Source organism: Paenibacillus alkalitolerans (genome assembly GCF_016482785.1).
Classification (GTDB): domain Bacteria; phylum Bacillota; class Bacilli; order Paenibacillales; family YIM-B00363; genus Paenibacillus_AE; species Paenibacillus_AE alkalitolerans.
Genome location: NZ_JAEMXM010000008.1, coordinates 1 through 57,671, shown reverse-complemented (window position 1 = coordinate 57,671; position 57,671 = coordinate 1). Strand labels below are relative to the sequence as shown.

Genomic DNA, 57,671 nt, shown 5'->3' with positions numbered 1-57,671 from the left:
TGGAGACTTCAAATATAACGGCATCTGCCTAACCGATGAACCCTTGCCTCTGCGCTTCGAGTTCAATGAAGCGAGCTCAGGCGGCTATTCTTTGCGTGTTCACGGCCTTGAGCAATTTACGGTTATGGAACCCTACGAATTGGCCTTCCTAAGCGGTAAGCTGCTCCCGCTTCCGGCAAAGCAGTGCAATCGGCTTGCAGAGCTTAAGGCGATCCTCGACGAATCGGGTACTCACGATATTCCGATTCATATCGGTCAGATTGAGTCTTTTATAGAAAAAGTAGTCCCCGGCCTCATGAAGCTGGGCAACGTCAACATCGCCCCGGCCATTGCCGAGCGTGTCACGCAATCTCCACTTCAAGCGAAGCTGTATCTGGACCGGGTGAAGGATCGGCTTCTGGCGGCCGTTGAATTTCAGTACGATGACGTGCTGATCAATCCTCTGGAGGATAGCCGGAAGCAGCAGGGCTCTCATCGTATTCTGATCCGGGACCTCGAGCAGGAGCGGCGGATCATCGAAACGATTGAACAAAGCCCGTTCACGAAGACGGAAGCAGGTTACTTCATGAGTGACGAAGAGGCGGAGTTCGACTTCCTATATACGGTCGTTCCGCAGTTGGAGAAGCTGATGAAGGTGTACGCAACGAGTGCGGTGAAACTCCGGCTGCAGAAGTTGGATACGCTGCCGAAGGTCAGTGTGCAGGTATCCGCGGCCGGGGAAATAAATTGGCTTGAATTTCGCTTAAACATGGGTTGGATACCGGAAACCGAAATTCGCAACCTTGTGAAATCGTTGGAGGAGAAGCGGAGATATTACCGCCTGCCGAACGGTTCTTTATTGCCGCTCGACAGCGCCGAGCTTCAGGAACTATCGACGTTCCTCAAGGACATGGGGCTTCGCAATACGGATATAACAGGATCGAAGGTCCTTGTCCCCTTGGCCCGCGGAATTCATTTGATCGATCACGATTTCAATGCGTTGAAGCTCGACAAGCCGGTTCGCCGGCTCCTTGATAATCTGCGAAATCCGGACAATCTCGACTTCCCGATCCCTGCTTATCTCACGAATGTGTTGCGGGATTATCAGAAGCACGGCTACCAATGGTTGAAGACGCTCGCTTATTACGGGTTCGGCGGCATTTTGGCGGATGACATGGGCCTGGGAAAGACACTGCAGAGCATCGCCTTTATCGCTTCCGTCCTGCCGGAGATTCGGCAACGGAGCATCCCTGCCCTCGTGATCTCGCCGGGGTCGCTTGTCTACAATTGGCGCAATGAGCTGCGGAAATTTGCGCCGGAGATCCGCGTACTAATTGCAGACGGCAGCCAAACCGAGCGGGCGGAGAAGATGCAAAGGTTAGCGGAGGCCGACGTCGTTATCACGTCGTATCCGCTCTTGCTGCGTGATGTGGATCTCTATGCCAAGCAATCGTTCCACACCCTGATCCTGGATGAGGCGCAAGCCTTCAAAAACCATACGACGCAAACAGCTCAGGCGGTCAAATCGATCCAAGCCGGTTACCGGTTCGCCTTGACCGGAACCCCTGTCGAGAACCGCCTCGAAGAACTGTGGTCGATCTTCGACGTCGTCTTCCCGGCATTGTTTCAAGATCGGAAAACGTTCGGAAACTTAACGCGCAAAGAGGTGTCCAGGCGGGCGCGGCCTTTCATGCTGCGCAGGTGGAAGAGCGATGTGCTTCAAGACCTGCCGGACAAGATGGAGTCGATCAAGCCTTCCGAGCTGCTTCCGGAACAGAAGAAATTGTATGCCGCTTATTTGGCCAAGCTGCAGCAGGAAACCTTAAAGCATCTAAGCGTAGACGGTTATCACAAGAGCCGTATCAAAATCTTAGCCGGCCTCACCCGGCTTCGGCAAATTTGCTGCCATCCCGCCCTATTTATCGAAGGATACAAGGGAAGCTCTGCGAAGTTGGAGCAGCTGATGGAAATCGTGGAAGAGTGCCTGGCCAATCGGAAACGGATGTTGATCTTCTCTCAATTCACGGAGATGCTCGGCCTGATTGGCAAAGAGCTGAGCGGTCAAGGAATTCCGTATTTTTATCTGGGCGGAACAACTCCCGCCAGTCAGCGCGTCGAGCTCTGCAGCAGGTTTAACGATGGCGAAACGGACATCTTTCTCATTTCCTTGAAGGCAGGGGGAACCGGTTTGAATTTGACGGGAGCGGATACCGTTGTACTATATGATCTATGGTGGAACCCCGCAGTCGAGCAGCAAGCCGCCGATCGCGCCCATCGCATAGGGCAAAAAAGCGTCGTCCAAGTAATCCGCCTCATCACCCAAGGAACGATGGAGGAAAAAATGTACGAGCTCCAGCACAAAAAGAAAAACCTGATCGACGAAGTGATGGGGCCCGATCAGGAGGCGATGTCTGGGATTACCGAACAAGAGCTTCGCGAGATCTTGATGATATAAGCGTAAGAGAGGGACATGCATCCGCTGTGTCCCTTTCTTGTGCTAAAGCGGCCGATTAGGATTTATGGAATTCTTGGCTTGAGAATGCAGGAACTGCGGCGTAATTTATTATGAGGTAATATCGTCGAAATTCTGTAAAAGGCGCTGCTCCAACCCTTTTTCGTTTGTTGTTAGTTCCTGCATGATCGGAATACTCATATCGGTATTTGGGTTGTATTTAAGGCCCCAGTGCATAATGGCAAATACGACCGGAAACAGATCAAGTGCCTTTTGTGTTGGTCGGTACATCGTTTGTGCGCGGTTTGAAACGCCTTCTATCTTGACGAGCAGGCCTGCTTCAGTGAGCGATTGGAGCCGTGCGCTCAAAATATTGGTTGAGATGCGCTCGCGTGAAGCAAGAAACTCGCGGTAATACCGCTTGTTGTGGATAAGAACGTCACGAAGTATGATTAGGCTCCATGGGTCACCCCAAATGTCGAGCGAATATACTATTGGACAAACTGAGGAAGTTCGCTTTTTCATGAGCATGATTATACTATCTGTGCTTGCATTTTGCAATTCATGTGCATGCTTATACTTTTTGTGCTTGTATTTTGCAAGTACGTGCTTTATACTCGGGATGTTAGTCAACAAATTGCGAGAGGAGATAACTTGCATGAATCAAAATTTCAGCACTTCTTTTACGGTAGACCAAAACCCCGAACAAGTCTTCGCCGCCATCAATAACGTCCGCGGTTGGTGGTCGGAAGAAATTGAGGGAAGGACCGACGAACTCGGAGAATTTAAGTACCACTACCAAGACATTCACCGCTGCACCATCAAAATCACCGAACTTGTTCCAGGTAAAAAGGTTGTTTGGTACATTGCAGATAACTACTTTAACTTCGTAAAGGACAAGAGCGAGTGGAAGGATACCGACATTGTCTTTGAAATCGCCGAGAAGGGCGACAAAACAGAAGTTCGCTTTACGCACGTAGGCCTCGTCCCCACGTACGAATGCTATGCCGTCTGCTCGGACGCCTGGAGCACCTACATAAACGGCAGCCTGCGCAACTTGATTACCGAGGGTAAGGGCCGGCCCAACCAAAACGAGCAAATTGCAAACAAACACGGCATAGAAAACTCTTAAAAGGCCAGGCTATAGACCGAAGCTCGGCGCTTAGAACCGAGGCTTTGCCAAGAGATTGCGCTGGAGAGCGGACATTGTAACGGGTCTAGATTCCCCGATATTGGCCCAAAGTTAAAACAAAATCACTCCTCATAGGGGTGATTTTGTTCTAACTATAGAACGTTTCTTCTTACAGCCTTTCCTTATCATAGCGCAATTCTTTAATATGATATACTTCTACCTCCGTACATACAAATAGCTCCGGATAAAAAATGGCTAGATTTTGTCCACTTAGATTTATGGTGCTATTGTATTCTATTCCAGCATACTCGGGTTTACCCTCATGTGAGATACTTTTGATAAAATCGGCAATGTACTGCGTAGGTATGTAATCTAATACACTGTCGCTTCTTCTCAAGGCACGCCCAATCTCCATATTTATACGTCTCAAATGTTCTTTGTTAATTATAAAATCACATCCGTCAAAAAACGGACTGATATGATCAATAGCTTTAAGATCGACAACAACAATATCCTTAGTCAACTCAAAGCGTCCAATCGAAATATAGTCAAAGACACCAGCCCGTATCTCATGTATAGTGGTGTCAAGATCGCTTGCTAGGTATAAGCAACGTATACCGGCTGAATTTGCTCGACCTGCTGTAGCCTTGTCAGAAGGAGGTGCACCCATTTCTTCCGTTGGAAAGCCCTCCTCCGGAGAAATGCGGCCTCTAAAAAATGCAGTTCCCTTTTTGTATACTTTCCGGATAAAAGAACAATAACGATTAAGAATATCCAATTCGATATGGTTAGTGTGAAATCTATTTTGTATTTTCACAGACTCAACGAAATCATCCCATGAATTAGAACGAAGCAAAGAGCGACTTTTTAAGTACTCTATATCGTTAAGTTCGGCGATACCTACTGGCGCATCAAAAAGGTTTGGCATGCTCCCATATTTTTCAGCACATAATGCCCTCATGATGCGGTATACATCTGTCGGGTTCAACTTAGTATTAAATATATGCCAACGATCTGTTAATTCTGTGACTAACAACTTTTTCTCCTCAGCCGGAAAATCAGGAGGGAGCATAGATTCAGGAGTATAATATTCTAACAGTTCATTAAAATATCCTATGAGTTCCGTATTAACGTCAGTATCATATATGAATGCTCTTCTTTTCCCGCACACAGGGCAGGAACTTTCCACCTGTCCCAAACCTTCAATGATTGGCTGTAATTCACCATCAACTATGCAGTAGCTACAAAATTTCATTTTACTTTACCCCATCTAAATACCGGCTCATAAGCTCTAGATGATGCATAATTGAGAGTTTTTTCACAGTACCTAGTCCAGGATATGAGCGATTTCTGTATATTTCCTCGAAAGTCTTAATTCCAAATGTATCAAGTTTATTAATTTCGTTCCATGCTACTAGTTTTTCCAACGCCTCTGCAAATTTACCTGCAGGGTCAGTAATATCATCATTTGTATCGGCTACAAAATGGCGAACACGTAAGGCTTGATCATCTGCAAAATATACAATATGAATTGCAATTGCATAAGGAGCAAAACCCGTTTCAGAATATTCATCCCCAACTACCGAAAAGTCTGAAAAGCCCAAGTACCCATCTTGCTTATAATAAAGGTGATCTGAGGTAAAGGATTCATCCTCCTGCTCTAAATAATCCACATTTCGGTTTCTTTTCGGGAAACGATCCTCAAACAGTACTCTCTGATTTGGCATGCGTCTGCGATATACACTTTCGTCCCTAATAAAATTTAATCGCGGGATATCGGTAGCATATACGGATTCGAAATGGGGGATCGCGTCTTGGTTTATACAAATAGTGGCAATATCTTGCTTTGTGATTCCTTGACGCTCAAACGAAGAAAGATGTGTGGGTAATTTTGCATTGGAATATAGAAAGGATAGAATATCAGAGGTGTTTAGTAATTCAAGAAACCGGTCTTTATCCTTCTTATTCTTTTCGTCAGCTAAATCTTTAAGCATGCTCCCTACTTGAGGATTTCGAACTAGTCCCAAAGCGCGGTCGCTTTCTCGAAAGGATACCAAGGTTTTAATTAAGGCTGCCGACAGTTTTACTGGCTCGACAATTGGCATCACACTTCTATTTATTAGCGACTTTTCTATTAGTTCTCTTATGGCAATGAGTTCAAACTGACGGCCTCTTAAAAAAGGGAAGTACATGGAATAACCTCCTTTTGTTCCAGAAACAATTGTAGTTTTTTATACTCATCTGATTTAAAGTCTGAAAAGTATACAAGAAACTTTAACTCATATGGAATTTTCTTGTAGGGTTCAATATCAATCTTAACACGTTTTTTAAGAATAGATATAAAATCTGTATAGACTTCATCTGTTTTAATCTCACAAAATAAACGTTTACAAACTCTGTAGTATTCAAATTGAGATACATCTGGCAACATACCAAAATGCTTAATGATAATTTCTTCATACTCCGACTTTCGAAGTATCCTAAACATTGTATCCTTATTTAACTTATCGGTGTATTCTTGTGGTTCTTTTTTCTCGCTAATATTACCCCTCTTTGTTAATATACAGATTCCTACTGGAGAGTTCCCTAGACGTTTCTCTAATGTGTCTACATACTCTTCACTGGCTAGAACGGAGACCCGTGTAAACGCATTGAAATAATTCGAAATTTGGGTATCAAGGCGATCAAGATTATCAAGTTCAGTCTTGATTTCATAAACAACCGCACGACCATTTATTAAAACAAAATCCGCCTTTGATTTACCAATGGAAATTTCAGTTAAGGCTGTTGTTGTTGTAGGCTTATGCACACCAAGAAGTAATTTATTTAAAATCGTATTTTTATAATAATACTCGTTTCGATATTCTTTTTTAAGAACGGTATATAGTTCACTGAGTAATTGTTTGTTGTCCTTTCCTGATGAGTCGACAACGTATCTGCGAATGGCAGTCGCAAAGACATCGCTATAACTGCGCTCCACTATTTCACGTAACGTATTTCGTGTAAATACACGATTTAACAGAATTGAGTTGTCTGTGCTCATGCATCTACACCTTCCTTTGAATTATAAACAACAAATACAACATGGATGAATCTGGAGCTACGGCTTTATGTTTTGGTTTGATCTCAGCTTGAACATTCCTTATACCATACGCTTTAGCCGGGCAATCCAGTGACAATAATATTATCGGTCAATAGAGTAAAATTCACAACAATAAACAAATTATTTGCTTATCCCACATCTTATATTCCTCGTTACAACCATTATTTCTACCCTACTGCTAAAACAATCACTGGCTTAGTAAACATTGGAAAAATTTCGCCTCACTTGTGATACGGTTCCCTGCGGTTGATCTTGAACGCCCGGTACACCTGCTCAAGCAATAACAGGCGCACGAGCTGGTGCGGGTACGTCATCGCGCCGAACGAGAGGCACTGGTCCGCGCGGGCGAGGACGGAATCGGCCAAGCCGAGGGAACCGCCGATAACGAAGGCGACGGAGCTGCGGCCGTACGTGGCGAGGCGATCGAGTTCTGCCGCAAGCTGCTCCGACGACCAGCGGGCGCCGTCGATGGCAAGGGCGATGACATAAGCGTCCGGCTTCAATGCCGTAATAATACGCTCGCCTTCGCGGTTTTTTACCTGCGACTCCTCCGCGGGGCTAAGGTTTTCCGGCGCTTTCTCGTCCGCCACCTCCACGACCTGCACCTTGGCGTATGCGCCCAAGCGCTTTAAATATTCGCCGATTCCTTGCGTCAGGTACTTCTCCTTCAGCTTTCCGACCGCGATCACTTGTATGTGCATGCACAAACTCTCCTCGCAAAGAAATTGAGGAAGATCAGGCTCTTATTCCGCCCGAATACGCCCTCGATGAAAAAATAGCGGAACTCTGGTCACTTATTTAGCCGGTTTCGGGGACAATCTCCCGAATTCCGTAGGAATAAGTGACTGTAGTTCCGCTATTTTTGCCAAGCAGCCCGACATTCATGAAATAAGGGAATGGAGTTCCTCTAAAACCGAAGACGGACGGCGGGAAACCGCCAACAGTCACGAACGTCACTGCTCCGGACTCTCGGTTAGACGCACGTCAACGGTGTTCTCCTTATTTCCCCGGTAATACTCGACCCTAACTTTATCGCCGACCTTCTTGTTCGTATACAAGAATTTGCGCAGCGCCAGCGTGCTGTCGATCGAAACGCCGTCCAGCGACACGATGACGTCGTTCGTGCGCAATCCCGCTTCTTTCGACGGTCCATACGCTTCAAGCACAATTATTCCGTCGGTCACTTCCGCCGGTATTTTCAGCACATCTTCCGTTTTTCCGCTATCTCTATACAAACCCAAATCCACCGTCGCTACGCCCATATAAGGGCGGCGGATTTTCCCGTATTGCTCAAGCTCGCGAATAATGGGAGAGGCGACGTTGCTCGGAATCGCAAAACCGAGTCCTTCAACGCCCGGCTGCGCCACCTTCATGGAGTTGATGCCGATCACCTTGCCGTCCAACCCGACCAACGCTCCGCCGCTATTCCCGTGGTTGATCGCCGCATCGGTCTGCAGCAAGTCCATTTCCCAATCGATGTTGCCGTCCATCGCTAATGAAATCGGAATAATGCGATGAAGCGAAGAAATAATGCCTAACGTGAACGTCGGCGAAAATCCGAGCCCGAACGGATGGCCGATCGCGATGACCGCCTCGCCCTCGCGTAATTTCCCCGAGTCGCCGAATTCCGCTATGCGCGGCAGCTTCCGTCCGTCCGCCTCAAGCACGGCCAAATCCGTCAACGCGTCTCCGCCGATTAGCTTCGCATCCAGCCGCTCTCCGTCGGAAAGCACTACTTCAATGGAGGTGGCTCCCTCAATGACATGATAATTGGTGACGATTCGTCCGCGCGTTCCGTCTTTTGCAATTACAATGCCGGAGCCGATAGACGCTTCCGAAATCCCTTCCGAGCCTGCTTCTCCTTCATGTGCGCTGACTACGCTGACAATAGCCGGCTTCAGCGCTTCGACGACCCGAACGACCTGCTCCGGCTGCTCGGCAACGTCCGCTATTCCGCCGCCGCCATCGTCTCTGTCCGCCCAACTTAGAACAAACAACGGAGTAACGAGAATCAGCATTAGGAGAGCTCCTCCCGCTACCGAAGCGGCAATTAACGAAGTGTACCTTCCCGATCGCCGCCATGAAGGCCAGGGAGCGGAAGCTATACGTCTCCTCCTCCAACGGGACAACTTGGGAGAATAAAACTCATCGTCGTCAAACAAACTCATCGCAGCGCCTCCTCCCCGTACAAGCAACTAATCATCCCGTAAGTTCCATTCCTCTCAACATTTTACCCAAAAATCGGGCCGCGCACAAAAAACAGGAATGTTTTCCCCAACATCTACCTAAAATAGTAACAAGAGATTCTCATAAGAATAATAATAGAATTCCAAACCGAAGGAGACTTTGACTATGAAACGGAACGCAAACGCTTGGGAACAAGTAAATCTGGCCGGCAGCATCGCCGATTTGAAACATTCACACTATAATAACACCCTCGCAATAAGCGCATTGATTGAAATCCTTATTGAAAAAGGTGTCCTCACCGCCGAAGAGTTCCATATGAGAGCCGCCCGGCTGGAGCAAGAAGATGACCGGATCGCAACCGGCTTCAACAACGGGACGGATGTTTCTTCGTAATATTAGGCGGAGGACGCTCCATGGGCGTTCTCTTCGGTTTGTTCTTCCCGATTCACCCAATCCCATTCGGTCGGACGATCCCAGTATGTATCCATTATTCGCACGGGGCGTTCCATAGTACTGATGCCGGACTCCTTCAATATGTTATGCACCGTCAGCTTGGCCAAATCCATTTGATTGTGATCCCTGCTTAAATGCGCAAGATAAACCCGCTTCGTGCGCTGAGACAGCAGCTCGCAGAGGGCTTCCCCGGCCGCGTCGTTGGACAGATGGCCGAGATCGCCCAATATGCGGCGTTTCACATTCCATGGATATTTTCCGACTCTCAGCATCTGTATGTCATGATTCGACTCCAAGACAAGCACGTCGGCGTCCCGGATTTTCTCTTTCACAACGGGGCTCATATACCCGATGTCGGTCGCAATGCTTAGTTTGAAGTTGTCCGCGCAGAAATTATATGCGACGGGATCGGCCGCATCGTGCGAAATCGGGAACGACTCCACCGTCAGTTCGCCGACGCAGACCGATTCCCCGGTGACGAACGTCCGTCGCTGCTCTTCCGAGATATCGCCCGCCAGACGGTCCAATTCGTTCCACGTCTTCGCATTCGCATAGACCGGGAGCGAGTATTTCCGCGCCAAAGCGCCGAGTCCTTTCACATGGTCCGAATGTTCGTGAGTGACGAACATACAGCTCAGTTCATCCGCCCGAACGCCCCTTTCCGCCAGCAGCTGCTCGATCCGCTTCATGCTTAAACCCGCATCCAGCAGCACTTTCCGATCCCCACATTCCACGAGCGTCGCATTCCCTGTCGACCCGCTCGACAGCACTGTAAAACGTATCCCCATACCCGCACGTTCTCCCCTGCTTGACTGTGTCATTTTTTATCCTTAGTATCCCCTAAAGAGATCGGCCCTTCCACGGCTCCGTTTATAGCGTGCACATAATACACATCCCCGCCGGCGAGAGCAACCCGCCAGTACGGAGCCAATACTTGCGTCTCCGATTCGAAGATGGGACCGTGATACCCTAGACGCACATCCCTAATCTTCGCACCGACAGGCAAATAATTTTCCGCCAAGCTCGAGAGCACGATATAAGCGGATAGCACCTGCTGCCCTTCTCCGCTCCCGGTACCCGCATTCTGGACCTCGGCGTAAAGCTTGCGGTAAGATTTAACGGTGTCTTTCTCGGCGTAAAGCTCCACTCTCACTTCAAACATCGGAAGCCCGTTATGAAGCTGGTTCATAATATATACCGCTTTCGCCCCGTTAGCGGCATGAGGGTCCGGTTCGTATTCTCCGATTTCCGGCACTTCCTTTACAAGCAATCCTCTGATGTCCGCTGCGCTGGACAGAAGCCTCAGCTCAAACGGATAATCAAGGGGTTGTTTCTGTGGAGACGGCACACCGTCTTTTAACCGGACCGTTATTTCATTCAACTTCGGGGTCGCTTCCGGCACCTCAGCCTCTATCGCGATTTGTTTCGATGCGAGCAGCCGGTTCATCTCTTCCCTTCTCTCTCCCGCTTCGGAGAACGTATCGATCCCCATTTTGCCGGCCCATAATTGAAATCCCAGAAGTATGTTCAGCAGGAAGAACGATACGATGAGAACCGATTTCGCGCGGCTCCAATCCATTATCTCGCCCCTTTCCCCGACAAAGCTTCATACGTTCCGTCGATCAATTCCACCGACCAAATGGGCTCCAATGTCGCTTTATCGTTTTCCTCATCCAACAGCAACCTGTACGCGGGCATCACATTGCGTACCAGTTCGTACTTTTCGTACGATCGAAGCATGTCTTCCAGCGTCTCGCCTCCAGGCAGTTCCTTTAATTTACGCTCGGATTTCTCCCCTTCCAATTGGATGACCGACCGCTCGTATGCGGTAACGACACCGTTTTGAAGAGTCAGCCGAATCGTTCCGAACGGCAGTCCTCCCTCGGAAGATACGATGGGGAACGATCCCGGATAATTGCCCGCATATTGCCGGAACCAGATGGTTTGTTCGTCGCTCACCGCCGATTCCCGCCTCAACGCGCTTACCATATAATTGCCGTTCCAGCCTCCGTGACGATTAATAAACTGGACCGCCGATAAAGAGGTACGCAATTCATTATGGGTCCCTTCGACAGGGGCAGCCGGATCCGAGTAACTCATCCAATGCTGCCCTGTCGATAGCCGCAATCCCCGCTTGCCGTCCGTATAAATTTCAGAACCGTTGCGTTCGCGCAAAATTCTTGTGCTGTACGGGTCGGGGAATAAGCTGCGCTGAAGCTGCTCGGCTGTAAACAGGCGGTAATTGAGTTCATAGCCGACCATCTGCAGCGGCTCGGCCGGCAAGTAATGTCTCCCCCCGTACATTCGATATTTCGTGCGCGCCGAACCGAATGCGACAAACCGTTCCACGTCCTTCACCGTTAAATCCGCCTTGGCGGCTTCATACACGGTACCTCCGCTGCCGGCGAAAAATACACGCACCTCGTCCCGGTCGGCTCTTGTGAAGATCCAGATGCGGTCGACCGGCTTCGCATCGGCCAAAGAATCGCCCTTTAGCTGCATGATTTGCTCCAGCAATGTGAACGGGATTCCGGAGGGAAACCGAATCTCCAGCCCGAGAGAATCCCGCGGACTTTGTCCGGATGGCAGTTCGCCCGCTTCGCGTATGCCGTCGAACGTGCGTTGTTTCACTACGTCCAATATCATTTGGTAGAACGTCATATTGGGGTAGAGTATCGTGTGCTGATCATCGCCGAAATGCAGAACGATATCCTTCGGAAACAGCAGTTGGCTTAACTCGGCTTGAGTCCCTTCCAGTTTCGACTCCACGTAATCGACAGGAATCATCGTATCGAATTTCGGGGAACTGTATGCGAGCAAATAGCTCTGAACGAGACTGGCGCCCACAAGAACCGTGAGAACAAGCGTTTTCACTTTTTCCATCACCGTATGTCACGCTCCTCTGTAAACACCGGCAAAGTAAAGACAACCGTTGTCCCCTCTCCCGCTTCAGAATCGATACGAATGGTCCCCCCATGAGCCTTCACTATTTCCAGGGCAATAGAAAGTCCGAGCCCGGTTCCCCCCATGTTTCGAGACCGTGCTTTATCCACACGATAAAATCGTTCGAAAATCCGTTCCAAATCTTTCTTCGGTATGCCGATGCCGCGGTCCTTGACGGAAATTTCGACCCATCCGGCCGACACCGTCTCTCCGATCTTTTGCAACCGCGCAGACAGCATGATTTCTCCGCCGTCCGGACTATATTTGATCGCATTCGACACAAGGTTGTCCAATACTTGATCGACGGCGTCCTGGTCGGCGAACACCGGGGGCACGCCGCGTTCCGCTTCAACCACCAACCGCATTTGTCTCTGCTGGGCTTGGAATGAAAAGCGGTCTGTCACCTCATCCAGCATGGCCGTTATATCGGTGCGCTCCCGGTGGAGCGCGGTTTGACTTGAATCGAATCTCGACAGGTGGAGCAAGTCGTTCACTAGCCGGATCATCCGCTCCGTCTCGTTGCGGGTAACCCCGACGAACCGTTGAGCGAGCGAAGGTTCGTCCAATGCCCCTTCGTCCAACGCTTCCAAATAACTCTTGATTGTCGTCAGCGGAGTACGCAGTTCATGCGATACATTGGCCACGAATTCTTTGCGCGATGCTTCCAGCTTTTCTTGCTCCGTAACGTCGTGCAGAAGCAATACGGTACCTGTAACGCCCCGGTCCCGGCGATGAAACGGAGAGAACGTAGCCCTTACCGTCAACGGCTCACCCGCCGTCCCGTCTCCCAACGATACAATTATTGTCCCCCCTTCTTTTTGCCATGTCGAATTGGTAATGCCCGTCCGTTGTAAACCGAGCAGCGTGTACACATCTTTGCCCTCGGCGGGCTCGGTGTCCGGTAATTTTAACATTTCGCGGGCGCGCCGGTTCATCACGATCGTATGTCCTCTCTCATCGGCCGCAATGACTCCGTCGCTCATGTTCGCCAAGATCGACGCCAGCTTATCTTTCTCTTCCTCTATCGAAGACAGAGCTTCTTTCAGCCGGTTCGTCATGTCGTTAAACGCGTTGCCCAGCTGCCCGATTTCATCGTTCGTAAGCACGGCAACCTGTTGATTGAAATTCCCTTTCGCCATGGCGGCCGCTTTTCGCGTGATGTCTTTAATGGGCGCGGTTATCATATTCGACAGTATGATCCCCAGCAGAGCAGTAAGCGCCAGTGCGATAACGGTCCCTGAAAAGAGGATCTGCTTAATGCGGTTCATCGTAACGAACAAATCTTCCATTGACGCGGCTAAGTACACCGCGCCGATCACTTTGCCGCCCTTGCGGACCGGCATCGCAATCGCATGCTTGCGGTTTCCGTCGGCGTCGATCATCGTGTGCTCGTTGCCGCGGATGCCTTGAAGCGCCCTCGTCACTTCCGTCTGCACGTTCTTCTGGCCGACGATGCTCTGGTGCCGGTGCGCGGAAGCGCTGACGACGATCCCGTTCGCATCGATCACTTGGATCTCCCGGTCGTTAGGCGCGAAGTTTTGTATAAATTCATTGAGATCTTCGTAAGTTTTTTGATCTTGTCCGGATGTTCCGGACATGTTCGCGTCCAGATAATGCTCTACGCTCTCCGCCAAATAATACGCTTCTTTGTTTAACGATTCGTAAAAATTGCCGAAGAACGAGCTTTCGAGCGTTCGGATGAAATACACCCCGATAAGCTGCATCGCAATTAGGATGAGCAATACGTAGATGACAATGAGCCGGATCTGGATCGTCTGCAGCCGACGGATGCCTTTCATTGCAAGGATAAGCCTCCCAGCTTCGGGTTTCGCATCATATAGCCCAGCCCTCGGCGCGTCAAAATATATTCCGGCCTGCTCGGGTCGTCCTCAATCTTCTCCCTCAACCGCCGGATCGTGACGTCAACGGTGCGCACATCGCCGAAATATTCGAACCCCCATACGGCTTGAAGCAAATGTTCGCGCGTCATCACCTTCCCGTTGTTCTTCGCGAGATAATGAATGAGCTCGAACTCCCGATGCGTCAAATCGACTGCCGCACCGTCTTTATATAGTACATACATATCGCTGTCTATCACGAGATTAAACAGCTTCAACGTGTTGTTGCCTGCAAGCTCGGCGCTTTCCGCCGCCGTCGCGCCGTTTCTCTGCCGCCGCAGATGCGCTTTCACTCGGGCCAACAGCTCCCGGTTGGAGAACGGCTTCGTCACGTAATCGTCCGCTCCGAGCTCCAATCCCAATACTTTATCCAATTCGGTGTCTTTCGCAGTCAGCATGATAATGGGAGTATTCAGCTTGGCGCGCACTTCCCGGCATACGTCCATCCCGTCTTTCACCGGCAGCATCAAATCCAACAATATTAAATCCGGCTGTTCAGCAAAAGCAAGATCAACCGCCTGCTGCCCGTCGAACGCGCACACGACCTCATAGCCTTCCTTCTCCAGATTGAATTTCAAAATGTCCGCAATCGGCTGTTCATCGTCCACTACTAAAATTTTACCTTGCATGCCGGTTCACCACCTTTCCCACTATATTACCATAGGAATAAAAAAGAGGCACAGACAAACCGCAACGTTTGCCTTGCCCCATTTTACCAGAATACATAAATATAAGTTCATGTTACGGCAAATACTTCATCGGATTGCGCGCGCTTCCGTTGACGTGCACTTCGAAATGCAGATGAACGCCGGTCGAGTGGCCCGTATCGCCCATAACGCCGATCTTGTCGCCCTTCTCTACCGTCTGCCCTTCTTTGACGGATATTTTGCTGAGGTGAGCATACAACGTACGGTATCCGTTCTTATGATCGATAATAACCGATTTCCCATAACCGCCGTCCGTACCCGCATGAACGACTTTGCCGTTATCGGCCGCAAGTATCGATTTATTGCCGGAAATCATGTCGACGCCTTTGTGCTGGCGTCCCCATCGCGTGCCGTAACCGCTTGTCAATCGGGCTGAAACGACCGGCCATATGAACCTTCCCGTTCCTTCACCCAGAATGACCTTCGTTCCCCGCTTTACGATCGCCGGAATCGGTTCTTCGATGACCGTTTCGCCGGCAATCTTCTCGTCCATTAATAACCCGTTCACTTTGGTAAGCTTATAGGTTACTTTCTTCTTCCCGTCTTTACCGGTACGAAGCGTCTTCGTTTGGCCTTGGCGCATCGTTTTGTCTTCTTCATAGATGGTATCGTGCTGTATCCCAATCGTCTCTACAACGGTTTCAACAGTTTCGATAGTCACTGCCGGCTGCGGCATTGTCAGGTCCAGCACATCCCCGGTGCGAATGAGATCGCGCTCAATGAGATCCTTATTATGCTGGTTCTTCGTATAGATCAATTGGAGCGGTACGTCGAGCTTCTTCGCGATGTCCGAAAGCGTGTCGCCCTCTTGAACGATATATTTGGTCGGTTTCGTTTCCCCTTTTAAGAGATACGCGAGGACATCATCCTCGTCCATCACGTCATTCGGTTGAATTTCCCGCTTCATCAGCTCGACCGGTTCGATAATGCGAACAGATTCGACGACTGCTTCGCTCTGCGCTAATAGATCGTCGTCGTTCTTGCTAGCCGCTTCTGCCGACAGTATCCCGACTGCTTCGGCGGCTCCTTGTCCGGCGAATTTTTGCTTTATTTTGTTCAATATACGATCGGCCGTCTCTTCATCCTTCACAATTGCAACCGATTTGCCGTTCACTACGAGTTCTACACCGACAGCCTTCGCCTCCAAGACGGAAGCCAATTGCTTGGATGTATCCTCATCCTCGCCCTCGCCCATAAAGATGCGCTCTTGCTCCAGGCGAAGACCGGCACGCTCGATTTCCCATTGCACTTCCGGGTGTTCGTCCGAATACTGCTGTAATTTGGCGGCAATTACACTTTCAATTATAGATGGGTCGCTGACTTCACCGATGAGTTCATCGTCGACATATACTTCGTAGATTTCGTTCATGTTGGCCTGCACGTACTGATTGCCTGCGTAAGCGATTCCTGCTACCAATGCGACAGCGCCGATGCTTCCGGCAACTTGTATCTTATATGTACAAAGCCATTGCTTCGAATCCCGCATGCCGTCGTTAGTCCGCAACTTCATCTTCGTGTAAAGGCCTTTCGACTTCAAGTTCAGTACCGCGTCTTTGAGCTTCTCTGAAGCTCTGTAAAACGGAAGTGTCCCCCTGAACTTTACCATGCACGCCTCCTCCACGCTGTTTAGCGATACAAGTTTCATGTTTTTGCATAAAAACAGTGAAAAACGGTGAAAATATTCATTTACCGTCAATTTTCCTCTACTTTAACACAGTTAATCTCTCTCGAGCAACCTCGTTATACGAATTTGGCCGATTTGTGAAGAAAGGACGATTCTGCACGCAAAAAGACCGGATTTTCTGTGCAAAATCCGGATCAATCGTTCAATTCGCTTAATATTTCATCAGTATCGCGATCAGCTTCTCGTATTCCGCCTCATTCAAGTGCTCTTTCAGGATGTCCGCCGCTTCTCTTAATTCCGCCGATGTGATGCCGCCTTCCAGCAGTTTGGAGATGTTTTGCATCTCCTCAGGGGGCAAACGGCTTGTCATGATCGAGAAAATTTCCATTCGGTCCTCGGAGGATATGCTGTCTTTCTTCGCGTCAAGCTCTTCCGTGGAAAGATACACTTCGTCTTTCTCTTGCACATTCCCCATAACCGGCAGCGCATCCTCGGGCGAGCCGCTTTCGGATGCGGGCGAATCTTGCGTAGCAGGGGGCGCATCCGGCGTGTCGTAAGGATTGCCGTTAGTGCTTCCGTTAGTGCTTCCGTTTGTGCTTCCGTTAGAGTTGCCGTTGTCGTTGTCGTTAGCGTTGCCGCTAGGCTCCGTGCGATATTCGTTCCCTGCATTCTCATCTTGTGTCTCGGACGTATTGCTATTTTGAGATAATCCCGCCTGAGCGGTCATATATGAAAGTAAATCTGATATTGCGACGGGACGCGTCAAGTGTTCCCCTTGGAACGGTCCCATCAATTGTTGTATAAATATGTTCATCATCGACCACGTTACCGTAACCGAAACCGCCGTTATGATCGCCGTAGTAATAACCGTCTTGAAGAGCCACCCAAGCCATTTCACTTTCCGAATTCCCCCGTCTCTGTGTTGTTCATTATCTCCAGTATTGACGGAAGACGGGGAGCGCAAACAATGATATTGATAGTTACCGATATTTTTGAGTGAGCCGGCCGCAACTCCGAAATTTTGCGGACAAGACCCAATGAAAGCATGTGCAGGGTCAAATATTGACCCTATTTATTTGTATAAAATCAATTTTGAAACTGTCGATTAATTGTGAGCAATAGAGTTAAATGCTGTTACCTGAAAAACTTCGCTTACACGGCCGCGAATACCGAATTCAAAAAGTTGAATCTGAATTCAATATACACAGCCTCAATGCGCCGACCCTATTCCTGTGGATAAGGTCTATTTCGAGGCAGTGGATTCATTGTTGACACGAACTTGAAGCCGAAATTTTTCGCTTACAGCATGTACTCGGCACTTTCGGCCATCTGCGTCCTCTTAACCGGAGAAACTCCGGTCGCCCGTTGCACCCTCCTAACCGGACAAACTCCGGTTACATCACTCACTTTCGGCCATCTACGCATTCCTAACCGGACAAACTCCGGTTACATCGCTCATTTTCGGCCATCTGCGCCTTCCTAACCGGACAAACTCCGGCTACAACGCTCACTTTCGGCTATCTGCATCCTCCTAACCGGACAAACTCCGGTTACCTCGCTCACTTTCCGCCATCTGCGCCTTCCTAACCGGACAAACTCCGGCTACAACGCTCACTTTCGGCTATCTGCATCCTCCTAACCGGACAAACTCCGGTTACCTCGCTCACTTTCCGCCATCTGCGCCTTCCTAACCGGACAAACTCCGGCTACAACGCTCACTTTCGGCTATCTGCATCCTCCTAACCGGACAAACTCCGGTTACCTCGCTCACTTTCCGCCATCTGCGCCTTCCTAACCGGACAAACTCCGGCTACAACGCTCACTTTCTGCCATCTGCATCCTCCTAACCGGACAAACTCCGGTTACATCGCTCACAATGAATCAACAGCCTCAATGCCGACCCTATTCCTGCGGATAAGGTCTATTATTTCCGACCTTATTGCATCCACCAAGCACATCGTAGTACTTACAATAGAAAAACCCCCGAGGAGCTCCTCGAGGGCTTGCGTGTTCAAGCATATACGGGGCGAACCAGATTTGTCTGCTCGCGGTTGCGCCCGACGGAGAAGATCGAGATCGGAATTCCCGTCAGCTGCGAAACCCGTTCCACATAATGGCGCGCGTTAGGCGGCAGCTCATCCAGGGAGCGGACGGACGACAAATCCTCGTGCCATCCCGGAAGCTCTTCATAAACCGCTTCGCATTCGGCAAGCACGCGCAAATTCGACGGGTAATAGTCGATAACTTCTCCCTTGTACCGGTATCCGGTGCAAATCTTGACCGTGTCCAGCCCGCTTAGAACGTCCAAAGAATTGAGCGACAGCCCGGTTATTCCGCTTACCCGCCGCGCGTGGCGCACCACGACGCTGTCGAACCAGCCGACTCTGCGCGGACGCCCGGTAACGGTGCCGTATTCATGGCCGCGCTCGCGTATATTGTCGCCGGTTTCGTTATGAAGCTCGGTCGGAAACGGGCCGTCGCCCACACGGGTGGTGTATGCTTTGGCTACGCCAATGACCTGATGAATCTTGGTCGGACCGACTCCGGAGCCGATGCACACGCCGCCTGCGGACGGATTCGATGACGTTACGAACGGATATGTGCCATGGTCGATATCGAGCATTACGCCTTGCGCCCCTTCGAACAGAACGCGGCGGCCTTCATCGATGGCGTCGTTCAATACAATCGATGTGTCCGTAACATAAGGGCGCAGAAATTCCGCATAGCCCAAATATTCCTTCAGAATCTCCTCAGTATCGAGAGCAGGAGATCCGTATACTTGCGCCAACAGCCGGTTTTTGTCTTCCATGATGCGGCGCAGCTTCCGCTCGAACTCGTCGGCATCCATCAGATCGCCGATTCTGATGCCGCTGCGGGCGGCTTTATCCATATAAGCCGGGCCGATGCCTTTGCGCGTCGTGCCGATCTTCTCTGCGCCCTTCCGTTCTTCTTCCAGGCCGTCAAGGACGAGATGGTACGGCATAATAAGATGCGCACGGTCGCTTATTTTTAGATTAATTGTCGAAAACCCGTTCTCGTGAATGTACTCGATTTCCTCAATAAGCGCTTTCGGGTTGATCACCATTCCGTTCCCGATCACGCAGCGCTTTTCTTTATAAAAAATACCCGATGGCACCATAGTCAATTTATATTTCTTGTTTCCGATCATAATCGTATGACCGGCATTGTTTCCTCCTTGATACCGGGCGATCACTTCCGCCGTCTCGGCAAGATAATCCGTAATTTTGCCTTTGCCCTCGTCTCCCCATTGCGTACCTACCACAACGACCGTCGACATGAGCGTTCCCCCTTCGGGTTCATATTGAGAAGCATAATTAGTTTACCAACGCAGACCATTGTAAGTCAATGAAAAACCGAACGATTATGCGAATACCCGCATAAACATTCGGCAATTGTCATTGTTTACGAGATCAAATCGCGGCCGGCATTGAATCCGGGTGGTTTTTATCGAGAGACACAAATTTGTTGAAGCTCTTCAGGAACACCAGCTCCACGGTTCCCACAGGACCGTTACGCTGCTTGGCGATTATAATCTCGATAATATTCTTTTTCTCCGAATCTTGATTGTAATAATCATCGCGGTACAAGAACGCGACGATATCCGCATCCTGCTCGATGGAACCGGATTCGCGAAGGTCGGACATCATCGGGCGCTTGTCCTGCCGCTGCTCGACCCCCCGGCTTAACTGCGACAACGCGATGACGGGAACTTCCAGCTCACGGGCGATTTGTTTCAGCGTCCGGGATATTTCAGAAACTTCCTGCTGACGGTTTTCCCCCGCCTTGCCCCGGCCTGCGATCAACTGAAGATAGTCGATCAGAATCATGCCAAGACCCTTCTCTTTCTTCAACCTGCGGCATTTTGCGCGGATGTCGGCTACCGTGATTGCGGGCGTGTCGTCAATGTAAATTTCGGCTTCGGACAGCGTGCCGATCGCCATCGTAAGCTTCTCCCAGTCATCGCCTTCAAGATGGCCGGTACGCATGCGGCCAGCGTCAACATTCGCTTCGGCGCAAATAATACGCTGCACTAGCTGAGCCGCCGACATCTCCAGAGAGAAAATCGCGACCGTCTCTTTCGCCCGTACCGCGACGTTCTGCGCGACGTTCAACGCGAAGGCGGTTTTGCCCACTGAAGGACGGGCGGCGACGATAATAAGGTCGTTGCGTTGAAAGCCTGCGGTCATTCTGTCGAGATCCGGGAATCCGGAGGGAATGCCTGTCGTGCCGCCGCGCTGGTTGTACAGAGTTTCGACCCTTTCAAACACTTCCATGAGAACATCCCTGATCGATACGAAGCCGGAGCCGGATTTTCGATTCGATATTTCAAGAATGCGCTGCTCCGCTTCTCCCAGCAAATCTTGAACGTCCTCGGCGCCTGCATAACCGTTGGTCACGATCTCGGTAGCCGTGCGGATGAGCTTGCGGAGAATCGCCTTCTCTTCAACGATCTTCGCATAATAATGAACGTTCGCCGCAGTCGGAACCGCACTTGCCAGCTCCGTCAAATACTTGATGCCGCCGACTTCCTCAAGCTGCTGCTTGGACTGAAGCTTTGTCGCCAAAGTGATGAGGTCGACGGGCTCATTCTCGCCGTTGAGATCGACCATCGATTCGTAAATACGGCGGTGCGCTTCCCGGTAAAAATCTTCCGGACGCAGCAGCTCCATTACCGTAATAAGGGTTACGCTATCCAACAACACGGCTCCGAGCACGGCTTGCTCGGCTTCCAGGTTTTGAGGAGGAATTCTGTCGAAATTAAATTCGCCGTTCATATTATTGCCCTTCTAACACTTGAACTTTCAACGTTGCCGTCACTTCCGGATGCAGCTTCACCGGCACGCTGGTAACGCCTAACGTGCGGATCGGTTCATCGAGGACGATCTTGCGCTTGTCGAGCTTGTATTTCATCTTCTCAAGCTCTTCCGCGATTTGTTTATTCGTAATGGATCCGAACAGCCGGCCGCCTTCCCCCGCTTTGGAACGAAGGACGACCGTCAATTGCTCCAGCTTCTTGCCAAGCTCGACAGCGTCCTCTTTCTCCTGCTCTTTGCGCCGAACTTCGGCTTGTTTTTGATTTTCAAGCGTCTTTATGTTTCCTTCGGAAGCAGGCTTCACGAATCCTTTCGGAATTAAAAAATTCAAAGCGTATCCTTCGGAAACCTCTTTCACTTCGCCCTTTTTGCCTTGGCCCTTCACATCTTTTAAGAAAATGACTTTCATTCGAAAATCCCCTCCCGATCTTCAATTTCATTCAACAAAGCGAGCAAACGCCCGCTTACTTGCGCAAGCGTACCCTCAACTTGCGCGGCGGCATTCGTCAAATGGCCTCCCCCGCCGAGCTGCTCCATTAGGAGCTGAACGTTGACCTGCCCCATCGACCGCGCGCTGATGCCGATCAATCCGTCCGGCCGCTCGCTTACGACGAACGAGGCGACGATCCCCTGCATGTTCAGCAGCGTGTCCGCCACCTGCGCTATAAGCAGCTGCGGGTATTTCTGACCCGGCTCCGTAACCGCCACAGCGAAATGCTCATGTACGATGCGGGCATGACGAATAATACTCGCCTTCATCAGATATCCGGTTAAGTCGTCTTTCATTAACCGCTGTATGAGTTCCGAATCTGCGCCGCTGCGGCGCAGGAACGACGCCGCTTCGAACGTCCGGGCGCCTGTGCGGACCGAGAAGCTCTTCGTATCGGTGACGATGCCCGCAAGAAGCACCGTAGCTTCCAAGACACCGAGCGTCAGGCCCTCATGGATGTACTGCAGCAGCTCCGTCACAAGCTCGCATGTGGACGATGCGTACGGCTCCATATAAATCAACATCGCTTCGCTGAGAAAATCCTCGCCGCGCCGGTGGTGATCGACGACGACAAGGCGGCTCGTCAATGCGAGCAGCTTCGGTTCGGCCACAAGCGAAGCTTTGTGCGTGTCCACGACCACCGCTAACGTGCGGCCCGTCGTGATCTGCAGCGCTTCTTCCGGTGAAACGAACTTCCTGCTTAGATCCTCATCCTCGTAAATAAGCTCCATTAAGCGGTGTATCGACGGATTGACGCCTTCAAGAACGATATATGCTTCTTTTCCGAACGTTTCAGCAGCCTTCATCACTCCGATCGCGGCTCCGATCGCATCGGTGTCCGGAATCTTATGTCCCATGATGACAACTTTGTCGCTATCTCTAATTAAATCGCGCAGCGCATGCGACACGACTCGGGCGCGTACCCGCGTACGCTTCTCCACTGCATTCGTTCGTCCGCCGTAAAAGTTGATCTTCTGCCCCACTTTTACGGCTACCTGGTCTCCGCCGCGGCCGAGCGCCATATCCAAACTCGACTGCGCCAGCTGGCCAAGCTCTACCAAGTTGTCGGCACCGGACGCGACACCGATGCTCAACGTCATGGGCAGCTTCAAATGGCTTGTCGCATCGCGCACCTCGTCCAATACGTCGAACCTGGCTTGCTCTTGTTGGTTTAGCGCCTTTTGGTTCATCAACAATAAGTACCGATCCGAAGCCGTCCGGCGCAAATAGATTTGATTGCGGGCGGACCATTCGTTAATAACGGTCGCGACTTTGGCCATCACGATGCCGCGCGACTGGTCGTCCATCCCTTGCGTCACTTCGTCCACGTTATCGAGAACCAATATTCCGAGCGCCAGTTTTTCTTCTTCATACCGTTTGGACAACACAGCCAGCGAAGTAACGTCCGTAAAATAAAGAAGCCGCTCTTCGGGCTTTGCGGTAACTTTAAACACGCGCTTGCCGACGGAAACCTCTTGTACGGTCTCTTTTTCTTTCAGCGGTTTTAAAGCCGGCCATAACCCCAACACCGATTCCCCGACCAGCGTGTCCCGCTCGAGCATTTTTGCAATATAAGGGTTATGCCATTCGATTTTTTTATCTTCGTCATAAAGAACAATACCGATCGGCATCTCATTGGTCAGTTCATTCGTTGCCCGTTTCACCCGATGCGATATGGTTGCGATATATGATTGCAGCTCCTTGCGCTGCCGTTGTTCCTGCCTTATCGAATAGTGCGCGAGTGCCGACAAAACCAACAACCCGGCCGCACCGGCCGCCCAATGCCAAGCAAACAAAGCCAGGGAAACCGCCGCGAATGCCGCCAATGTCCAAATCGTTTGCGGACCGGGCCATTTACGGTTCAACCATTTCGGCATGCCGGACATCTCTCCTTCCTAATGTTTTCGCATCCGTTCGCGAAGCGGAAATGCGGTATCGATTACCCCAAGCAAGCTGAACGCCGAGAAAAATAGATAAGGCACAAGCAAAATGAGGGCGATCCTCAACCACGGAATCCATCGGCCCCAACGTTTCGCATCCGCGATGAAAAACAGGAACGCAATACCTTGTACGGCAAATACAAACATAAATATTGGAACAACATTCATGATTACCGTCGAAAAAAACGAATCGTTCTTAACAGGTGTCAATAAGTCTACAAACAATACGATCAGGTAATACCAGACGAACGCTCTGGGCAATCTCCACTGTCGTATCGGCTTCAACCCGGCCAACGTTTCGCCGAGCCGGTTCAACACTCTTCGGCCGATCGCGTGAGTAACGGCCGCCATAAAGAACGATGTTCCGAAAATATATAACGGAACAAGCATTTGCGTCAATTGTACCAGCGAACGAATTTCTTCCGCGGCAAGTGTTTGCCGGACGGCTTCGGGCAATATTTCTATGCTCTCTCGAACCGTCGCATCGATCGAAGGATTCAACTCAAATCCCAACGACGCAGCGATAACCAACACAGCGAGGAACATGGAGATGAAGGCCACGGTCCCCCTTGTCAGCACAACGCGGGCCGAATGCAATCGACGGTACGAGTTTCCGATCACAATAGCGGGGATTAGCGAGAATAGCGCCAACATCAAGATCTGTGCCGCTGCTCCACCGGCAAAACCGGCGCCGATAAGCACCGATGCGGTTATCGTTCCCCAAAATAAGACACGATTTGTCTTGACATAAAGAATCACGGCCGGGATCGACAGAAACCAAAACGTAAGCACCATTAGCGGTGTTACCAATGAGATAAGCAATACTGAATAAAGAATTCCCCAAGTCAACGCGTGACGCATTCCACGCGGTTGTTCCGACGACAATCGGTTCACCTTCCATCCATATGACGTTCCAACGCGGACATATCTCCATACCATTGTTCCAGTTGGTGCTCTTCCTCCGCATGCGCCCGAATCTTATCGGCTATCGCTTGGTCCAAATCTCTGTATGACAACCCGATACGGCGCGCAAGCACATAACAAGACACAACGAGGCTGGCGAGACTGTCCGCAATTTTTTCTTGTTTTCCTTCCCAAAGTCCGCGAAACAGATGGGCGATCTGATCCAACATTTCCGTTTTCAACCAATCGATAACTTTTGCTTTTTTGGCCACATCCATCTCTTTATCGTTCCGCATCGTCCTAACTCCCCATGTCTGACGTCGGAATGCGCAATGTTGACGGCAACACCGTTTATCCTTGCATTATACCATAAATTTACGTTCTTTTCGTAACATGGCGCGCTGCAGGGTACAGCGCCGCCCGAAGCTATAGCTTCCAAAGAAAGAACCGCCGGCATGTCCTCCGGCGGTTCATCAGCTTTTACAGATTCATGGGCACCCCGTCTTTGTTCACCGCCGCGGTTTCCGTTTTCTTTCCGGAAAAGGTCAGCTTCAGCAACGGCGGCGCTGCGATTGTCGTAGCTAAAATCAAAATAATGAGCACGGTGAAGAGAGGGGGATCCAGCAGCCCGCTTTCCAAACCGAGCGCAGCCAATATTACGGCCACCTCTCCGCGGGATACCATCCCCGAACCGACCGCAATGGAGCTCCTCCAGTCATAGCCTGCCAACCGGGCGCCGAGACCGCTGCCGACGAGCTTCGTCAATACTGCCAGCAGGCAAAGAGGCACCAGCAGCCAGACATATTCGCCCACCCCGTCAAACCGGGCGTGAAACCCGATGCTTATGAAAAATACCGGGACGAATAAGGCGTAGCCGACAGATTCCGTCTTTTCCATGACGGAATGACCGTAAGAGGTCAATCCTACCGCGATTCCGGCCAAATAAGCTCCGATTATGGCGGCTACGCCGGTTAACTCCGCAAAATACGCTAAGACAAGGCACAGCAGGAGGGCCGCCCCCAACGGAGCCTGAGGAATCTTGAACTGGGCCAGCCGATTCATGACCCATGGCAACACTTTCCATACCAGCACAATAGCCGCGGCAAAAAAGACAAACTTCTTTAATAGAACTAAACCTACGTTAACGTCGCTTCCCATGAAGCTCATCAAGAACGCGAGCATGACAATGACCAATATGTCGTCCAAAACCGCAGCGCCAAGAATCGCCACGCCCTCCTTCGACTTCAGCTTCCCCATCTCACGCAGTACCTGCACGGTTATGCTTACGCTTGTTGCAGTCAAAACCAGGCCGAAGAACATCGACTCGAAGGTGCCCAATCCCAGCCACACTCCCGAAGCGTAACCCCCTGCGAAGGGGATGATGACGCCGCCGAATCCGACATAGCTTGCGGCCTTGGCGTTCCGTTTAAATTCTCTTACGTCCGTCTCCAGCCCGGCGATAAACATAAGAAGAATGACTCCGATCGTGCTTAACTCTTTCAGGATATCGCTGTTTTCCACCCAACCGAACACAGCGGGACCGATCAGTATGCCTGCAAGAAGCTGTCCCAGCACCGTAGGCTGCCCAAGCCGGGCGCTGATATGCCCCGCGAGCTTCGCCGCAGCCAGTATAATAATCAATTGCAAAATAAACATCTTGAGTCCGGTTTCTCCCTTCTGTCTTTACTCCAATAACCGCATGACCGCGAACCCGAGCGAAATTATGCCGATAAACGCCAGCCCCATCCTTCGTTTCCACCTTCGAATATACAAGATGAATTTTTCCTCCTCCTCCGAAGGAACGTGCGGTCTGTCTTCCGGCGCTTTCGCGCATGCGGGTTCCCAGTTTTTGTTTCGGATCAGCTCGGTTCGCACTTTTCCGCACTTCGCGCACCATCTCAAATGCCGGTCGATGAAGACGGCGGTTTCCTTCTTGACCATTCCGTCGACATAAAGAGGCAGCAGATCCTGAATGATTTCGCATTGGCCTCTCACTTCTCAAGCACCTCGCTTTGATAATGTTCCCTCAGCTTCTGTTTCGCCCGGTGCAGGAGTACCTTTGTCGTTTGCGGCGTTTTTCCGAGTATTTGCGCTATGTCGGCGTGGGCAAGCCCTTCAATTTCCTTCAGCACCAGAACCTCGCGATAGTCCATAGGCAATTGCTGAAACGCACGCACCACTTCTTGCCGTGAATTTTGCTGCATTACAATCCGCTGTGGGTTATACGTTTCATCACCGTACTCCCCCATCTCGCCGAAGTCCCGGTATTTCCGCTCCTTCACCCATGATCGAACCTTATTGCGGTACATATTACGGGCGATCTGAAGAAGCCAGGTCTTCATGGAAGACCTGCCCTTAAACCTGTGGATCGATTTCACCGCCTGGTAGAACGTCTCTTGGGTCAGCTCTTCGCTCTCTTCCCGATCTCCCGTGACTCGGAAAAAATACGCATAGACTATATTCCTGTGCATCCGGTAAAATCTCGTCAGTTCCTCCTCCAGCGTGCTGAAGCCGGCTTCATTCTTTTTTCCAAACCAATCGAAAAGAGACAAGAGCGTTCCCCCCTTTCTCCCTCCGCCAATGTAGTAACTGAAACGCCCGAAAAGTTACACTTCGAATGAAAAAAAAATCGGCCGAAAGCCGGCCGAGAGGTTTACGATTGAGAAACCGAATATTTATAATGCAAGCCCGGTATAATCAGCACGCCATGCTCCACTTGAAGCTGAAAGGGATCCTTCATCCCCTTGTATCGCGGAATTGTCGCTTTGCGCTTTTTCCCTGTCTGAAAATCGATAAGAGGTTCTTTGCTCCATTGGTTACCTTCACGGTCCGCTATTTGGAAGGTGAGCACATACAATCCGACCTTTTTGATATCCTCCAACTGCCTGTAATGGATTGTAATGTAATCCCGGCTTACCTCCGCTTTTTCGATCAGGAATTCTATGTTATGGATTCTAATCGTTTGATTAATCTCGGTTTCGCCTTGTTGATTCAGATCCTTACGGAACGGCTCCGGTTTATAAAACACGGCTACGCTCGGAAGCTGGACCCCGACTTCCTTCGTATCATGCTCGATTCCCTCAAGCTCCCAAATTTCTTCGTCCTGGTGGTACCCTGTGGAGCTGGTGTTATTTAACCGTTCCAATACTTTATTATGAGTCAGATCCATGACCACCAGATGATTGGGCCAATAAATATCTTCTCTAACATAATCGATATCCGGATCGTCCCATGTATACCGGTAGCGGATGTGGCTTTGTTCGTGCGCGAATTGTTTCTCAAGAAACTCCAGGCGAACGCCGGATTCCCGGAACATCTGCTCTTGCGGCGGAGAGAGGAACAACAAATCGCTGTCCATCCGGATCAGTTCTTGGTCCTCCAGCCGTTTCTCGTGCTCCGACGCTTCCCGTCCGCCCCACCAACCGACGGCCAATACCGCAACGGCGGCAATTACGCATACGATCGCCGCCCGCAAGATCAACCGCTTAAGACGCCTGATGAAAGGAGGCGTCCCGGTCTCCGGTTCGACCTCCGGCTCTGCATCCGGAAAGTCGTATCCGGTTTGCTGCTCAAACCGTAGCTGATCCAACAAAGCCCGGCACTCCGGACATTCCGCGACATGCGCCTCGATCAGCCGTTTGGACTCCTCACCCACTGCGTCGTCTATGTATAAGCTCAATAAATCCTTAACCAAAGGATGGTTCATTGCACATCGACCCCTTGGCTCTATTTTAACATAAAAAAAACCGATTCCATCCGGAACCGGTTTTCGTACGTGTGATTACTCCGTAGTGTAAGGAAGCAACGCCATTTGGCGCGAACGCTTGATCGCGACTGTCAATGCGCGCTGATACTTCGCGGAAGTACCCGTAACACGGCGCGGAAGAATTTTCCCGCGCTCGCTGATGAACTTCTTCAGCAATTCGATATCTTTATAATCGATGTGCGTAATTTTGTTCACTTTGAAATAGCAAACTTTACGGCGTTTGCCGCCGCGCTTGCCGCGGCCCCCGAACTTGCGCTCCGGACGGTCCCCGCGCTCCGGGCGATCGGTGCGCTCTGGACGTTCGTTTTGTTGTTCTGCCATCTTGTCCACTCCTTTCGTGTTTAATTGCTTAATTGCTTATTGACCTAGGCTTCTACGCCTGTAAATTGCAGATGATTAGAACGGCAAATCATCATCCGAAATATCGACCGGCTTACCGTCGTCAACGAACGGATCATAGTTGCTGTTGTTGTTGCGCTGTCCGCCGCCTGTACGGCCTCCGCCTTGGGCGCCGCCTCCGGCAGGTTCACGCATTCCGTCATCCCGGTCCCGGTTGGCCGGTTCGAGAAAGCGCACGTTATCCGCCACTACTTCCGTAACGTAGACACGCTTGCCCTCGTTATTGTCGTAAGTGCGGACTTGTATCCTGCCTTCCACCGCCGCAAGACGTCCCTTCCGCAAATAATTCGCCACCGTTTCGGCCAACTGCCTCCACGTGACCACCGGAATGAAATCCGCCTCTCTCTCCCCTTGTTGGTTCGAAAAGCCGCGGTCCACCGCCAGCGTGAATTGCGTTACCGCAACCCCGGACGGTGTATAGCGAAGCTCAGGATCCTTCGTTAATCGACCGATCAAAATGACGCGATTCAGCAACGTTATCCCCTCCTGCACGAGCAGAAATTCGCCGGTACGGCGTTACGCTACGTCTTGTACGATCATGAAACGGATGATTTCATCGGAAATCCGCATCACCCGGTCAAGTTCCTTGACGACATCCGGCGCTGCTGTAAAGTTCACCAGCACGTACACACCGTCGCGGTACTTGTTGATCTCGTACGCAAGACGACGCTTACCCATCACGTTATGCTTCGTGATTTCGCCGCCGTTGTTGATGATGCCCTGGAATTTCTCGATTACCGCTTGGATCGCTTGATCCTCTATATCGGTACGGACAATGTACATCACTTCATACTTGCGCATCGAATTCACCTCCTTTTGGACTGTGGCCCCGCTCTTAGCGGAGCAAGGAGTGAGAGGTTTAAAAACTCGCACTAAGCACTAATATACCAAATTCGGACCATCGTGACAAGTAAACTTTATGTATTCACATTGTGGCACATTTCGGAAATCATCGTTAGAACAGACAACGGTTATCCTAAAAAAAGGAGGTGACAGCAGATGGGAGAACGTACGGAATTACGCCCGGGCGATAAAGCGCCTAACGACGGAAGATACATGGAGGTTGGAGTGGACGACTTTCATATGGGGATCGAGGGACCCCAGCGAGTCGTGATGAAGAAAGGCCAGAAGCTTCCGGATACGCAAAACCCTGACCGGCGTTGGCAGCTCACTCGTAAAAACCACCCGCGGTAACTTCAGCACGGAAAAAAAGCATAGGTCCGAACGCTCCCACGCGTCCGGCCTATGCTTTCTCCATAAGCTTCCTCTCCGTCAGTACCAGATATGTGAAAACCATCCGGCCCAAACTCCAATCCCGTACATCAACAAGTCCTTCAACAAAGCAAATTTTGCGTTCGCCAACGGCCCCGTTCTTTCCATCCTGCACTCCTCCATTTGCAGCGAATAAGAATTGGCGATAGATAGTTCATCCTATTCGCTCGAGGAGAAATCGGTTAACGGTCTTTTATATTCAATTCTTTTTGGATCGGGTACGGATTATGACGTTGGTTCAGATTCAGTATCTCCTCCGCATATTCGGTGTCGTGCGCGTAATAATTCCCTTTGTTCTTCTTGAATTTCGGTTTATTGGCCACACTTCTCACCCCCCGTTACACGTAGGGTGCTATATCCACCAGCTCGGTATTCATGTGGATAATTGGGTCCGCTTCCGGAGGCTGCGAAGTAAGAAAAGCGACTCCCGCATTTCGTATCAATTTTCCGGACATACTTTTTACATCAGCCGTCGTTTGTGTGCGGTGAAAACTAAAGAAGGGGGATAGATACTACATGGCTCGCGATCCTGTTCGGAGCGGAAAATCGAAACCTGGAAACAATCACGATTCCGCAGTGCCGGGTTCAACCAACAAGAAAAAATAATCGGATACAACAGGTCTTCCACTCTAAGGAAGGCCTTTCAAATTCGGAGGAGCGCCGCCGGTTAAGCGATGACTCCCTTCGAATTGTTACCGATAAATATGCATCCGTCCGAGTATTACGTATGTCTGGTCGTTACTCATCGACGAAACGATAACGCGCTCACCGACCTTCAACTCGTTCTCGACCGTATACTCACGGAGAACGCCGTCAGAATCTCCCTCGGACAGTCTCGGGATGACCGTAAGGCACGTTTCCTAAGCGGAAGTTAGCACCAAGAAAGGATTTCGCCTCTTGGATACCGTTGGTGATCGTACCGAAAAATCCGCTAAACGACTTCGGCGAAATAAACGAATCTAAGCCGCAATTTTTCCGTAATATTTCCGCCTTCGCCTTTATGAAGACGAGCGATATTCCCGTCTGCTTTGACCTCTGATAGCCCGTTATAATGTGAGCCTGTTTGTCCAATTCTTTGCAAAAAAGAAAACCTCCCACGTTAATAATCCGTAGGAGGCGCTCGTAATCAGTTAGATTCGTGCGGATTAGCTAGCGCATTATTTCGTGCTAATTCGGGTCAGCTAACGAACCACATATCGTTAATAAACCGCATAACAGCGGGGATGCGTATGTATGGCGGAAAGGGTGGGGTACTCCTCCAGCCGTACACGTACGGCCGTCGGAGGCTGCGAAGCGAATCCTCTCGAAGCGCATGCTCCGGCGAACCCACTTCTCAGGCTCTCACCCACCCTTTCTTATGTAATTTCATTATTTATAAATTATGGCGGAAAGGGTGGGATTCGAACCCACGCACGCCTCGCGACGCCTAGTTGATTTCGAGTCAACCCCCTTGGGCCTCTTGGGTACCTTTCCACATCTCAATAATGACGACAAGCAGTATGATACCACAGCCGATGCGCCTATGCAATCCCCCGGAAAACATTCCCGAGGGATGGCGATTATTCTTCTTTTTTCGGCGCTGCGACAAGCACTTTCTTCATGCTTTTCTCAAACTTCGAACGTGGAATCAATACGCTGTGCTGGCAGCCGCGGCATTTGATCCGGATGTCCATGCCCATCCGGATGATTTCCATCTCGTTCGTTCCGCACGGATGCGGTTTTTTCATCATTACGATATCTCCAAGGCCGAATTCTTTCGGTTGCGTCATTGTCCCGTCTTCTCCGTTCTTTGCAGCGTAACAAGTCTTGGATACGGAATTTCAATGCCCGCCGCATCCAACGCTTTTTTGATTTCCGCGTTTAAAATGCGTCCCACGCCATAATGTGTATTCGGTCTGCACTCCGCTGTCACCCGTATCACTACTTCGGATGCTCCGAGCGCTTGTACGCCAAGTACTTCAGGGTCCTTTACAATGTTTTCGGATTCCTCATATACACGTTGCGCCGTTTCTTTAATTACCTCGATCGCCCGGTCGATATCGGTCTCATAAGCGATCGATACATCCACTACACCGACCGAGTTGTTGGTGGAGAAATTTGTAACCTCAGTGATCGCTCCATTCGGGATAATATGTACTTCGCCGGTCCAGCTTTTAATTCGTGTCACCCTCAGTCCGATTTCTTCTACGGTGCCTTGAAAATTGCCGGTCCTGATCACATCTCCTACAGCAAACTGGTCTTCAAAGATGATGAAGAATCCGGTAATTACATCCTTCACCAAGCTTTGCGCCCCGAACCCGATAGCTAATCCAAGCACGCCTGCTCCCGCGAGCAGAGGCGCCAAATCGACTCCGAGCTCCGCCAAAATAAGCAGCAAAACAATAAAATTTACCGTGTAGGAAACGATATTGTTAACGAGCCTTCCAATGGTTTGCGAGCGGCGCGTGTCGATGCGCACCGGTCCTTCCTTCTTCCGTTCAATCATCATATGGTGAATGGCCCGTCCGACAACTCGGATTACGATCCGGCCCGCAATAAAGTACGCGATAACTTTGACAATAATCCAGAAGATGCCCAACCAGAAAGCCGGATTGCTTAATGTCTCGATGGTTATATTATACAATTCGGCAAAACTCGCCGCCTTGTCCGTTTTCAATATTGTGTTGAACATATGCGGAATCCCCCTTATTCGTCAATGGTAACATACCGTCCGTCCTTTTTTAAATAAATCCCGCGTATCTCCACCTTCTCCGCCTCAATGATTTGCTTCACGTTCCCCAAATCATTGCCGCCGAATCCGATGGAGAGGGCGCAACCGGCTGTAATTTCTTTAGGAGTCGGACGAATATCGATATCGATATCGGCATATTCCAGCAGCATTTCGGCGCGCAGCGCCTGCTGTGTCGAATCGAAAGCGATCAACAAATCGGATGGCAATGCTTTTCCTCCCCGCGTTTGGTTTTCTATCGTAAATTCTATGATTTTCATCTTCCCCGCGTATAAAAAAACCACGTCTTCCGTATACTGTTATTACTTATCTTGTAAAATGACAGGCGGGTAATCTATGAACTTTTCTATCGGATCCTTCTCTTTGCCATCTAAGAAGCCGACTGCGGCCCCTGCACCGTTCAAATTATCCCATACAGAGCCCGAAGCGGTTCATCAGCTGAGCGAGCTTCTCGGCAAAGTGTTCTCGTCTGTACCGGCCGATCGCGCCTTGGTTATTGTGTGCGTAGGTACCGACCGGTCGACCGGCGACGCTTTAGGACCATTGGTCGGTTCCAAATTGGCAAAATCATCGCGGATACCGGTATACGGCACTTTGGACGAACCTGTTCATGCAATGAATATGACCGATCGTTTAAACTCAATATCCGCAATGTACCGAAACCCTTTTATTGTCGCAATCGATGCTTGCCTCGGACAATTGTCCAGTGTGGGATGCATTCAGGCGGCTGAAGGACCCGTTAAACCGGGTGCCGGCGTAAACAAGGAACTTCCTCCCGTCGGCGATTATCACGTGACCGGAATCGTCAATGTCGGCGGATTCATGGAGTATTTCGTACTGCAAAACACCCGTTTAAGTTTGGTCATGAATATGGCTGATGTGATTTCCGACTCCATAAGAATTGCGGCTGAACAGCGATTAACGTTTTCTTCTTAGTTTTTCTTTTGTATCGCTAGCTGTATTGCGTCTTTCTCTTCCGGCGTCAACGTATATGATGAACTTCCGTTGTTTACCGGTTTTCCGTAAACGAAGCTTTCATCTCTGCTGTGGATGGAACTGATTACCACGCCGTTCGAATCGTCATCAATAATGGCCACCGAAAAACTTAAATCGCTGCCTCGCTCGGCGAAAGCGTTATAACGAATGACAGCCACATTGCCTTTCATCGCGGCTGTCTTTTTTTGAATTTCTTTTATCGCGATTTCTGTATTGCGGCTGAAACTCTCGAGTTTGTCCGTCTTAGCGTGCAAGTTCCCAATGACCGCTTCCAATCCGGTAACATTGGAGCCGTTCAAAAATGCGTTCAGCCTTCTGCGAAGCCTCCCGATTTTTACCAACGCAATAATATACAAAATGAGCATAAGCAATGTAATGAGAACGAAACCCGAAACCCATGCCTCTAAAGGAAGCTCAAACACCCGTACCTCTCCCACGAAGCTGCCCCCTATTATTTATCTGTATTTTAGCAAGTTTTAATTTACTTTTTTAGGTTCTGTACGATTTTGCAATTTGATTTATTGCGCCAAGCAATTCGTCTATGTCGTCACTAGATGTAAAGACGCCGACGCTCGCCCTAACCGCTCCCGACTTCATCGTGCCTGCCGTTTCATGCGCCAGCGGCGTACAATGAAAACCGGACCGAACCGCAATCCGAAAATGTTGATCCAGAATGAATGCCACTTCCGAGGAGTCCGCTTCATCCAATGTAAAGGCGACGGTGCCTGTGCGATCTTCGCCCAAATCAGGACCCAGTACCGTTATTCCCGTAATTGAATGCAAGCCCTCCATTAAGCGTTGCGTTAGCTCCCATTCGTTATTATGGATCTTTCCGGGGGTCTCATGCAGAACAAAATCCACACCTGCGCCGAGTCCTGCAATCCCCGGAGTATTTTGTGTCCCGGATTCGTAACGGTCGGGTCTCACTGTCGGTTGTTCGACCGCTTCCGACTGACTGCCTGTCCCTCCGACCACCATCGGATCCAAGTCTAATTCCGGCGATATATATAAACCTCCGGTCCCTTGCGGTCCGTACAATCCTTTATGTCCCGGAAACGCCAACATATCAATCTGTAACGAGTTGACATCCAAATCCAGTACTCCCGCCGATTGCGCGGCGTCAACAAGCATCTTCACCCCGTGTGCTTTTACAATTTCGGCAATCTCCGCCAAGGGCACGATGCTTCCCAGTAAATTCGAACTATGATTTACAATCACAAGCTTTGTCTTGGAATTTATCGCTTGCGCAACATGCGCCGGCTCTAATTGCCCCTTTACCGAAGTTTTTACATATGTGATTCCAATGCCCTTCACTCGTTTAAGATATTCCAACGGTCTTCTCACCGAGTTATGCTCGATAGCGGTGCAAACGACATGATCGCCTTGCTTCAAATAACCTTGAATCGCCAAATTTAGCGCAGCGGTTGTATTTAAGGAAAACGCGATATCGTTCGGATTTTTCACGCCGAACAATTTCGCCAGCTTCTTCCTCGTTTGAAACAATATCCGGCTCGCTTCTACGGCCATTGCGTGACTTCCCCGGCCTGGGTTGGCGCCGCATTCCGTTATCGTTCTGCTTACCGCTTCCGCAACTCCTACCGGCTTCGGCCATGTGGACGCCGCATTATCCAGATAAATCAACCTGCCGTCCATGCTGCTCTCTCCTTTCCGTTTGCCGGTAATGCATCTCATGTTCTTATCGTTATACATTCAATGATGTTATTATAAGAAAAACTTCAACCGATGTACATTCGAGGAAGCAGGTACGTCTTTATAAGGAAGTTTTTCTTGCGAGATCAGGATGTTGCTCCTTCGATGTTTCACCCTCTGATCTCTAAAGAAAAACTTCAACCGATGTACATTCGAGGAAGCAGGTACGTCTTTATAAGGAAGTTTTTCTTGCGAGATCAGGATGTTGCTCCTTCGATGTTTCACCCTCTGATCTCTAAAGAAAAACTTCAACCGATGTACATTCGAGGAAGCAGGTACGTCTTTATAAGGAAGTTTTTCTTGCGAGATCAGGATGTTGCTCCTTCGATGTTTCACCCTCTGATCTCTAAAGAAAAACTTCAACCGATGTACATTCGAGGAAGCAGGTACGTCTTTATAAGGAAGTTTTTCTTGCGAGATCATACTTTCACACCATTCATACCATTGTTCTCTTACCGTCCAGTTATATCGAAACATTGTTTTCACGCCTTGTCCTCCTTGTAAACGCAATACTTTGCCGCTCATTTCCTAATTCTACGTAAAGAAAACAGCATACCGTCTGCCATTTCAGGCGTCTGGTATGCTTCTATTTTACCCTGTATGTTTACCTTGCATGATATCGAGCAGCCTTTGTAAATCTTCCGAGGAATAATATAATATTTCAATCTTTCCTTTATTTTTATTTGTCTTAATCTTTACCGTTGTTTTTAACATTTCACGCAAATTTTCTTCTAAAGCGTGAATATATGGATCTCTTTTTGCCTTCTTAGCAGTAACGTCCTTTTTTTGCTTTTCTTCATCTCTTTTTCGAATTTCTTCCTCCAGCTGGCGGACGCTCCACTCTTCCGCAATCGTCTGTTCCGCCAGCTGGAAAATTACTTTTTCGTCCTTCATGCCTGCGATTGCTCTCGCGTGTCCCATTGATAATGTTCCACGTGAAACATATTCTTTCACTTTAGGAGGCAACTGCAGCAAGCGTAAAAAGTTTGCAATATGGGATCTGGATTTACCCACCTTAGCCGAAAGCTCCTCTTGCGTTAAAGAGAACGTATCGATCAAATTCTGATAAGCAAGCGCAACTTCCATTGCATTCAAATCTTCACGCTGCAAGTTTTCGATTAATGCAATCTCCATGACTTGCTGGTCTGTGAAATTACGAACGACGGCTGGAATTGTCGCTAGTCCGCTTCTCTGGCTCGCTCTCCATCGTCGCTCTCCGGCAATAATTTCGTATCCCTTCAACACCGAACGGACAATTATCGGTTGAATTACTCCGTGCTCTTTAATCGATGAAGCCAACTCGGATATGCTTTCATCATCAAAATGCTTTCTCGGCTGATACGGATTTGCCCGAAGTTGAGTAAGGGGAATCTCTACAACTTTATCGTCTTCTTTAATATGAAGAGCCGGAATCAGCGCATCCAAACCCTTCCCCAATCGTTTATTCAACCGAAACCACTTCCTTCGCAAGCTCCATATAAACTTCTGCACCCTTCGATTTCGGGTCGTACGTGATGATTGATTGACCATGGCTAGGCGCTTCACTTAAACGAACATTGCGGGGGATAATCGTTTGATACACTTTATGTTGGAAATATTTTTTCACCTCTTCAATAACTTGAATGCCTAAATTCGTTCTTGCATCAAGCATCGTCAATAACACGCCTTCGATCTGCAATGATGTGTTCAAATGTTTCTGCACAAGACGAATTGTATTTAAAAGCTGACTTAATCCTTCCAGCGCATAATATTCGCATTGAATCGGTATGATAACGGAATCCGCGGCCGTTAGAGAATTGACGGTTAATATTCCAAGAGAAGGAGGACAGTCGATTAAAATGTAATCAAACATGTGACGTACCAGCTGCAACGACTTCTTTAAGCGAACCTCACGGGATATCGTCGGCACAAGCTCAATTTCCGCACCGGCCAATTGGATGGTAGCGGGGATCATCTTCAAATTCGAGACATTCGTATCTACAATCGCATCTTTCGGATGAATGTCGTTAATAATGACATCGTAAATACAATAGACAACATCGGCCTTATTGATGCCGATCCCGCTTGTTGAATTACCTTGAGGATCGATATCAACCAACAGCACTCTTTTCCCCAGCGAGGCTAACGACGCCCCTAAGTTTACGGACGTTGTCGTCTTCCCGACACCGCCCTTCTGATTCGTTATTGCAATGATTTTAGACAACGAATTCACCTCAAACATAAAAATCAATCAACTAGCAAATATTAAAGAAATTACAAAGTACATCAGAATGAACCGATGCGGTAAAGGTGAGAAAAAAAGCGGCTTTTCGCCGCCGTATCATAATGCCGCATTTATCGTTTCGGGATTTTAATGACGATTTCGTACCGGTCTTCATAATCATGCTCGTCCGTAACAATCGGCATTCCCGATCCGACTACCATATCAACCGATTGCCGAATCGTATTGACCGCAAGACGAACATCTTTAGAGAATGAATACCGTTTCGGTTTCTTCTCCTTGGCTTGATTGATAGATTCAAGAATGAATGCAATTCTTGTTTCAGTCTGTTTAACATTCAACTCTTTGCTTTCGACTTCCTGTAAAATCTTGAGCTGCAGCTCTTCACTGGGCAATGCGAGCATCGCTCTTGCGTGCCGTTCCGTAATTTTGCGTTCCAACAAAGCAGTTTTTACCGGTTCGCATAAGTGAAGCAGCCGTATTTTGTTTGCAATGGTCGACTGACTTTTCCCTAATCGTTGCGCCAAGCTTTCTTGCGTTAATTGATGTATCTCAATTAACTTCTGATACGCTATCGCTTCTTCAATCGAAGTGAGCCCTTCACGCTGCAAGTTTTCAATAAGGGAAATGGAAGCCGCTTGAGATTCATTAAATTCACGAATAATGGCCGGAATCGTTTCCCATCCGAGCTTCTTCACCGCCCGCCATCGACGCTCTCCCGCAATAAGTTCGAACTTTCCATCCCTCAAGCGACACACAATCGGTTGGATCACGCCATGAGTCTTTATCGTTTGGCACAGTTCTTCAATCCGGTCATCGTCGAATACGCTTCTTGGTTGATAAGGGCTTGGGACAATTTCATTAACGGGTACATGCTTTACTTCTTCGTTGGACTGCTTCTCCGCAATCCCGAAAAATCGATTGAATTGATCTTTCATCATGTTGAACCTTACACCCTGCTTTCAGTAGTGATCGGTATCGAATGGAAGTACCGATTCGGACGATCAAGAGGAACCGAGTACGGCCCATGAGGAAAACAAGCCTCCGCCAGGAAGTATGCTGCGGAGACGAGTACACTGGTATTTACTTATAATGTCAGACCGGTTTGAGTATAAACAGCCATACTGACATTTCAAGAGTAGCTTCCTCTAAAGGACGTACAAGCTTCTTTATTAACACCAGAAATGACAAGTTATTAGCCGGGTATGGCTTCCTGATGTTTCAAGAGAAACTTCCTCTAATTGTCGTCTTGCCACTATGCATCTGCTCCGATAAAAGCTTTACTTAAAACGTCAGACGTGTTTTGAGAATGAAACGATTTTACTGACATTTAAAGAATTACTTCCCCTAAAGGACGTATTGGCTTCTACGAATATACATCGATAAAACTTATCATAAACGTATTCGATAACAAAATTCAATTTCCTGCCGAACATACTGAAAGAATTTCTGTTCCACGTGGAACATATTTCATACTGAATCGAAAACTTATTATACTTCGACAAGAGGTGACTTTAACGGCACACCCGCTTTTCTCGGATATTTCTTCGGTGTGTTTTTCCGCTTGTCAATTAGTATGATATGCCGCTTCGAGCCGTCTTCCGGAAGCTCAAAAGAAATGATGTTTCTGAATTCCCCGCCTAATTCATGAATTGCATACCGCGCCTCATCCATTTCCTCCTGTGGATCGGCGCCCTTCATTGCCGCAAACAACCCGCCCGGTCTTACAAGGGGAATGCAAAATTCAGACAAAACATTTAACCTGGCAACAGCTCGAGCCGTGACTATATCGTATTTATCGCGATATTGAGGATCGCGCCCGACATCTTCCGCCCTGCCATGGATACATCGAACTCCGTCCAAGCCGAGCGTGTTCGTTAAGGACGTTAAAAAGCCAATTCGCTTCTGAAGTGAGTCAATAATGGTTACGGAAAGGTTAGGAAACAAAATTTTTAAAGGGATGCTTGGAAATCCGGCACCGGAACCGACATCTGCTATCGTAGAAAGATCAGTTGCAGGGATGAAGAAGAAAAGAGAAGCGGAATCGAAAAAATGTTTCACATATACCTGTTCCCGATCCGTTATTGCCGTTAAATTCATCCGCTCGTTCCATTCCGTCAGCTCACGGAAATATAATTCAAATTGTTCGAGCTGCCGTTCCGAAACAGTTACCCCCCGCTTATTCAACAAGCCGCTAAAATTTCTTTGAATTTCATCCATTTCTTTGCATCCTACCTTGCGTTCGCTTCAGCAACCGTTTTTTTATTGAACTGCTCCAAATATACCAACAATATGGAAATGTCGGCAGGAGTTACACCTGAAATCCGGGAAGCCTGACCTATGGAAATAGGACGAATGGAAGACAGCTTTTGTTTCGCTTCCGAAGCTAAGCCGTGCACATCGTTGTAGTTCAATTGTTCCGGAATGCGTTTTTTCTCCATCTTCTTCAATCGTTCAACTTGCTGAAGCTGTTTTTCAATATAGCCGATGTATTTAATCTGAATTTCGACCTGCTCCTTCATTTCTTCATCCAGATCGAACGGTGAAGGAAGCATTCTTTCAATATGCTGATACGTAATCTCGGGACGCCGCAAGATCGAGGCTGCGTCTACGGAATTGTTCAGCAACACAGAACCGGCTTCCGCCAGTATCGACTGAACATGCTCCTCGGGACGAAGCTTGGTTTTATGCAGTCGGGACACTTCTTGCTCGATCATCGATTTCTTATGAAGAAACCGTTGATATCGATCTTCCGGAATAAGACCAATGTCATGGCCGATCCCCGTCAGACGCAAATCGGCATTGTCATGACGAAGTAACAGCCGGTATTCCGCGCGGGAGGTTAACAAACGGTAAGGTTCATTCGTTCCCTTCGTAACCAGATCGTCAATCAGAACGCCGATATAAGCTTGCGAACGATCTAAGACAACGGGTTCTTTGCCCTGTACCTTGCGGGCGGCATTAATTCCTGCCATTATTCCTTGGCCGGCAGCTTCTTCATAACCTGAAGTGCCGTTAATTTGACCCGCAGTAAACAAGCCAGGAACAATTTTCGTTTCCAAAGAAGGCCATAGCTGCGTCGGTACGACCGCATCATATTCAATGGCGTACCCGGTTCTCATCATCTGCACATTCTCAAGCCCTGGAATCGAGCGAAGAATCCTGAGCTGAACTTCCTCAGGCATGCTTGTGGAAAGCCCCTGAACATAATACTCGGAAGTAAATCTGCCTTCAGGTTCAAGAAACAGCTGGTGCTTCGGTTTATCCGCGAAACGCACGATTTTATCTTCAATAGAAGGGCAATACCGCGGCCCTGTTCCTTCAATTGCGCCGGAAAACATAGGAGCGCGATGCAGATTGGAATTAATCACTTCATGTGTTTCCGCGGAGGTGTACGTCAACCAGCATGGCAATTGTTCGCCGGAAGGACCTTCTGTCGTCTCAAACGAAAAAAATTGCGGCTTATCGTCGCCCGGTTGGATTTCCATCTTGTTGAAATCAATCGTATCTTTATGAACGCGTGGAGGTGTCCCGGTTTTAAAACGAACCAATTGCAATCCAACTGCGCGAAGGCTTTCCGACAATTTGAGGGAAGGCTGTTGATTGTTCGGTCCGCTTTCGTACATGAGCTCGCCTACGATAACTTTACCGCGCAAGTACGTTCCGGTAGTCAACACGACGGCTTTCGACAAAAATTGCGCGCCGGTCTTCGTTACGCATCCGCGGCAAACACCGTCCTCGACGATGAGCTCCTCCACCATCCCTTGGGAAAGCGTCAAATTCGGAGTGCGCTCAAGTGTTTCTTTCATCGTTTGTTGGTACAAAAACTTATCCGCTTGCGCTCTTAACGCATGAACGGCAGGGCCTTTGCCCGTGTTCAACATTCTCATTTGTATAAAAGTTTTATCGATATTTCGACCCATTTCCCCGCCTAACGCATCAATCTCTCTGACAACATGTCCTTTGGCGGGACCGCCGATGGAAGGATTGCAAGGCATAAACGCAACCATATCCAAATTAATAGTCAGCAAAAGCGTGTTGCAGCCCATACGCGCCGAAGCCAACGCCGCTTCACAGCCCGCATGGCCCGCACCGATTACAATTACATCATATTCTCCGGCCAAATAACTCATTGAAAACCCTCCTTGCTCGTTATAATCGCTACGCAGCAACCTCACGGTTGCCTCCATCTAACTCATTTGCCCAAACAGAACTGCGAAAAAATTTGATCGATCAACGAATCGCCAACGGCATCGCCGATAATTTCGCCCAGTTGCTCCCACGCGTTTCGGACATCGAATTGAATCATATCGATCGGGACTTTCCCTTCGACGCCCTGCAGCGCTTCTTCCAAAGAATGCTTCGCTTTCTTTAACAAATGAATGTGCCTTGCGTTGCTTATATATGTGATATCTCCGGCCTCCAATGACCCGCTGAAAAATAATGACGTAATCGATTTCTCCAATCGTTCGATTCCCTCTCCCTCGCGTGCGGATATGCGAACGACACGTTCGGCCGGAAATTGCTGCATTATATCCTGAAGTTGTACATGAAGCGGTAAATCCATTTTATTCACGACAACGACTGTCTGTCTATCCTTTAGCGAATTCATCAGTTCGACTTCATCTTCCGACAAAGGCTCGTTTCCATTGACTACGAATAAAATGAGATCGGCCGAAGCCAGTGCGGTGCGGGAACGTTCGACGCCCATTCGCTCTACAACGTCCGTTGTCTCCCTAATCCCGGCCGTATCCAGCAATTTTAAGGGTATTCCGCCTATGGTCACATATTCCTCAATCACGTCGCGCGTCGTGCCGGGTATTTCCGTAACAATCGCCCGATTTTCTTGAGCCAAGGCATTCAACAACGAAGATTTGCCGACATTCGGTTTGCCGATGATCGCCGTTTCGATGCCCTCCCTCAACAGTTTCCCTCTCTCAGCCGTCTCCAGCATATCATTGATCGACTCAAGGGCGCTTTCGCATTTTTCCCGGATGAACGCACTCGTCAATTCCTCTACGTCATGCTCCGGGTAATCGATATTTACTTCGATATGAGCCATCGTTTCGACCAAAATTTGTCGCAACGACCTCACTTTGCGGGACAGCACACCGTCCACTTGCTTCATTGCAACGGCAAAAGCGCGGTCCGATTTCGAGCGAATGAGGTCAATCACCGCTTCCGCTTGCGACAAGTCGATTCTTCCGTTTAAGAAGGCGCGCTTCGTAAATTCGCCGGGTTCAGCAAGACGCGCTCCGTTCTCAAGAAGTACATCCAGCACTTTCTTTACGGAGACAATACCTCCATGGCAGCTTACTTCTACTACGTCTTCGGCGGTGTATGTTCTCGGCGCTTTCATTACGGTAACTAACGCTTCCTCTATATGTTCGCCCGATTCCCGATGATAAATATGTCCGTAATGTACCGTATGTGAAGCCGCCTTCGATAATTTCGTCTTCGAACGAAACACCGATTCGACCACCCGTACCGATTCCGGACCGCTAACCCGGATAACGGCTATGCTGCTTTCCCCAAGCGGTGTGGCAATCGCGGCAATGGTATCCTCCGTCATTAAACATTCACCCACTCAATAACCAAAATGTCTTTGTTTCTGTTTTCAACGACTTATTGTTCTTGCGTTAATGATAAAGAAAGTACAAGTTCATAAATGCAATAAATCGACGAGTACTTTTTTTACCAAGAAAAACTTCCTCTAAATCGCGGTCGCTCATCCTTGAATGTACATCGATAAAAGTTTTTCTTATATCCTTTACCTTTTTTATTCAAAATAACGCAAGGACATTGGAGTGGAAAACAGAAACAAAGACTAAAGAAAAAGCAATGACCTTCTGGTAAGAGTGTCATTGCCGCAAGCTTATTGTTTTAAAGTAATGACGATACGCCGGTTCGGTTCTTCGCCTTTACTGTAAGTTTGAACTTTGGGATGGTTCTGTAATTGGAAGTGGATTATTCGCCTCTCCTGCGCCGTCATCGGCTCAAGCACCACTTCTTTCCTCGTTCGAACGACCTGATTTGCAAGGCGCAACGATAAATCTTCCAACGTTTTCTTGCGGCGTTCACGGAATTGTTCCGCATCCAGAATGATTCTGATATGATCTTCCGAGTATCGGTTGGCATGTGCGTTAAGCAGCAGTTGAAGCGCATCCAACGTTTGGCCTCGGCGGCCGATAATAATTCCTAATTCCTTGCCGGATACTTCCAACACGGCGTGACCCTCATCGTCCGTGCGATGCGATATTTGCGCGTCCACTCCCATAGCCCGAAGCAGATCGGCCAGATAGTCAATCGTTTGTTCAACCGGATCGGCGGCATCAACAATCGGAATTTCGATAATTTCCAATTCCACCTCGGCATCCTTGCCTCCGATCAAACCGAGCAGCGCCTTCTTTGGTTGTTCAAGGACCGTAATTTTCACGCGATCCTGCGTCACGCCCAATTGATCGAGGCCTCTTCTTACGGCCTCTTCGACGGATTTGCCCGTAAAAACCCGCTTTGTCATTTCGCAGGTACACCTTTCAATTGAGGTTTATAAATAAAGTACGATTGAACGATCGTAAACAAGTTGCTGTACACCCAGTACAATACAAGCGCCGCCGGAAATTGCAGCGACATGACCAAAATCAAAATCGGGAAAATAAACAATAAACTCTGCATGTTGCTCGGCATCTGAGCTTGCATCATCTTCTGTTGAATGAATGTTGTAAGAGCGGCCAAGACCGGAAGTACATAGAGCGGATCCACCTCTCCAAGCTGCATCCACAAAAAGTTGTGTTCCCGAATATGAGGGTTCCCTAAGATCGAGTTATACAGCGCAATAAGCACCGGCATTTGAATAAGAAGAGGAAAACAACCGGCCAAAGGATTGACGCCGTGCTGTTGAAACAGCTTCATTGTCTCTTCCTGCTGCTTCTTGGGATCGGTGCTGTGTTTTTCACGCAGCTTCTTTAATTCAGGCTGCAATGCCTGCATTTGCTTGGACGACTTGTACTGTTTCAATGTAAGCGGAAGTATGGCAAGCCGGACAATAACCGTAATTGCCAATATCGCCAAGCCGTACTGATTGAACAGCGCTCCCGCCAACCAATCCAATGAATCGGAAAGCGGTCCTACGATATATCGATTCCAAAAACCCGAGCGATCAATGGTGTATTCTGTGGAACCGCAACCCGCGAGGAAAACGAATGGAGCAAGCGCAGCCCACTTCCAAGAACGAGACAGAGACAAAACGAATACCCTCCCAGACTCCATATAAAACCTAAATTCAACTATACCATATCTTTCAAGTCAATGAAAACTAACGATCTTGCCGGAAAGCGCCGGTTAACAATCCCGCGCGTTTGAATACGTGCTGAACGCTCCGCTTCAATTCAGGATGCTGCAGTTCCACGGCCGGTTTGCGCACAATGAGGACGATATCCACACGTTTGGCGATACGTTCCTCCATATGGCGAACGATCTCTTTCAAGCGGCGCCTCATCATATTTCGCACCACGGCATTGCCGATTTTTTTGCTGACCGATATTCCCAACCGAAACGAAGCCGCATCGGATGAAGGCTTGTAGTAAACGACTAGCTGGTGATTGGCAGCAGCTCTCCCATGCTTAAACACCCTCGAAAAATCTTCTCTTTTCCGTAAACGAAGCCTTTTTTGCACGGCAATTACCCCGCAACGATAATTTTGTAACTATGGAATATAAAAGTTTTACGGAAAAAAAAAAACAATTCTAGAGTTGCCGGAAAAACTTCCACTAATCACGATCCGGCTTCCTTAAATGTACTTCGAAAAAGTTTTTCTTTAAAGGGTACACAGATTCAAAGCAAAATAAACCGTTCCAACAAAAAAGACCACGCAATGTGGTCTCTGATCGCGCATTTTATGCACTCAATACTTTTCTTCCTTTAAGACGGCGTGCGGCAAGCACCTTACGTCCGTTCTTCGTGCTCATCCGCTTGCGGAATCCGTGTACTTTCTTCCGTTTGCTTACATTCGGTCTAAAAGTCGGTCTCATCGGTTGACACCCCCTACATAGCTTGCATCTCAAAACAAAGCGCTTTTTCTATTTAATCATTTTGGCTTATTGTTGTCAAGGAAATCAAGATGCAAAGCATTCATATCCACATGTGAATAACCTTTGACGAAAACAATCGGATTATGTCGGGTTGTGAACAACGTACCCACAAAAGGCAGTGTTGTGAATCATTTTTTAATGAAAATAGTGAAAATGTGGATAACATACGAAATTGCATTGAAACTGCTCGGTCATTTTGCTATATTGATATTGTTTTCGTTGTGAATAATTTTATTTATCCTCCAATTTATCAACAGATTGTGGATATCTTTGTGAACAATTTCCCCCCTTCCGGATAATAGCTTATCCTCTCCTGTGGGCAAGTTTGCAGAATTTCGACAAGATTCCGGAGCAGATTACATATTTCGATTGAATGGCGTGACAGCTCATCGCTTGTCACTGCGGTTTTTAAGGAGTGAATGGATTGTGGACAACCATCCCCAAGACGTCTGGCAGAATGTGCTCCAAGTGCTGCAAAGCAAAGTGAGCCGTCCCAGCTTCGATACGTGGTTAAAATCGACGCGAGCGGCCCAGCTTAGCGAATCTGCGCTTGTGATATGCGCACCGAACAACTTTGCAAGGGAATGGCTTGAGACCAGGTATACAAGATTAATTGAGAATGCGGTATTGGAATGTACGGGTTCGGAAGTGGAAGTGCGGTTCGTAACGGAGGAAGACCGGGATTTTACGCCGGCGCCACAACCGCAGAAGCGTATTATCAACGCTGAGCCTGCTTTAGGCACGGGATCTTCGATGTTGAATCCTAAATACCGGTTCGAGACGTTCGTTATCGGAGCGAACAACCGCTTTGCGCACGCCGCATCGCTCGCTATCGCAGAATCGCCGGCGAAAGCGTACAATCCGCTGTTTTTATACGGCGGCGTAGGGTTGGGAAAGACGCATTTGATGCATGCCATAGGCCATTACATAATCGAACACAATCCGAGCGCCCGGGTGCTTTATTTGTCATCGGAGAAATTTACGAACGAATTTATTAACGCAATCCGGGACAACCGCGGTGAAAGCTTTAGAAACAAATACCGCAACATCGACATTCTTTTAATTGACGATATTCAATTTTTGGCAGGCAAAGAGCAGACGCAAGAAGAGTTTTTCCACACGTTTAACTCGCTGCACGAACAAGGCAAACAAATCGTCATCTCCAGCGACCGGCCGCCTAAGGAAATTCCAACGCTTGAGGAAAGGCTTCGTTCGCGTTTCGAATGGGGATTGATCACAGACATCCAACCGCCGGATTTGGAGACGAGAATCGCGATTTTAAGAAAGAAAGCAAAAGCGGAAAACTTGGATATTCCGAATGAGGCCATGATGTATATCGCCAATCAGATCGATTCCAACATCCGCGAACTGGAAGGCGCTCTCATTCGAATCGTCGCCTACTCGTCATTAATCAATCAGGATATAACGACACATTTGGCCGCGGAGGCGTTGAAAGACATTATTCCGAATAACCGCAACCGGGTCGTCACCATTCAGGACATACAACAGAAGGTCGGAGAATATTACGGCTTGAGAACGGAAGATTTCAAAGCGCGCAAGCGTACGAAAGCGGTTGCGTTCCCCCGGCAAATCGCCATGTATTTGTCCAGGGAATTAACCGATCATTCCTTGCCGAAAATCGGTGAAGCATTCGGCGGCCGCGATCATACGACCGTAATTCACGCTCACGAGAAAATTTCGGCGTCGCTGCAGCAAGATCAGGAATTGTTTAGAATCGTGCAATCGATTCGGGAAAAAATAAAAAATCCGTCTTAAAAATCGAATATATCGACTAGCGGTTAATAACTAGGCGCATACTCGGAAGCCTATACACAATTCATTCACATGTGGATAGGCTTCTCTTTACGTCATTTCGGGAGTTATCCACATAATCTTCCTCCCTACTACTATGACTACGATTTTAAAAGATATATTATTACTATATGATGACGCGGAGAGTGATAGAATTTGAAACTCAAAATTCTTAAATCCTATTTGAATGAATCGATTCAACATGTAAATAAAGCGATCTCAAGCCGAACGACAATTCCGATTCTAAGCGGTATTAAAATCGATGCCGGACCGAGCGGAATTACGCTTACCGCAAGCGACACGGACATATCGATCCAAAGCTATGTTCCGGCCGAACACGACGGTGAAACGATCGTCAGTTTAGAGCGCGGCGGAAGCGTTGTAGTGGCTGCTAAATTTTTCGTAGACATCGTAAGAAAATTGCCGTCGGACGACGTCTATATCGAAGTAAACGAAAGTTTCCAAATCGGAATCAAATCGGGATCGACGGAAATCCAGCTTGCAGGCTTGGATCCGGAAGAATTCCCCCTTCTCCCCCGATTGGCGGAAAATCAAACCGTATCAATGCCAAGCGATGTTCTGCGTTCCATGATTCGGCAGGTAGTATATGCAGTGTCATCGAACGAATCGACGCCTGTGTTAACCGGTGTTTTATGGACACTAGAAGGCGGCAAATTGAAGTTCGTGGCTACGGACCGGCACCGGTTGGCGAGCATAGAGAAACCAATCGATACCGCTTTCGATCTAAAATTTCATAATATTGTGATTTCAGGGAAAAATTTAAATGAATTGAGCAAAATTTTACCGGAACAAAATACGCTGATCGACATCGTCGTAGCAGATAATCAGGTGTTGTTCAGAGTGGGCAATGTTTTGTTTTATACGCGAATCTTGGACGGCACCTATCCGGATACGTCGAAAATCATACCGCAGTCGTACAGGACGGAGATCGTCTTTGCCACCCGTCCTCTTGCCGATGCGATCGACCGCGCATATTTATTGTCCCGCGAAGAGAAAACGAATATTGTAAAATTGCTCGCGGAAGGCGACGATGCGGTGGAAATATCCTCAAGCTCTTCCGAGCTTGGCCGGGTAACCGAGACGCTCCCCGTACAGCACTTCTCCGGGGAATCATTGAAAATATCGTTCAATTCCAAATATATGCTGGACGTGCTTAAAGTGACGGAAGAAGAAGCGATTCGAATCGGGTTTACCGGCGCAATGAGTCCCATGATTCTGACGCCGGCCGACGAAGGCGGAGTTCTCCACTTGATTTTGCCGTATCGCACAACGAACTAATCCGCCCTTAGCCGAAAGGATTTTGCCATGAAACAAGTAACGATTCATACCGAGTATGTGACGCTCGGACAATTGCTGAAGATCACGGATTGCATCAGCACGGGCGGGGCCGCCAAACCGTTCTTGGCCGAGACGAAAGTGACCGTAAACGGAGAGTCCGAAAACCGGCGCGGCCGGAAGCTGTATCGAGGCGACCGCGTTGACATTCAAGGATTCGGAGCATTCGAGATCGTATGAACGTAACGTCCCTGTCGCTGCGGAATTACCGTAATTACGAACAGGTCGATCTCGAAACCCGCCATCGGGTCAATGTGTTCGTAGGACAGAACGCGCAAGGAAAGACGAATTTACTGGAAGCCATATATATGATTGCGCTCACCAAATCCCATCGTGCGGGCAAAGATAAGGAACTGATCCGGTGGAACGAGGAGCATGCGCAGTTGGCGGCAACCGTCGAGCGGAAATACGGGGGCTGCCGGCTGCAGCTCGATTTGACCGGCGGCGGGAAGAAGGCGAGAATTAACGGCCTGGAACAGAGGAAGCTGAGCGATTATGTAGGTACTTTGAACGTGGTGCTTTTCGCCCCGGAAGATTTGGAGATTGTCAAAGGATCCCCCGGTGTGAGGCGGCGTTTCCTCGACATGGAGATCGCCCAAGTCCATCCTTCATACCTCCACTCTCTCGCCCAATATCAGAAGGTGCTCGCGCAGAGAAACAATTTCTTGAAAAGCGGGGAAGCGCACAAAGGTTCCGGAGATGCGCTTCTTTCCGTATGGAATGAACAACTTGCGCAGTACGGTTCTAAAATTATGCAAAAACGTCAAAACTTTATTACAAAGCTGCAAACGTGGGCGGAATCGATTCACGGCGGCATCACTGCGGGAGCGGAAAAGCTTGAAATCGGTTACTTGCCGTCCGTCGATGCCGACGGTTACCAAGATGAAACTGTCTTATTCAATCGTTTTATGGTAAAGTTATCACAAGCGAAAGAACAAGAGCTGCGCAGGGGAGCGACGTTGGTCGGTCCTCATAGGGACGATTTGTCGTTTGCTATTAACGGCAAAGATGCGTACAGTTACGGATCGCAAGGCCAGCAGCGCACTACGGCGTTATCTTTAAAACTGGCGGAAATCGAGCTCATTCGCGAAGAGACGAACGAATATCCGATTCTGCTGCTGGACGACGTGTTGTCCGAGCTTGACCGCCATCGCCAAACACAGCTCATCGAGACGTTCCGTTCGAAGGTACAGACGTTCATTACGACGACCGGCGTTGAGGGCATCCGCTTGGAATCGCTCGACGACGTCCGCTTGTTCCATGTACGGGAAGGTACAGTCACAGAGGAACCGATGTGACGCGAGGAGGACAAATCCCTTATGTTCATTCATCTCGGCGGAGAGAAAATTATTAGGGCGGCCGAATTGATTGCGATCTTCGACATATCGATCGAAGCTTCATCGAAAATATCGAAAGGCTTCATCACGAATGCTGTGAAAGAAAAAATTACGGAGCATATAGGCGAAGAAGAACCCAAATCCGTAGTCGTCACAGTAAACAAGGTATACTACTCTCCTATTTCTTCCACAACGTTGAAGAAACGCGCGCAACAGCCACTGGCGCTTTGAGTGTGCATCCGATTTGGCAATTGGCAATTATAGCGAAAGACGATGGAGTGATGGATCATGTCAGTCAACCAGCATGCGTACGATGAAAGCCAAATACAGGTGCTTGAAGGCTTGGAAGCGGTCCGTAAACGCCCGGGGATGTACATCGGCTCCACGAGCGGCCGCGGATTGCATCACCTCGTATGGGAAGTCGTCGATAACAGTATCGACGAAGCGCTTGCGGGGTATTGTACGAAAATTACGGTAATCGTCCATAAGGACAACTCGGTTACGGTAATCGACAACGGACGGGGCATTCCTGTCGGCGAGCATCCGAAGATGAAGCGGCCGACTTTGGAAATCGTCATGACCGTTCTTCATGCAGGCGGTAAATTCGGCGGCGAAGGCTACAAAGTGTCCGGCGGTTTGCATGGCGTCGGCGTATCCGTCGTGAATGCCTTGTCCGAACACGTAACGGTTACCGTACGCCGGGACGGCAAAATTTTCAAACAAGAATACCGACGCGGAGCTCCGCAGTACGATGTGCAGGAGATCGGCGAAGCGGAAGAAACCGGCACGACGGTTACATTCAAGCCGGATGCGGAAATTTTCACCGAGACCACGGAATACGATTACGATATATTGCAATCCCGCTTGCGTGAGGTTGCGTTCTTAAACGCCGGAATCGAGATTACGCTGCGTGACGAACGTACGGATACTGAAAATACGTTCAAATTCGACGGCGGCATCCGTTCGTTCGTCGAGTGGCTGAACCGGAACAAAGAGCCGATTCATGAACCGCCGATTTACGTCGAAGGGCGTAAAGACCACACAACGATAGAAATATCGCTGCAGTACAACAACAGCTATACGGAAAACATTTATTCGTTTGCCAACAACATTAATACGCACGAAGGCGGAACTCACGAATCCGGTTTTAAGAGCGCTCTGACGCGAATCATTAACGATTATGCCCGGCGCACGGGGCAAATGAAGGAAAACGAGTCCAACTTGACCGGTGAAGACGTCCGTGAAGGTTTGACGGCGATCATATCCGTTAAAATTCCGGAGCCGCAGTTCGAAGGGCAAACAAAGACGAAGCTTGGAAACAGCGAGGTTCGCGGCATCGTTGAGTCGCTGTTTGCGGAGAAATTCCAAGATTTCATGAACGAAAACCCGGCCGTCGCCAAGAAGGTCGTAGAGAAATCGCTGCAAGCCTCACGCGCACGCGAAGCAGCCCGTAAAGCCCGCGAGTTAACGCGTCGCAAGAGCGCCCTTGAAGTGAGCTCCCTGCCGGGGAAATTGGCGGATTGCTCCTCCAAGGACGCATCGATTTCCGAAGTGTATATCGTCGAGGGCGACTCGGCAGGCGGTTCTGCGAAGCAAGGGCGCGACCGGCATTTCCAAGCGATCCTCCCTCTTCGCGGTAAAATATTGAACGTTGAGAAAGCGCGATTGGATAGAATTTTGTCCAACTCCGAAATTCGGGCGATCATTACGGCGCTAGGCACCGGAATCGGCGAAGATTTCGATATAACAAGGGCAAGATACCATAAGATTATCATCATGACGGACGCCGACGTCGACGGAGCCCATATCCGCACGCTGCTTCTTACGTTCTTCTACCGCTATATGAGGCAAATCATTGAAAGCGGTTATGTGTATATCGCGCAGCCGCCGCTCTATAAGATCGAGAAGAACAAAGTCGTTCGATACGCGTACAACGAGAAGCAGCGCGATCAAGTATTGGCGGAATTCGGCGAAGGCGCGAAACCGAACGTGCAGCGGTATAAGGGTCTTGGCGAGATGAATCCGTCGCAATTATGGGAGACGACGATGGACCCGGAGAGCCGTACTCTGCTGCAGGTATCGATTCAGGATGCGGCGCTTGCCGACGAAATATTCGACACGCTCATGGGCGACAACGTCGAACCGCGGCGCGACTTTATTCAGCAGCATGCGAAATATGTCAAGAATTTGGACATTTAACGCAAAAATGGTTGAGCAGACATGTGCTGCTCAACCATTTTTATCATTCAACAACAACCGGCGCTTTTAGCGGGCGGTTCTGTGCTGCAGCAGTTCGGATCGCAGCAATCGCCGAGACGCTCATTCTCATTGCAGCAATACCCAGCTCTGCACCCTTCTCTCGTCTGCGAGCTGATGTATCGAATGATGAATTTTGCGAAACACATCCTGTAATATGTCTTCCGCATCGTATTCGTTCTTCACGCGGTTTTTTATATATTTCATTAAGACCTCATTGTAATCCGTCCAAATATGCTGGGTGTTCATTAGCATGCACCTCCTGATGCAAGAAGTCGATTTACAAAACATGATATTAGAAATTATTGCAATTATCAACTATTATATGATACAAATGAATCGGGTGATAAAACATGAAACAGTTGCAACAGTACGTAGACCTGCGTGAAGTGCTGCAATTGCTCGTGAGACGATTCGGCTTGCTTCAAAAGGACGGCGCACAGTGCTGCGGAGTATCCGTCGTTCAAAGCCATATTATTTATGAATTGTTCAAACGGCCGAATATTTCCTTGAACGAGCTTTCCGAAGTGCTGAATATCGACACCAGCACATTGAGCCGCCAAGTGCAGCAGCTTGTTGTAGCCGGTCTGCTCAGCCGATTTCCTGATCCGAAAGACCGCAGATATGTGGTTCTTTCCCTAACGGAGAAAGGCAAACGACAGTATGAACAAATTGCGGAAACAATGGAAACATATATCCAAGATATATTTCAATATGTTCCGGCGGATAAAAGCGCTCAAATAATCGAAAGTTTAGAGCTTTTGAGCGATGCCATGCGACAAAGCCCGCATTGCTGCAAGCCTCCTCTCTAAAGAGGAACAGCCAGACGAAAGGGAACCCCGGCGGGGTCCCCTTTCTTTGTTGGGAGGGGGATCAACATGACAGCGGGTGTTGATCCGCAATATATTAGATTCAATAAGCATATGAAATGTCTGTGCATTTACCGTTGGAAATATGTCTAAGCTTGGCGCTCTGCTGTTTAACGTGAACCTTTTGTGCAAAAAATAGATGAAAGTGTTATAAGAAAAGCTTCTGTCGAAGCACATGCAATGAAGCGGGTACGTCGATAAGTCGAAGCTTTTCTTGAAACATAAGAATTTAATTTTTAGATCTGAAATTTATAAATTCTTATGTTATAATAATAAGGTTATGAACCAGAACTTGTCAGGAGGCCCAAAATGCCGGACGAGAGACTACAACAAATACAAGATCGGGACATAGGCACCGAAATGCGAGAATCGTTCATGGGTTATGCGATGAGCATTATCGTGAGCCGTGCCCTGCCTGACGTAAGAGACGGGCTTAAGCCCGTGCATAGAAGAATACTGTTCGCCATGTCCGAGCTCGGGATGGCCCCGGACAAGCCTTACAAGAAATCCGCCCGTATCGTCGGCGAAGTCATCGGTAAATACCATCCGCACGGCGACTCTGCGGTGTATGAAACGATGGTTCGTATGGCACAAGACTTTTCGCTGCGTTACATGCTTGTCGACGGACACGGCAACTTCGGCTCCATCGACGGCGACGCGGCTGCCGCCATGCGTTATACGGAAGCCAGACTGTCGAAAATCGCGATGGAGCTTCTTCGCGACATCAACAAAGAGACGATCGATTTCGTACCGAACTATGACGGAGAAGAGCACGAGCCGTCCGTCCTCCCCGCCCGATTCCCGAACTTGCTTGTGAACGGCATTTCCGGGATCGCCGTAGGGATGGCCACGAACATTCCCCCGCATAACCTTAGGGAAGTGATCGAAGGAACGTTGATGCTCATTCGCAACCCGGACGTAACTCCGCTGGAGTTGATGTCGGTTGTGAAAGGCCCGGACTTCCCTACCGCCGGGTTTATTCTTGGGCGCGAAGGCATCAAACAGGCTTACGCGACCGGACGCGGCTCCGTAACGATGCGGGCAAGAGCCGAGATTGAAGAAAATAACGGGAAAGCGCGCATTATCGTTACCGAGCTTCCCTACCAAGTCATCAAGGCGAGATTGATCGAGAAGATCGCCGAGCTTGTCCGCGAGAAGAAGATTGACGGCATTACCGATTTGCGCGATGAATCCGACCGTAACGGTATGCGAATCGTGATCGAGCTTCGCAGAGACGTCAACCCGAGCATCGTATTGAACAATTTATACAAACAAACGTCGATGCAGCTGAATTTCGGTATTAACATGCTGGCGCTTGTCAACGGCGAACCGAAAGTGCTCAATTTGCGCGACATTCTTTATCATTATTTGCAGCACCAGATCGAGGTTATTCGCCGGCGCACCGAGTACGATTTGAAGAAAGCGCGCGCGCGAGCTCACATCCTGGAAGGTTTGCGAATCGCGCTCGATCATCTTGACGCCGTTATCGCATTGATCCGCGCGTCCCGCACCACGGAAGAAGCCCGCGAAGGCTTGATCAGCCGCTTCTCTCTTTCCGAAGAACAGGCGCAAGCGATTCTTGACATGCGTCTGCAGCGCCTGACGGGCTTGGAGCGGGAAAAAATCGAGAACGAATATACGGAATTGCTGCAGAAAATTGCGGAATACGAAGCGATCCTTGCCGACGAGCAGCTTGTGCTGAACATCATCAGCGAAGAGTTGACGGAGATCAAGGAAAAATTCGGCGACGAGCGCCGCACCGAGATCACGATCGGAGAAGAAGCGATCCTGGACGAAGATTTGATTCCGCAAGGCGAAGTGCTCATCACGATTTCCCACACCGGCTACATCAAGCGGATTCCGGTAGCGACGTACCGCAGCCAGAAGCGCGGCGGCCGGGGCGTAATCGGAATGGAGACGAAAGAGAGCGATTTCGTCGAGCACCTGTTTGTAACGAATACTCATAATTACTTGTTGTTTGTTACAAACAAAGGGAAAGCGTATCGAATCAAGGCGTACGAAGTGCCGGAATTGGGACGAACCGCTCGAGGCACGCCGGTCATCAATCTGATACAGATCGAGCAAGGCGAGCGAATCAGTGCCGTAATACCGATCCGCGACGTCGCCGAACCGGACAAGTATTTGTTCTTTGCGACGAAACACGGTATCGTGAAGAAGACGCCGCTCGACGAATTCGGCAACATTCGGAAGGTCGGCATAATCGCTTTGCTTCTGCGAGACGATGACGAACTGATCGGAGTTCGGATGACAGACGGCAAGAGACAGATCGTCATGGGGTCTAAACAAGGCATGTCCATCCGTTTCCCCGAGGAAGAGGTCCGTTCCATGGGCCGTGCCGCGACGGGAGTCAAAGGCATCCAATTGTCGCAGGGCGACGAAGTCATCGATATGGACATCGTCGAAGAACATGACGATGTGCTTATCGTCACGTCCAAAGGATACGGCAAACGGACGCCGATGTCCGAATACCGCATTCAATCCCGCGGCGGTAAAGGCATTAAGACGCTGAATCTTACGCCTAAAAACGGTCACGTGGTCGGTTTGAAAGTCGTCCGGGAAAATCAGGATTTGATGATCATCACCGCTTTAGGCACAGTCATTCGGACCAGCATGGAGGGTATCTCCACAATGGGCCGAAATACTCAGGGTGTAAGACTCATTCATATTCGCGACGACGACGAAGTAGCGACCGTGACGAGAGTCGAGCGCGGCGAAGAAGAAACCGAGCATCCGGAAGACGATCACGATATGAGCGAAACGGCCGGAGAGGAAAACGAATAAAAACTTTAAAGGATTGGTCTTTAACGCCAATCCTTTTTGTTTTAAAATTAAAGCATAGTCGAATTAAAAGGTGAGGTTTCCATAATGGCGACAGTAGCGGTTTCCATGTTGAAATCAGGTGAACGCTTAATTGAGGAGGTACATACGGCGCTTGGCGGTTTATTATTGGAAAAGGGCCGGGTCCTTTCTCCTAGAGATGTGGAAATCTTGCGTGCTTTTATGGTGCGTTACGTCGTCATTGAGGTAAAAAACGCTGAAATAGAGCCTGAGCCCTCCGGAGATTCCAACTCCGAAGTTGAGACGAATGACGATTTGCTTTCTTTCTATAAAGAATACGACGGCATGTATAGAGTGTTGAAGCGTTTGTTTGCCTTGGCCGCAACTGGCGGCGCGCTTCCGATTTTGGATATGAGGAACCAATTGGAACAGTTGTTATCGCAAATCCATTTTTACAACCTGCTCACTTTTACCCCCCGCCGGTCCGGAATACAGGATTATTTGATCCATAACAGCATTATGGTGGCACTGTCGTCTTATCAGTTGGCACGTTGGTGCGGATACCCCCAGAAAGATTGGATTCCTGTCGCCTTGGCGGGGCTTCTGCACGATGTCGGGAATGTCCGCATTGACGACGACATTTTACTCAAGCCCAACCGTTTAACAAACAATGAATATGAGGAATTAAAAAAACATACGATTATCGGGTACAACATATTAAAGAATGTTGCGGGATTGAACGACGGGGTCAAGTTGTGCTGCCTTCAGCATCATGAACGCGAGGACGGAACCGGATATCCGCTGGGCGTGAAAGGCGACAAGATACACTTCTATGCGAAAACGATCGCCGTAACCGACATGTTCCACGCGATGACAACACACCGCGAATATAAGAAAGCCTCCTCTCCCTATCTGGTGTTGGAGCAATTGATGAAAGAAGCGTTCGGCAAGCTGGATCCGGGTATCGTTCAAACGTTTATCAATAAGGTAACGGAGTTCCATAACGGTACGGTCGTTCGTCTTAACGATAACGCGATCGGCGAAATCGTGTTTACCGACCGGAACAATCCGACCCGGCCGATGGTAAGCGTGAACGGTAAAATCATCAATTTGGCGCAGGAACGCAGTTACTTTATCCAAGAAGTCATATCGAATTAAAGAAGCAGCTTGAACCTGCCGGGATTACCGGCAGGTTTTTTTGTTTGCGATCCATAATTTAGAGTTGACGGCGGGGGTTGAAGCATGGTAGATTAGATTTCGCCGCTTCGAGAGCCGGCAGCTAACACAAATTGGCAAGGAATTAAGTATTGCGTAAAGCGCCCGTGTGTGTTAGTATATAAAAGTCGCCGCTAAAACGACGACGGTTATAAAAACAGCTTGTTCCTTGAAAACTGAACAACGAGTTCGGATGTTT

59 protein-coding genes and 1 tRNA gene (1 of these 60 running past the window's edge) are annotated in these 57,671 nt (G+C 49.1%); 14 read left to right on the top strand and 46 right to left on the bottom strand.

The features are described 5' to 3' along the window. Positions 1 to 2,434, top strand: the 3' portion of a protein-coding gene (locus JET16_RS14490; RefSeq protein ID WP_199616964.1) for a DEAD/DEAH box helicase. Its footprint begins 836 nt before the window's first position; the window shows 2,434 of its 3,270 coding nt (coding positions 837–3,270); the start codon falls outside the window, past its left edge; the stop codon is at positions 2,432 to 2,434. 108 nt (positions 2,435 to 2,542) lie between these two features. Here JET16_RS14490 and JET16_RS14485 read toward each other — a convergent pair whose 3' ends face one another. Next, positions 2,543 to 2,992 (bottom strand): winged helix-turn-helix transcriptional regulator, encoded by a 450-nt coding sequence (locus JET16_RS14485; RefSeq protein WP_199616963.1) that lies wholly within the window; start codon positions 2,990 to 2,992, stop codon positions 2,543 to 2,545. A gap of 97 nt (positions 2,993 to 3,089) precedes the next feature. On the opposite strand from JET16_RS14485, the gene JET16_RS14480 reads away from it, so the two are divergent. Further along, positions 3,090 to 3,563 (top strand): SRPBCC family protein, encoded by a 474-nt coding sequence (locus JET16_RS14480; protein ID WP_199616962.1) that lies wholly within the window; start codon positions 3,090 to 3,092, stop codon positions 3,561 to 3,563. Between the two features lie 169 nt (positions 3,564 to 3,732). On the opposite strand, the gene JET16_RS14475 is transcribed toward JET16_RS14480, so the two are convergent. The 5 genes from JET16_RS14475 to JET16_RS14455 form a co-directional block, all read right to left on the bottom strand. Continuing rightward, entirely contained in the window at positions 3,733 to 4,818 is a 1,086-nt protein-coding gene (locus tag JET16_RS14475) for an RES family NAD+ phosphorylase (protein WP_199616961.1), read from the bottom strand. A gap of 1 nt (position 4,819) precedes the next feature. After that, on the bottom strand, positions 4,820 to 5,755 hold the full coding sequence (locus tag JET16_RS14470) for a sce7725 family protein (protein ID WP_199616959.1): 936 nt from the start codon (positions 5,753 to 5,755) through the stop codon (positions 4,820 to 4,822). Then, entirely contained in the window at positions 5,737 to 6,606 is an 870-nt protein-coding gene (locus tag JET16_RS14465) for a sce7726 family protein (protein ID WP_199616957.1), read from the bottom strand. The genes JET16_RS14470 and JET16_RS14465 overlap by 19 nt, the downstream gene beginning before the upstream one ends. 281 nt (positions 6,607 to 6,887) lie before the next feature. After that, positions 6,888 to 7,367 carry a 23S rRNA (pseudouridine(1915)-N(3))-methyltransferase RlmH gene (gene rlmH / locus JET16_RS14460; RefSeq protein ID WP_199616955.1) on the bottom strand — a complete coding sequence of 160 codons (480 nt, stop codon included), beginning with the start codon at positions 7,365 to 7,367 and terminating at the stop codon, positions 6,888 to 6,890. A gap of 252 nt (positions 7,368 to 7,619) precedes the next feature. After that, positions 7,620 to 8,834 (bottom strand): S1C family serine protease, encoded by a 1,215-nt coding sequence (locus JET16_RS14455; RefSeq protein ID WP_199616954.1) that lies wholly within the window; start codon positions 8,832 to 8,834, stop codon positions 7,620 to 7,622. 184 nt (positions 8,835 to 9,018) lie between these two features. Here JET16_RS14455 and JET16_RS14450 point away from each other — a divergent pair, with 184 nt between their 5' ends. Then, positions 9,019 to 9,246, top strand: coding sequence for a hypothetical protein (locus JET16_RS14450; RefSeq protein ID WP_199616953.1), 228 nt, complete (start codon positions 9,019 to 9,021; stop codon positions 9,244 to 9,246). A gap of 2 nt (positions 9,247 to 9,248) precedes the next feature. Here JET16_RS14450 and JET16_RS14445 read toward each other — a convergent pair whose 3' ends face one another. The 20 genes from JET16_RS14445 to rpsF all read right to left on the bottom strand — a co-directional run bounded on the left by JET16_RS14445 (position 9,249) and on the right by rpsF (position 29,612). Further along, on the bottom strand, positions 9,249 to 10,094 hold the full coding sequence (locus tag JET16_RS14445) for an MBL fold metallo-hydrolase (RefSeq protein WP_199616952.1): 846 nt from the start codon (positions 10,092 to 10,094) through the stop codon (positions 9,249 to 9,251). 29 nt (positions 10,095 to 10,123) lie between these two features. Further along, positions 10,124 to 10,885: a two-component system regulatory protein YycI gene (gene yycI / locus JET16_RS14440; RefSeq protein WP_199616951.1), complete on the bottom strand. Its 762-nt coding sequence runs from the start codon at positions 10,883 to 10,885 to the stop codon at positions 10,124 to 10,126. Then, positions 10,885 to 12,189, bottom strand: a complete 1,305-nt coding sequence (locus JET16_RS14435; RefSeq protein WP_199616950.1) for a YycH family regulatory protein — start codon at positions 12,187 to 12,189, stop codon at positions 10,885 to 10,887. Before JET16_RS14435 ends, yycI begins: the two co-directional genes overlap by 1 nt. Next, positions 12,189 to 14,048, bottom strand: coding sequence for a cell wall metabolism sensor histidine kinase WalK (gene walK / locus JET16_RS14430; protein WP_199616949.1), 1,860 nt, complete (start codon positions 14,046 to 14,048; stop codon positions 12,189 to 12,191). The genes JET16_RS14435 and walK overlap by 1 nt, the downstream gene beginning before the upstream one ends. Next, complete coding sequence (yycF, locus tag JET16_RS14425) at positions 14,045 to 14,776, bottom strand: response regulator YycF (RefSeq protein ID WP_199616947.1); 732 nt, start codon at positions 14,774 to 14,776, stop codon at positions 14,045 to 14,047. Before yycF ends, walK begins: the two co-directional genes overlap by 4 nt. Positions 14,777 to 14,888: 112 nt before the next feature. After that, positions 14,889 to 16,460, bottom strand: a complete 1,572-nt coding sequence (locus tag JET16_RS14420; protein WP_199616945.1) for a M23 family metallopeptidase — start codon at positions 16,458 to 16,460, stop codon at positions 14,889 to 14,891. A 229-nt stretch (positions 16,461 to 16,689) separates the two neighbouring features. Next, on the bottom strand, positions 16,690 to 17,376 hold the full coding sequence (locus tag JET16_RS14415; protein WP_199616943.1) for an EF-hand domain-containing protein: 687 nt from the start codon (positions 17,374 to 17,376) through the stop codon (positions 16,690 to 16,692). 1,113 nt (positions 17,377 to 18,489) lie between these two features. Then, positions 18,490 to 19,776: an adenylosuccinate synthase gene (locus JET16_RS14410; RefSeq protein ID WP_199616941.1), complete on the bottom strand. Its 1,287-nt coding sequence runs from the start codon at positions 19,774 to 19,776 to the stop codon at positions 18,490 to 18,492. Positions 19,777 to 19,909: 133 nt separating this feature from the next. Beyond that, positions 19,910 to 21,274 (bottom strand): replicative DNA helicase, encoded by a 1,365-nt coding sequence (gene dnaB / locus JET16_RS14405; RefSeq protein WP_199616939.1) that lies wholly within the window; start codon positions 21,272 to 21,274, stop codon positions 19,910 to 19,912. Between the two features lies 1 nt (position 21,275). Continuing rightward, positions 21,276 to 21,722, bottom strand: coding sequence for a 50S ribosomal protein L9 (gene rplI / locus JET16_RS14400; protein WP_199616937.1), 447 nt, complete (start codon positions 21,720 to 21,722; stop codon positions 21,276 to 21,278). Then, positions 21,719 to 23,680: a DHH family phosphoesterase gene (locus tag JET16_RS14395; RefSeq protein ID WP_199616935.1), complete on the bottom strand. Its 1,962-nt coding sequence runs from the start codon at positions 23,678 to 23,680 to the stop codon at positions 21,719 to 21,721. The genes rplI and JET16_RS14395 overlap by 4 nt, the downstream gene beginning before the upstream one ends. 18 nt (positions 23,681 to 23,698) lie before the next feature. Further along, positions 23,699 to 24,628, bottom strand: coding sequence for a DUF2232 domain-containing protein (locus tag JET16_RS14390; protein ID WP_199616933.1), 930 nt, complete (start codon positions 24,626 to 24,628; stop codon positions 23,699 to 23,701). Between the two features lie 5 nt (positions 24,629 to 24,633). Then, a complete protein-coding gene (locus JET16_RS14385) occupies positions 24,634 to 24,942 on the bottom strand; it encodes a MazG-like family protein (RefSeq protein WP_199616931.1) in 309 nt (102 codons plus the stop codon). A gap of 184 nt (positions 24,943 to 25,126) precedes the next feature. After that, positions 25,127 to 26,302, bottom strand: coding sequence for a cation:proton antiporter (locus JET16_RS14380; protein WP_199616929.1), 1,176 nt, complete (start codon positions 26,300 to 26,302; stop codon positions 25,127 to 25,129). 27 nt (positions 26,303 to 26,329) lie between these two features. Then, entirely contained in the window at positions 26,330 to 26,641 is a 312-nt protein-coding gene (locus JET16_RS14375; RefSeq protein ID WP_199616927.1) for a zf-HC2 domain-containing protein, read from the bottom strand. After that, positions 26,638 to 27,198 carry an RNA polymerase sigma factor gene (locus JET16_RS14370; protein WP_199616925.1) on the bottom strand — a complete coding sequence of 187 codons (561 nt, stop codon included), beginning with the start codon at positions 27,196 to 27,198 and terminating at the stop codon, positions 26,638 to 26,640. The genes JET16_RS14375 and JET16_RS14370 overlap by 4 nt, the downstream gene beginning before the upstream one ends. Before the next feature lie 101 nt (positions 27,199 to 27,299). Beyond that, entirely contained in the window at positions 27,300 to 28,352 is a 1,053-nt protein-coding gene (locus JET16_RS14365) for an anti-sigma factor family protein (RefSeq protein ID WP_199616923.1), read from the bottom strand. Between the two features lie 75 nt (positions 28,353 to 28,427). After that, a complete protein-coding gene (rpsR, locus tag JET16_RS14360) occupies positions 28,428 to 28,733 on the bottom strand; it encodes a 30S ribosomal protein S18 (RefSeq protein WP_199616922.1) in 306 nt (101 codons plus the stop codon). Between the two features lie 75 nt (positions 28,734 to 28,808). Then, positions 28,809 to 29,285, bottom strand: coding sequence for a single-stranded DNA-binding protein (gene ssb / locus JET16_RS14355; RefSeq protein WP_199616920.1), 477 nt, complete (start codon positions 29,283 to 29,285; stop codon positions 28,809 to 28,811). Between the two features lie 42 nt (positions 29,286 to 29,327). Next, positions 29,328 to 29,612 carry a 30S ribosomal protein S6 gene (gene rpsF, locus JET16_RS14350; protein ID WP_199616918.1) on the bottom strand — a complete coding sequence of 95 codons (285 nt, stop codon included), beginning with the start codon at positions 29,610 to 29,612 and terminating at the stop codon, positions 29,328 to 29,330. A gap of 198 nt (positions 29,613 to 29,810) precedes the next feature. Between rpsF and JET16_RS14345 the strand changes: the two genes are divergently transcribed. Further along, positions 29,811 to 30,005, top strand: a complete 195-nt coding sequence (locus JET16_RS14345) for a YjzC family protein (RefSeq protein WP_199616916.1) — start codon at positions 29,811 to 29,813, stop codon at positions 30,003 to 30,005. A 260-nt stretch (positions 30,006 to 30,265) separates the two neighbouring features. On the opposite strand, the gene JET16_RS14340 is transcribed toward JET16_RS14345, so the two are convergent. The 6 genes from JET16_RS14340 to JET16_RS14315 all read right to left on the bottom strand — a co-directional run bounded on the left by JET16_RS14340 (position 30,266) and on the right by JET16_RS14315 (position 33,020). Continuing rightward, on the bottom strand, positions 30,266 to 30,406 hold the full coding sequence (locus JET16_RS14340; RefSeq protein ID WP_199616915.1) for a hypothetical protein: 141 nt from the start codon (positions 30,404 to 30,406) through the stop codon (positions 30,266 to 30,268). Between the two features lie 369 nt (positions 30,407 to 30,775). Next, entirely contained in the window at positions 30,776 to 30,862 is an 87-nt protein-coding gene (locus JET16_RS31130; RefSeq protein ID WP_407673153.1) for a hypothetical protein, read from the bottom strand. A gap of 603 nt (positions 30,863 to 31,465) precedes the next feature. Then, a tRNA-Ser gene (locus JET16_RS14330) sits at positions 31,466 to 31,556 on the bottom strand. A gap of 86 nt (positions 31,557 to 31,642) precedes the next feature. After that, on the bottom strand, positions 31,643 to 31,852 hold the full coding sequence (locus JET16_RS14325) for a DUF951 domain-containing protein (RefSeq protein ID WP_199616914.1): 210 nt from the start codon (positions 31,850 to 31,852) through the stop codon (positions 31,643 to 31,645). After that, the gene (locus JET16_RS14320) at positions 31,849 to 32,754 is read right to left on the bottom strand and encodes a mechanosensitive ion channel family protein (protein ID WP_199616913.1); all 906 of its coding nucleotides are present in this window, start codon (positions 32,752 to 32,754) and stop codon (positions 31,849 to 31,851) included. Before JET16_RS14320 ends, JET16_RS14325 begins: the two co-directional genes overlap by 4 nt. 14 nt (positions 32,755 to 32,768) lie before the next feature. Then, positions 32,769 to 33,020: a DUF3343 domain-containing protein gene (locus tag JET16_RS14315; protein WP_233531601.1), complete on the bottom strand. Its 252-nt coding sequence runs from the start codon at positions 33,018 to 33,020 to the stop codon at positions 32,769 to 32,771. A gap of 127 nt (positions 33,021 to 33,147) precedes the next feature. Between JET16_RS14315 and yyaC the strand changes: the two genes are divergently transcribed. After that, the gene (gene yyaC / locus JET16_RS14310; protein ID WP_199616911.1) at positions 33,148 to 33,747 is read left to right on the top strand and encodes a spore protease YyaC; all 600 of its coding nucleotides are present in this window, start codon (positions 33,148 to 33,150) and stop codon (positions 33,745 to 33,747) included. Here the strand turns inward: yyaC and JET16_RS14305 are convergent. The 13 genes from JET16_RS14305 to rpmH form a co-directional block, all read right to left on the bottom strand. After that, positions 33,744 to 34,244 (bottom strand): DUF4446 family protein, encoded by a 501-nt coding sequence (locus JET16_RS14305; protein WP_199616909.1) that lies wholly within the window; start codon positions 34,242 to 34,244, stop codon positions 33,744 to 33,746. The two genes, yyaC and JET16_RS14305, sit on opposite strands and share 4 nt — an antisense overlap. Positions 34,245 to 34,296: 52 nt before the next feature. Then, a complete protein-coding gene (locus JET16_RS14300) occupies positions 34,297 to 35,460 on the bottom strand; it encodes an aminotransferase class V-fold PLP-dependent enzyme (RefSeq protein WP_199616907.1) in 1,164 nt (387 codons plus the stop codon). A gap of 69 nt (positions 35,461 to 35,529) precedes the next feature. After that, positions 35,530 to 36,003 (bottom strand): hypothetical protein, encoded by a 474-nt coding sequence (locus JET16_RS14295; protein ID WP_199616906.1) that lies wholly within the window; start codon positions 36,001 to 36,003, stop codon positions 35,530 to 35,532. Positions 36,004 to 36,108: 105 nt separating this feature from the next. After that, a complete protein-coding gene (locus JET16_RS14290) occupies positions 36,109 to 36,966 on the bottom strand; it encodes a ParB/RepB/Spo0J family partition protein (RefSeq protein WP_199616905.1) in 858 nt (285 codons plus the stop codon). Next, on the bottom strand, positions 36,959 to 37,720 hold the full coding sequence (locus tag JET16_RS14285) for a ParA family protein (protein WP_199616904.1): 762 nt from the start codon (positions 37,718 to 37,720) through the stop codon (positions 36,959 to 36,961). The genes JET16_RS14290 and JET16_RS14285 overlap by 8 nt, the downstream gene beginning before the upstream one ends. A gap of 131 nt (positions 37,721 to 37,851) precedes the next feature. Then, positions 37,852 to 38,676: a nucleoid occlusion protein gene (gene noc / locus JET16_RS14280; RefSeq protein WP_199617211.1), complete on the bottom strand. Its 825-nt coding sequence runs from the start codon at positions 38,674 to 38,676 to the stop codon at positions 37,852 to 37,854. Between the two features lie 553 nt (positions 38,677 to 39,229). Then, positions 39,230 to 39,958 carry a 16S rRNA (guanine(527)-N(7))-methyltransferase RsmG gene (rsmG, locus tag JET16_RS14275; protein WP_199616903.1) on the bottom strand — a complete coding sequence of 243 codons (729 nt, stop codon included), beginning with the start codon at positions 39,956 to 39,958 and terminating at the stop codon, positions 39,230 to 39,232. Between the two features lie 11 nt (positions 39,959 to 39,969). After that, positions 39,970 to 41,871: a tRNA uridine-5-carboxymethylaminomethyl(34) synthesis enzyme MnmG gene (gene mnmG / locus JET16_RS14270; protein WP_199616902.1), complete on the bottom strand. Its 1,902-nt coding sequence runs from the start codon at positions 41,869 to 41,871 to the stop codon at positions 39,970 to 39,972. Positions 41,872 to 41,933: 62 nt separating this feature from the next. After that, positions 41,934 to 43,310: a tRNA uridine-5-carboxymethylaminomethyl(34) synthesis GTPase MnmE gene (gene mnmE, locus JET16_RS14265; protein ID WP_199616900.1), complete on the bottom strand. Its 1,377-nt coding sequence runs from the start codon at positions 43,308 to 43,310 to the stop codon at positions 41,934 to 41,936. Between the two features lie 303 nt (positions 43,311 to 43,613). After that, positions 43,614 to 44,258 (bottom strand): RNA-binding cell elongation regulator Jag/EloR, encoded by a 645-nt coding sequence (jag, locus tag JET16_RS14260; RefSeq protein ID WP_199616898.1) that lies wholly within the window; start codon positions 44,256 to 44,258, stop codon positions 43,614 to 43,616. Further along, positions 44,255 to 45,007 carry a membrane protein insertase YidC gene (yidC, locus tag JET16_RS14255; protein ID WP_199616896.1) on the bottom strand — a complete coding sequence of 251 codons (753 nt, stop codon included), beginning with the start codon at positions 45,005 to 45,007 and terminating at the stop codon, positions 44,255 to 44,257. The genes jag and yidC overlap by 4 nt, the downstream gene beginning before the upstream one ends. Before the next feature lie 46 nt (positions 45,008 to 45,053). Further along, positions 45,054 to 45,413 (bottom strand): ribonuclease P protein component, encoded by a 360-nt coding sequence (gene rnpA / locus JET16_RS14250; protein WP_199616894.1) that lies wholly within the window; start codon positions 45,411 to 45,413, stop codon positions 45,054 to 45,056. A 220-nt stretch (positions 45,414 to 45,633) separates the two neighbouring features. Next, positions 45,634 to 45,768, bottom strand: coding sequence for a 50S ribosomal protein L34 (gene rpmH / locus JET16_RS14245; RefSeq protein WP_039295761.1), 135 nt, complete (start codon positions 45,766 to 45,768; stop codon positions 45,634 to 45,636). Between the two features lie 486 nt (positions 45,769 to 46,254). Between rpmH and dnaA the strand changes: the two genes are divergently transcribed. From dnaA to gyrB, 6 genes are all read left to right on the top strand, one after another. Then, positions 46,255 to 47,604: a chromosomal replication initiator protein DnaA gene (gene dnaA / locus JET16_RS14240; RefSeq protein WP_199616892.1), complete on the top strand. Its 1,350-nt coding sequence runs from the start codon at positions 46,255 to 46,257 to the stop codon at positions 47,602 to 47,604. A gap of 192 nt (positions 47,605 to 47,796) precedes the next feature. Continuing rightward, complete coding sequence (gene dnaN / locus JET16_RS14235) at positions 47,797 to 48,939, top strand: DNA polymerase III subunit beta (RefSeq protein WP_199616890.1); 1,143 nt, start codon at positions 47,797 to 47,799, stop codon at positions 48,937 to 48,939. A 27-nt stretch (positions 48,940 to 48,966) separates the two neighbouring features. Continuing rightward, entirely contained in the window at positions 48,967 to 49,176 is a 210-nt protein-coding gene (gene yaaA / locus JET16_RS14230; protein WP_199616888.1) for a S4 domain-containing protein YaaA, read from the top strand. Next, positions 49,173 to 50,294 (top strand): DNA replication/repair protein RecF, encoded by a 1,122-nt coding sequence (gene recF / locus JET16_RS14225; RefSeq protein WP_199616886.1) that lies wholly within the window; start codon positions 49,173 to 49,175, stop codon positions 50,292 to 50,294. The genes yaaA and recF overlap by 4 nt, the downstream gene beginning before the upstream one ends. 21 nt (positions 50,295 to 50,315) lie before the next feature. Then, entirely contained in the window at positions 50,316 to 50,564 is a 249-nt protein-coding gene (gene remB / locus JET16_RS14220) for an extracellular matrix regulator RemB (RefSeq protein ID WP_199616884.1), read from the top strand. A gap of 57 nt (positions 50,565 to 50,621) precedes the next feature. Next, positions 50,622 to 52,532: a DNA topoisomerase (ATP-hydrolyzing) subunit B gene (gene gyrB / locus JET16_RS14215; RefSeq protein WP_199616882.1), complete on the top strand. Its 1,911-nt coding sequence runs from the start codon at positions 50,622 to 50,624 to the stop codon at positions 52,530 to 52,532. A 126-nt stretch (positions 52,533 to 52,658) separates the two neighbouring features. Here gyrB and JET16_RS14210 read toward each other — a convergent pair whose 3' ends face one another. Further along, a complete protein-coding gene (locus JET16_RS14210) occupies positions 52,659 to 52,838 on the bottom strand; it encodes a sigma factor (RefSeq protein WP_199616880.1) in 180 nt (59 codons plus the stop codon). Positions 52,839 to 52,942: 104 nt separating this feature from the next. Here JET16_RS14210 and JET16_RS14205 point away from each other — a divergent pair, with 104 nt between their 5' ends. From JET16_RS14205 to JET16_RS14195, 3 genes are all read left to right on the top strand, one after another. After that, positions 52,943 to 53,401: a MarR family winged helix-turn-helix transcriptional regulator gene (locus JET16_RS14205; RefSeq protein ID WP_199616878.1), complete on the top strand. Its 459-nt coding sequence runs from the start codon at positions 52,943 to 52,945 to the stop codon at positions 53,399 to 53,401. A 366-nt stretch (positions 53,402 to 53,767) separates the two neighbouring features. Continuing rightward, the gene (gene gyrA, locus JET16_RS14200) at positions 53,768 to 56,260 is read left to right on the top strand and encodes a DNA gyrase subunit A (RefSeq protein WP_199616876.1); all 2,493 of its coding nucleotides are present in this window, start codon (positions 53,768 to 53,770) and stop codon (positions 56,258 to 56,260) included. Between the two features lie 84 nt (positions 56,261 to 56,344). Then, positions 56,345 to 57,415, top strand: coding sequence for an HD-GYP domain-containing protein (locus JET16_RS14195; protein ID WP_199616874.1), 1,071 nt, complete (start codon positions 56,345 to 56,347; stop codon positions 57,413 to 57,415). Positions 57,416 to 57,671 lie beyond the last annotated feature (256 nt).

Coding starts and splice junctions, on each gene's coding strand:
- JET16_RS14480 (WP_199616962.1), top strand. CDS start 3,090: ATGAATCAAAATTTCAGCACTTCTTTTACGGTAGACCAAAACCCCGAA.
- JET16_RS14475 (WP_199616961.1), bottom strand. CDS start 4,818: ATGAAATTTTGTAGCTACTGCATAGTTGATGGTGAATTACAGCCAATC.
- JET16_RS14470 (WP_199616959.1), bottom strand. CDS start 5,755: ATGTACTTCCCTTTTTTAAGAGGCCGTCAGTTTGAACTCATTGCCATA.
- JET16_RS14465 (WP_199616957.1), bottom strand. CDS start 6,606: ATGAGCACAGACAACTCAATTCTGTTAAATCGTGTATTTACACGAAAT.
- rlmH (WP_199616955.1), bottom strand. CDS start 7,367: ATGCACATACAAGTGATCGCGGTCGGAAAGCTGAAGGAGAAGTACCTG.
- JET16_RS14455 (WP_199616954.1), bottom strand. CDS start 8,834: ATGAGTTTGTTTGACGACGATGAGTTTTATTCTCCCAAGTTGTCCCGT.
- JET16_RS14450 (WP_199616953.1), top strand. CDS start 9,019: ATGAAACGGAACGCAAACGCTTGGGAACAAGTAAATCTGGCCGGCAGC.
- JET16_RS14445 (WP_199616952.1), bottom strand. CDS start 10,094: ATGGGGATACGTTTTACAGTGCTGTCGAGCGGGTCGACAGGGAATGCG.
- yycI (WP_199616951.1), bottom strand. CDS start 10,885: ATGGATTGGAGCCGCGCGAAATCGGTTCTCATCGTATCGTTCTTCCTG.
- JET16_RS14435 (WP_199616950.1), bottom strand. CDS start 12,189: ATGGAAAAAGTGAAAACGCTTGTTCTCACGGTTCTTGTGGGCGCCAGT.
- walK (WP_199616949.1), bottom strand. CDS start 14,048: ATGAAAGGCATCCGTCGGCTGCAGACGATCCAGATCCGGCTCATTGTC.
- yycF (WP_199616947.1), bottom strand. CDS start 14,776: ATGCAAGGTAAAATTTTAGTAGTGGACGATGAACAGCCGATTGCGGAC.
- JET16_RS14420 (WP_199616945.1), bottom strand. CDS start 16,460: ATGGTAAAGTTCAGGGGGACACTTCCGTTTTACAGAGCTTCAGAGAAG.
- JET16_RS14410 (WP_199616941.1), bottom strand. CDS start 19,776: ATGTCGACGGTCGTTGTGGTAGGTACGCAATGGGGAGACGAGGGCAAA.
- dnaB (WP_199616939.1), bottom strand. CDS start 21,274: ATGAACGGCGAATTTAATTTCGACAGAATTCCTCCTCAAAACCTGGAA.
- rplI (WP_199616937.1), bottom strand. CDS start 21,722: ATGAAAGTCATTTTCTTAAAAGATGTGAAGGGCCAAGGCAAAAAGGGC.
- JET16_RS14395 (WP_199616935.1), bottom strand. CDS start 23,680: ATGCCGAAATGGTTGAACCGTAAATGGCCCGGTCCGCAAACGATTTGG.
- JET16_RS14385 (WP_199616931.1), bottom strand. CDS start 24,942: ATGCGGAACGATAAAGAGATGGATGTGGCCAAAAAAGCAAAAGTTATC.
- JET16_RS14380 (WP_199616929.1), bottom strand. CDS start 26,302: ATGTTTATTTTGCAATTGATTATTATACTGGCTGCGGCGAAGCTCGCG.
- JET16_RS14365 (WP_199616923.1), bottom strand. CDS start 28,352: ATGAACCATCCTTTGGTTAAGGATTTATTGAGCTTATACATAGACGAC.
- rpsR (WP_199616922.1), bottom strand. CDS start 28,733: ATGGCAGAACAACAAAACGAACGTCCAGAGCGCACCGATCGCCCGGAG.
- rpsF (WP_199616918.1), bottom strand. CDS start 29,612: ATGCGCAAGTATGAAGTGATGTACATTGTCCGTACCGATATAGAGGAT.
- JET16_RS14345 (WP_199616916.1), top strand. CDS start 29,811: ATGGGAGAACGTACGGAATTACGCCCGGGCGATAAAGCGCCTAACGAC.
- JET16_RS14325 (WP_199616914.1), bottom strand. CDS start 31,852: ATGACGCAACCGAAAGAATTCGGCCTTGGAGATATCGTAATGATGAAA.
- JET16_RS14320 (WP_199616913.1), bottom strand. CDS start 32,754: ATGTTCAACACAATATTGAAAACGGACAAGGCGGCGAGTTTTGCCGAA.
- yyaC (WP_199616911.1), top strand. CDS start 33,148: ATGAACTTTTCTATCGGATCCTTCTCTTTGCCATCTAAGAAGCCGACT.
- JET16_RS14300 (WP_199616907.1), bottom strand. CDS start 35,460: ATGGACGGCAGGTTGATTTATCTGGATAATGCGGCGTCCACATGGCCG.
- noc (WP_199617211.1), bottom strand. CDS start 38,676: ATGAAAGATCAATTCAATCGATTTTTCGGGATTGCGGAGAAGCAGTCC.
- rsmG (WP_199616903.1), bottom strand. CDS start 39,958: ATGGATGAAATTCAAAGAAATTTTAGCGGCTTGTTGAATAAGCGGGGG.
- mnmG (WP_199616902.1), bottom strand. CDS start 41,871: ATGAGTTATTTGGCCGGAGAATATGATGTAATTGTAATCGGTGCGGGC.
- mnmE (WP_199616900.1), bottom strand. CDS start 43,310: ATGACGGAGGATACCATTGCCGCGATTGCCACACCGCTTGGGGAAAGC.
- jag (WP_199616898.1), bottom strand. CDS start 44,258: ATGACAAAGCGGGTTTTTACGGGCAAATCCGTCGAAGAGGCCGTAAGA.
- yidC (WP_199616896.1), bottom strand. CDS start 45,007: ATGGAGTCTGGGAGGGTATTCGTTTTGTCTCTGTCTCGTTCTTGGAAG.
- rpmH (WP_039295761.1), bottom strand. CDS start 45,768: ATGAGACCGACTTTTAGACCGAATGTAAGCAAACGGAAGAAAGTACAC.
- yaaA (WP_199616888.1), top strand. CDS start 48,967: ATGAAACAAGTAACGATTCATACCGAGTATGTGACGCTCGGACAATTG.
- recF (WP_199616886.1), top strand. CDS start 49,173: ATGAACGTAACGTCCCTGTCGCTGCGGAATTACCGTAATTACGAACAG.
- remB (WP_199616884.1), top strand. CDS start 50,316: ATGTTCATTCATCTCGGCGGAGAGAAAATTATTAGGGCGGCCGAATTG.
- gyrB (WP_199616882.1), top strand. CDS start 50,622: ATGTCAGTCAACCAGCATGCGTACGATGAAAGCCAAATACAGGTGCTT.
- JET16_RS14210 (WP_199616880.1), bottom strand. CDS start 52,838: ATGAACACCCAGCATATTTGGACGGATTACAATGAGGTCTTAATGAAA.
- JET16_RS14205 (WP_199616878.1), top strand. CDS start 52,943: ATGAAACAGTTGCAACAGTACGTAGACCTGCGTGAAGTGCTGCAATTG.
- gyrA (WP_199616876.1), top strand. CDS start 53,768: ATGCCGGACGAGAGACTACAACAAATACAAGATCGGGACATAGGCACC.
- JET16_RS14195 (WP_199616874.1), top strand. CDS start 56,345: ATGGCGACAGTAGCGGTTTCCATGTTGAAATCAGGTGAACGCTTAATT.